Source organism: Enterobacter sp. YSU (genome assembly GCF_016082135.1).
Lineage (GTDB): Bacteria > Pseudomonadota > Gammaproteobacteria > Enterobacterales > Enterobacteriaceae > Enterobacter > Enterobacter hormaechei_C.
On the sequence record NZ_CP059487.1, the window covers coordinates 418549 to 476219 of the forward strand.

The 57671-nt window shown below is 57.6% G+C and carries 51 protein-coding genes, 1 tRNA gene and 2 pseudogenes (1 of these 54 running past the window's edge); 25 read left to right on the forward strand and 29 right to left on the reverse strand.

Features of this window, described 5'->3' with window-relative positions:
• Nucleotides 1-3: 3 nt before the first annotated feature.
• Nucleotides 4-156, reverse strand: a pseudogene (locus H2Z33_RS02005) (ketopantoate reductase C-terminal domain-containing protein); the annotation flags it as partial.
• Between H2Z33_RS02005 and H2Z33_RS02010 the strand changes: the two are divergent.
• From H2Z33_RS02010 to H2Z33_RS02025, 4 genes and pseudogenes are all read left to right on the forward strand, one after another.
• A pseudogene (locus H2Z33_RS02010) lies at nt 152-375 on the forward strand (glutamate-cysteine ligase family protein); the annotation flags it as partial. The pseudogenes H2Z33_RS02005 and H2Z33_RS02010 overlap by 5 nt on opposite strands.
• A gap of 343 nt (nt 376-718) precedes the next feature.
• Nucleotides 719-1210, forward strand: a complete 492-nt coding sequence (locus H2Z33_RS02015; RefSeq protein WP_017694361.1) for an Hcp family type VI secretion system effector — start codon at nt 719-721, stop codon at nt 1208-1210.
• Between the two features lie 10 nt (nt 1211-1220).
• Nucleotides 1221-1577, forward strand: coding sequence for a tlde1 domain-containing protein (locus H2Z33_RS02020; protein WP_006809708.1), 357 nt, complete (start codon nt 1221-1223; stop codon nt 1575-1577).
• Nucleotides 1574-2008, forward strand: coding sequence for a hypothetical protein (locus tag H2Z33_RS02025; RefSeq protein WP_017694362.1), 435 nt, complete (start codon nt 1574-1576; stop codon nt 2006-2008). The genes H2Z33_RS02020 and H2Z33_RS02025 overlap by 4 nt, the downstream gene beginning before the upstream one ends.
• A gap of 50 nt (nt 2009-2058) precedes the next feature.
• Here H2Z33_RS02025 and H2Z33_RS02030 read toward each other — a convergent pair whose 3' ends face one another.
• Nucleotides 2059-2949, reverse strand: a complete 891-nt coding sequence (locus tag H2Z33_RS02030; protein ID WP_063134770.1) for an oxidoreductase — start codon at nt 2947-2949, stop codon at nt 2059-2061.
• A gap of 105 nt (nt 2950-3054) precedes the next feature.
• Between H2Z33_RS02030 and H2Z33_RS02035 the strand changes: the two genes are divergently transcribed.
• Nucleotides 3055-4176: a YbdK family carboxylate-amine ligase gene (locus H2Z33_RS02035; RefSeq protein ID WP_015571201.1), complete on the forward strand. Its 1122-nt coding sequence runs from the start codon at nt 3055-3057 to the stop codon at nt 4174-4176.
• On the opposite strand, the gene H2Z33_RS02040 is transcribed toward H2Z33_RS02035, so the two are convergent.
• From H2Z33_RS02040 to H2Z33_RS02050, 3 genes are all read right to left on the reverse strand, one after another.
• Entirely contained in the window at nt 4106-7261 is a 3156-nt protein-coding gene (locus H2Z33_RS02040; RefSeq protein WP_063134768.1) for an efflux RND transporter permease subunit, read from the reverse strand. The genes H2Z33_RS02035 and H2Z33_RS02040 overlap by 71 nt on opposite strands.
• Before the next feature lie 9 nt (nt 7262-7270).
• Nucleotides 7271-8335, reverse strand: coding sequence for an efflux RND transporter periplasmic adaptor subunit (locus tag H2Z33_RS02045; RefSeq protein ID WP_032652891.1), 1065 nt, complete (start codon nt 8333-8335; stop codon nt 7271-7273).
• A 106-nt stretch (nt 8336-8441) separates the two neighbouring features.
• Nucleotides 8442-11150: a cation-transporting P-type ATPase gene (locus tag H2Z33_RS02050; protein WP_063134767.1), complete on the reverse strand. Its 2709-nt coding sequence runs from the start codon at nt 11148-11150 to the stop codon at nt 8442-8444.
• Nucleotides 11151-11638: 488 nt separating this feature from the next.
• On the opposite strand from H2Z33_RS02050, the gene H2Z33_RS02055 reads away from it, so the two are divergent.
• On the forward strand, nt 11639-11887 hold the full coding sequence (locus H2Z33_RS02055) for a DUF1158 domain-containing protein (protein ID WP_003858875.1): 249 nt from the start codon (nt 11639-11641) through the stop codon (nt 11885-11887).
• Here the strand turns inward: H2Z33_RS02055 and H2Z33_RS02060 are convergent.
• Nucleotides 11873-13441, reverse strand: a complete 1569-nt coding sequence (locus tag H2Z33_RS02060; RefSeq protein WP_023303241.1) for an alpha/beta hydrolase-fold protein — start codon at nt 13439-13441, stop codon at nt 11873-11875. The genes H2Z33_RS02055 and H2Z33_RS02060 overlap by 15 nt on opposite strands.
• A 123-nt stretch (nt 13442-13564) precedes the next feature.
• On the opposite strand from H2Z33_RS02060, the gene H2Z33_RS02065 reads away from it, so the two are divergent.
• Entirely contained in the window at nt 13565-15709 is a 2145-nt protein-coding gene (locus H2Z33_RS02065; RefSeq protein WP_049134717.1) for a TonB-dependent siderophore receptor, read from the forward strand.
• Between the two features lie 162 nt (nt 15710-15871).
• Here the strand turns inward: H2Z33_RS02065 and H2Z33_RS02070 are convergent, their stop codons facing one another.
• Together H2Z33_RS02070 and H2Z33_RS02075 are read right to left on the reverse strand one after the other, a co-directional pair.
• Complete coding sequence (locus H2Z33_RS02070; protein WP_032670430.1) at nt 15872-16213, reverse strand: RamA family antibiotic efflux transcriptional regulator; 342 nt, start codon at nt 16211-16213, stop codon at nt 15872-15874.
• A 32-nt stretch (nt 16214-16245) separates the two neighbouring features.
• Nucleotides 16246-17349, reverse strand: a complete 1104-nt coding sequence (locus H2Z33_RS02075; RefSeq protein ID WP_063134766.1) for a RomA family MBL fold metallo-hydrolase — start codon at nt 17347-17349, stop codon at nt 16246-16248.
• Between the two features lie 191 nt (nt 17350-17540).
• On the opposite strand from H2Z33_RS02075, the gene H2Z33_RS02080 reads away from it, so the two are divergent.
• From H2Z33_RS02080 to nfsB, 3 genes are all read left to right on the forward strand, one after another.
• Nucleotides 17541-18131 carry a TetR/AcrR family transcriptional regulator gene (locus H2Z33_RS02080; RefSeq protein WP_003858882.1) on the forward strand — a complete coding sequence of 197 codons (591 nt, stop codon included), beginning with the start codon at nt 17541-17543 and terminating at the stop codon, nt 18129-18131.
• Nucleotides 18121-18489 (forward strand): MmcQ/YjbR family DNA-binding protein, encoded by a 369-nt coding sequence (locus tag H2Z33_RS02085; RefSeq protein ID WP_003858883.1) that lies wholly within the window; start codon nt 18121-18123, stop codon nt 18487-18489. The genes H2Z33_RS02080 and H2Z33_RS02085 overlap by 11 nt, the downstream gene beginning before the upstream one ends.
• A gap of 120 nt (nt 18490-18609) precedes the next feature.
• Complete coding sequence (gene nfsB, locus H2Z33_RS02090) at nt 18610-19263, forward strand: oxygen-insensitive NAD(P)H nitroreductase (protein ID WP_003858884.1); 654 nt, start codon at nt 18610-18612, stop codon at nt 19261-19263.
• Between the two features lie 36 nt (nt 19264-19299).
• Here the strand turns inward: nfsB and H2Z33_RS02095 are convergent, their stop codons facing one another.
• From H2Z33_RS02095 to H2Z33_RS02105, 3 genes are all read right to left on the reverse strand, one after another.
• Nucleotides 19300-19587, reverse strand: a complete 288-nt coding sequence (locus tag H2Z33_RS02095; RefSeq protein ID WP_015571209.1) for a helix-turn-helix domain-containing protein — start codon at nt 19585-19587, stop codon at nt 19300-19302.
• Nucleotides 19568-19897 (reverse strand): type II toxin-antitoxin system RelE/ParE family toxin, encoded by a 330-nt coding sequence (locus H2Z33_RS02100; protein ID WP_017382553.1) that lies wholly within the window; start codon nt 19895-19897, stop codon nt 19568-19570. The genes H2Z33_RS02095 and H2Z33_RS02100 overlap by 20 nt, the downstream gene beginning before the upstream one ends.
• Nucleotides 19898-20036: 139 nt before the next feature.
• Nucleotides 20037-20906, reverse strand: a complete 870-nt coding sequence (locus tag H2Z33_RS02105) for a helix-turn-helix transcriptional regulator (RefSeq protein ID WP_033486540.1) — start codon at nt 20904-20906, stop codon at nt 20037-20039.
• Between the two features lie 107 nt (nt 20907-21013).
• Between H2Z33_RS02105 and H2Z33_RS02110 the strand changes: the two genes are divergently transcribed.
• Both H2Z33_RS02110 and H2Z33_RS02115 read left to right on the forward strand, forming a co-directional pair.
• Nucleotides 21014-22450, forward strand: a complete 1437-nt coding sequence (locus H2Z33_RS02110) for an MFS transporter (protein WP_015571211.1) — start codon at nt 21014-21016, stop codon at nt 22448-22450.
• Nucleotides 22451-22517: 67 nt separating this feature from the next.
• Nucleotides 22518-23762, forward strand: a complete 1245-nt coding sequence (locus tag H2Z33_RS02115; protein WP_015571212.1) for a mechanosensitive ion channel family protein — start codon at nt 22518-22520, stop codon at nt 23760-23762.
• Here the strand turns inward: H2Z33_RS02115 and H2Z33_RS02120 are convergent, their stop codons facing one another.
• The 9 genes from H2Z33_RS02120 to H2Z33_RS02160 form a co-directional block, all read right to left on the reverse strand.
• Nucleotides 23763-24734, reverse strand: a complete 972-nt coding sequence (locus tag H2Z33_RS02120) for a LacI family DNA-binding transcriptional regulator (RefSeq protein ID WP_015571213.1) — start codon at nt 24732-24734, stop codon at nt 23763-23765. It abuts the gene before it with no gap.
• 75 nt (nt 24735-24809) lie between these two features.
• A complete protein-coding gene (locus H2Z33_RS02125) occupies nt 24810-25952 on the reverse strand; it encodes a Gfo/Idh/MocA family protein (RefSeq protein ID WP_032652872.1) in 1143 nt (380 codons plus the stop codon).
• A complete protein-coding gene (locus H2Z33_RS02130) occupies nt 25945-26970 on the reverse strand; it encodes a sugar phosphate isomerase/epimerase family protein (protein WP_017382558.1) in 1026 nt (341 codons plus the stop codon). Before H2Z33_RS02130 ends, H2Z33_RS02125 begins: the two co-directional genes overlap by 8 nt.
• A 15-nt stretch (nt 26971-26985) precedes the next feature.
• Complete coding sequence (locus H2Z33_RS02135) at nt 26986-28221, reverse strand: MFS transporter (RefSeq protein WP_032670434.1); 1236 nt, start codon at nt 28219-28221, stop codon at nt 26986-26988.
• A 294-nt stretch (nt 28222-28515) separates the two neighbouring features.
• Nucleotides 28516-29904, reverse strand: a complete 1389-nt coding sequence (pheP, locus tag H2Z33_RS02140; RefSeq protein WP_017382559.1) for a phenylalanine transporter — start codon at nt 29902-29904, stop codon at nt 28516-28518.
• Between the two features lie 102 nt (nt 29905-30006).
• Nucleotides 30007-31980, reverse strand: coding sequence for a PhoX family protein (locus H2Z33_RS02145; RefSeq protein WP_063134764.1), 1974 nt, complete (start codon nt 31978-31980; stop codon nt 30007-30009).
• Nucleotides 31981-32107: 127 nt separating this feature from the next.
• Nucleotides 32108-34291, reverse strand: a complete 2184-nt coding sequence (locus H2Z33_RS02150; RefSeq protein WP_058689240.1) for a TonB-dependent receptor — start codon at nt 34289-34291, stop codon at nt 32108-32110.
• 200 nt (nt 34292-34491) lie between these two features.
• Entirely contained in the window at nt 34492-34767 is a 276-nt protein-coding gene (gene yahO / locus H2Z33_RS02155) for a DUF1471 family periplasmic protein YahO (RefSeq protein WP_015571217.1), read from the reverse strand.
• Nucleotides 34768-34992: 225 nt separating this feature from the next.
• Nucleotides 34993-35069: transfer RNA gene (locus H2Z33_RS02160), tRNA-Arg, on the reverse strand.
• 303 nt (nt 35070-35372) lie between these two features.
• Here H2Z33_RS02160 and H2Z33_RS02165 point away from each other — a divergent pair.
• The 3 genes from H2Z33_RS02165 to fimZ all read left to right on the forward strand — a co-directional run bounded on the left by H2Z33_RS02165 (nt 35373) and on the right by fimZ (nt 38218).
• Complete coding sequence (locus H2Z33_RS02165; protein WP_017383241.1) at nt 35373-36035, forward strand: EAL domain-containing protein; 663 nt, start codon at nt 35373-35375, stop codon at nt 36033-36035.
• 24 nt (nt 36036-36059) lie between these two features.
• Nucleotides 36060-36776: a helix-turn-helix transcriptional regulator gene (locus H2Z33_RS02170; RefSeq protein ID WP_017383240.1), complete on the forward strand. Its 717-nt coding sequence runs from the start codon at nt 36060-36062 to the stop codon at nt 36774-36776.
• An 809-nt stretch (nt 36777-37585) separates the two neighbouring features.
• The gene (gene fimZ, locus H2Z33_RS02175; protein WP_003858901.1) at nt 37586-38218 is read left to right on the forward strand and encodes a fimbria biosynthesis transcriptional regulator FimZ; all 633 of its coding nucleotides are present in this window, start codon (nt 37586-37588) and stop codon (nt 38216-38218) included.
• 50 nt (nt 38219-38268) lie between these two features.
• On the opposite strand, the gene sfmF is transcribed toward fimZ, so the two are convergent.
• The 6 genes from sfmF to fimA form a co-directional block, all read right to left on the reverse strand.
• Nucleotides 38269-38790 (reverse strand): fimbria assembly protein, encoded by a 522-nt coding sequence (gene sfmF / locus H2Z33_RS02180; protein ID WP_048229273.1) that lies wholly within the window; start codon nt 38788-38790, stop codon nt 38269-38271.
• A gap of 9 nt (nt 38791-38799) precedes the next feature.
• Entirely contained in the window at nt 38800-39807 is a 1008-nt protein-coding gene (fimH, locus tag H2Z33_RS02185) for a type 1 fimbria D-mannose specific adhesin FimH (RefSeq protein ID WP_047063265.1), read from the reverse strand.
• Entirely contained in the window at nt 39800-42358 is a 2559-nt protein-coding gene (locus tag H2Z33_RS02190; RefSeq protein ID WP_015571221.1) for a fimbrial biogenesis usher protein, read from the reverse strand. The genes fimH and H2Z33_RS02190 overlap by 8 nt, the downstream gene beginning before the upstream one ends.
• 14 nt (nt 42359-42372) lie before the next feature.
• Entirely contained in the window at nt 42373-43065 is a 693-nt protein-coding gene (gene fimC / locus H2Z33_RS02195; protein WP_015571222.1) for a type 1 fimbria chaperone FimC, read from the reverse strand.
• A 34-nt stretch (nt 43066-43099) separates the two neighbouring features.
• Nucleotides 43100-43642 (reverse strand): type 1 fimbrial protein subunit FimI, encoded by a 543-nt coding sequence (fimI, locus tag H2Z33_RS02200; RefSeq protein ID WP_017383235.1) that lies wholly within the window; start codon nt 43640-43642, stop codon nt 43100-43102.
• 69 nt (nt 43643-43711) lie between these two features.
• Nucleotides 43712-44275, reverse strand: a complete 564-nt coding sequence (gene fimA, locus H2Z33_RS02205; protein ID WP_015571223.1) for a type 1 fimbrial major subunit FimA — start codon at nt 44273-44275, stop codon at nt 43712-43714.
• 310 nt (nt 44276-44585) lie between these two features.
• Here fimA and folD point away from each other — a divergent pair, with 310 nt between their 5' ends.
• From folD to H2Z33_RS02230, 5 genes are all read left to right on the forward strand, one after another.
• Entirely contained in the window at nt 44586-45452 is an 867-nt protein-coding gene (gene folD / locus H2Z33_RS02210; protein WP_006809817.1) for a bifunctional methylenetetrahydrofolate dehydrogenase/methenyltetrahydrofolate cyclohydrolase FolD, read from the forward strand.
• A gap of 2 nt (nt 45453-45454) precedes the next feature.
• Nucleotides 45455-45667 (forward strand): ribosome-associated protein YbcJ, encoded by a 213-nt coding sequence (ybcJ, locus tag H2Z33_RS02215; protein ID WP_017694378.1) that lies wholly within the window; start codon nt 45455-45457, stop codon nt 45665-45667.
• A 282-nt stretch (nt 45668-45949) separates the two neighbouring features.
• A complete protein-coding gene (locus H2Z33_RS02220) occupies nt 45950-47449 on the forward strand; it encodes a PTS transporter subunit EIIC (RefSeq protein ID WP_015571225.1) in 1500 nt (499 codons plus the stop codon).
• Nucleotides 47450-47532: 83 nt separating this feature from the next.
• A complete protein-coding gene (malI, locus tag H2Z33_RS02225; protein WP_023303216.1) occupies nt 47533-48549 on the forward strand; it encodes a Mal regulon transcriptional regulator MalI in 1017 nt (338 codons plus the stop codon).
• Nucleotides 48550-48622: 73 nt separating this feature from the next.
• A complete protein-coding gene (locus H2Z33_RS02230; RefSeq protein WP_032647481.1) occupies nt 48623-49144 on the forward strand; it encodes a metal-dependent hydrolase in 522 nt (173 codons plus the stop codon).
• A gap of 87 nt (nt 49145-49231) precedes the next feature.
• On the opposite strand, the gene cysS is transcribed toward H2Z33_RS02230, so the two are convergent.
• Nucleotides 49232-50617: a cysteine--tRNA ligase gene (gene cysS, locus H2Z33_RS02235; protein WP_017383232.1), complete on the reverse strand. Its 1386-nt coding sequence runs from the start codon at nt 50615-50617 to the stop codon at nt 49232-49234.
• Nucleotides 50618-50792: 175 nt separating this feature from the next.
• Here cysS and ppiB point away from each other — a divergent pair, with 175 nt between their 5' ends.
• The 5 genes from ppiB (at nt 50793) to mnmH (ending at nt 54861) form a co-directional block, all read left to right on the forward strand.
• Nucleotides 50793-51287 carry a peptidylprolyl isomerase B gene (gene ppiB, locus H2Z33_RS02240; protein WP_000256009.1) on the forward strand — a complete coding sequence of 165 codons (495 nt, stop codon included), beginning with the start codon at nt 50793-50795 and terminating at the stop codon, nt 51285-51287.
• Nucleotides 51288-51290: 3 nt separating this feature from the next.
• Complete coding sequence (gene lpxH, locus H2Z33_RS02245; protein WP_017694382.1) at nt 51291-52013, forward strand: UDP-2,3-diacylglucosamine diphosphatase; 723 nt, start codon at nt 51291-51293, stop codon at nt 52011-52013.
• A 119-nt stretch (nt 52014-52132) separates the two neighbouring features.
• On the forward strand, nt 52133-52642 hold the full coding sequence (gene purE, locus H2Z33_RS02250) for a 5-(carboxyamino)imidazole ribonucleotide mutase (RefSeq protein WP_006809824.1): 510 nt from the start codon (nt 52133-52135) through the stop codon (nt 52640-52642).
• Nucleotides 52639-53706: a 5-(carboxyamino)imidazole ribonucleotide synthase gene (gene purK, locus H2Z33_RS02255; protein WP_063134762.1), complete on the forward strand. Its 1068-nt coding sequence runs from the start codon at nt 52639-52641 to the stop codon at nt 53704-53706. Before purE ends, purK begins: the two co-directional genes overlap by 4 nt.
• Nucleotides 53707-53790: 84 nt before the next feature.
• The gene (gene mnmH, locus H2Z33_RS02260; RefSeq protein ID WP_063134761.1) at nt 53791-54861 is read left to right on the forward strand and encodes a tRNA 2-selenouridine(34) synthase MnmH; all 1071 of its coding nucleotides are present in this window, start codon (nt 53791-53793) and stop codon (nt 54859-54861) included.
• 125 nt (nt 54862-54986) lie between these two features.
• Here mnmH and H2Z33_RS02265 read toward each other — a convergent pair whose 3' ends face one another.
• Nucleotides 54987-56132, reverse strand: coding sequence for a porin (locus H2Z33_RS02265; RefSeq protein ID WP_017383228.1), 1146 nt, complete (start codon nt 56130-56132; stop codon nt 54987-54989).
• Nucleotides 56133-56314: 182 nt separating this feature from the next.
• A protein-coding gene (gene ybbP, locus H2Z33_RS02270; RefSeq protein ID WP_063134760.1) for a putative ABC transporter permease subunit YbbP crosses the window boundary here: on the reverse strand, nt 56315-57671 show its 3' portion. 1058 nt of this gene lie beyond the right edge of the window; the window shows 1357 of its 2415 coding nt (coding positions 1059-2415); its start codon lies off the right edge, out of view; it ends in the stop codon at nt 56315-56317.

Sequence of the window (57671 nt, forward strand, 5' to 3'; positions counted from 1 at the left end):
CTCTCACCCCGGCCCCTCGCTCCCCGCCGCCAGCAGCGGCACCACCACATCGCTGACGGGCACCGCAATCCCGTGCCTGCGGCCATAGCGCTGGATCACGCCGTTGCGTATGTCCCACTCCATCAGGCGATCCGCCTGACGGTCGGACAGGATCGACAGCATTAAAGATCTGCACTGGGACATTCGCCCCAGCCCGCACATTAGCACCATGCAGGTGCGGTCGACGGATAAGCCGCTGACGCTCAACAACGCGATTAATATCGCCTGGCTGATCCAGGCCACGTCACACTGGCTGCTGACCACGCGGCCTTATAAGCATCAGGAACGGGATTTTCTGCGGTACCTCTTTACCGTTTTCAGGTGTGTCGCTACGGATAGGTGGATATTCAGACGAGCCGTTATGAGTTTTTAAACAATTAATAAAGAGTCAAATAGACAGAATACCCAATAAACATTCAAGTATTTATTACATCTTCAATTAATATTCACTTAATTATTATTTAAGCAAAACCACCGTATTAATCATTAACAATTTATCCAGATCCAAACCATAAGCCCCCATACTTTCTTAATTTGCATCAACGAAACCGCAGATCGTTTTATATCCACCCTGTACAAAATTGACGGCCAATTTTGTACGCGCTAGCGTTGCACTAGTTACGTAACTAGCTAAACCATAAGGTCTTTTCAGGATTTCCTTAAATGGAGTTTTAAACAAATGGCTATTCCCGCTTATTTATGGCTTAAAGATGACGGCGGCGCCGATATAAAAGGCTCTGTCGATATATATGGACGTGAAGGTAGCATCGAGATTATCGCCTTAAATCACGCCATAATGCAGCCCACGGACAAGCATAACGGCAAGGCGACAAGTCTTCGCATCCATTCCCCCTATTCTTTCGATAAAGAGATCGACGCTTCCAGCCCCTATTTGTACAAGGCTGTTAGCACGGGCCAGAAGCTAAAATCCGCAGAGATAAAGTTTTACCGTATCAACGATGCTGGTCAGGAAGTGGAATATTTTTCCACCCTTCTGGAAGGCGTGAAGATCGCCAGCGTCTGTCCAATGATGCTTGATATCAAAGATCCTGACTATGAGAAGCATAACCATCTTGAGCTGGTAGAGCTGCTCTATGAAAAAATTACCTGGCGCTACGTGGACGGTAACATCATGCATTCAGATAGCTGGAATGACCGTAAGACGGCATAAGGAGAACGTTATGGGATGGAAGTATGAGCAATCAACTGGCAAGATGTATAAAGACGGCAAATTAATTGAGACAGGATATTCCGGTGCCCTTACCAATAAAAATAATCCGGACCGTCAGCATGTGAAGGGTCTGGGTCCATTGCCGCGCGGAACATATAAAATTGCGGGACATTCGAATTCTAAAGGACCCATTACCATTATCCTTGAGCAAACTTCGGGAGAGAGTTTTGGTCGTTCAGAGTTCCGCATTCATGGTGACCATAAGTACGGTCCAGCCGGATTTGCTTCGGAGGGGTGCATCATTCTCTCACTGTCAACGCGACGTAAAATCCTTCGTGACGGCGGTGAGCTTGAGGTAGTGCGATGAAATACCCAATCGTCCTGCTGCTTTGTGCGCTCACTGTCCCAGCCATTGCAGCCAGCACTGACTGGCCATCAGCACTTCATGGAATCGCCTCAGGTGACACACACTGGATTGAGCAAGCCCCAACGCTGGCTGCCACGGCTGACGCCAGGCAGGCGCAACTGCTGGAGGATGCTTTGGCCGCAGCGCTCACAACAAACACCAGCGCCACACTGAAAGCGCTCCAGACCATTGACGCGGGAAAGTGGCCGCACATGGTTGGCAGCGATATCGTCTGCACGCCGCCTCTAGAGAAATCCCCCGCCGAAGTCGACGCGTTCTATCAGCGCACCCGCCGGGCGCTGCTGGATACGGTTGAGGGTGCTCAGTGCCTCTGGATCCTGGAAGCAACAATGGAAGAGCTAAACGCTGAGAAAGCCCGTCAGGGTAAGTAAGAGTTACCCGGCGCACAACGGCCGGGTCTTCCTTCTCGCCAGACCCTGGCTCACCCCGGCCCCTCGCTCCCCGCCGCCAGCAGCGGCACCACCACATCGCTGACGGGCACCGCAATCCCGTGCCTGCGGCCGTAGCGCTGGATGACGCCATTACGGATATCCCACTCCATCGGGCGATCCGCCTGACGGTCGGCGAGGATCGACGTGCCCAAATCCACTGGCGCGCGCTGAAAGTTCGCCAGAATCTCCTGCGCCACGTCATCGGCCAGCTTCGCCCCCTCGGCGCGGGCGACGGCCAGCCCCTCGCGCAGGTAGGCCAGCGCCAGTTCGCTGATATCCTCGCGCCTGAACATCCCGGCGCGGCGATTGGCCAGCACCATCAGCCCGGCGACCGCGTTTTGCAGCAGCTTGCGCCAGGCGACGGTGGGGAAATCAGCCGAGAGTTCAACGTCACAGCGCGTGCCGCGAAGCGCCTCCACCACCCGCTGCGCCTGCGGCACGTCCGGCAGCGTAAGGCGCGGTTTGGCGCGCAGCCAGACGGAGGCATCCGGCTCGCGCTGGGCAGGGAACCAGACCACCGAGGGCAACACCGTTGCGCCATTGACCAAAGGCGCAAGCTGGGCTTTCTGCTCCACGCCGTTTTGCAGCGCGCAGACCACGGTGTTTTCATCGCACAGGGCGCGCAGCCAACCGGTGCTGTCGGCATTTTGCGTGGTTTTTACCGCCAAAAAAACGAGGTCAACGGGGCGCGTAATGACGCTGGGATCGGTGAGTACCGGACCGGGCACCACAATTTCACCCTCATCATGACGCAGGCGCAGTTCCGGATGCGCGGTGCGACCACACAGCAGCGGCGTGCGGCCCGCTTCATGCAGCACCGCGGCGATGGTGGTCCCAATCGCACCGGGTCCTGTCAGCGCAATGGTTGGATAGTCAGACATGGATCACTCCCCTTTTGCTAAGCCTGCTATCAGTTATACCACCCTGAGACGAGCGCGCCACGCCCATTGTCTATACTCAACTCATAACAGACAACGGAGTGCGCCATGCCTTTACCCGACTTCAAATCCTCTGAACCTTATACCCTCGGCATTGAGCTCGAACTCCAGGTGGTTAACCCGCCGGGTTACGATCTGAGCCAGGACTCCTCTGCCCTCATCGCCGCCGTCAAAGACGACATCAAAGGGGGGGAAGTCAAACACGACATCACCGAAAGCATGCTCGAAATCGCCACCGGCGTGTGCCAGACCATCGACCAGGCAGCGGCGCAGTTTTCAGTGATGCAGCAGAGCATCCTGCGCGCGGCGGAAGATCAGCATATCCAGATCTGCGGCGGTGGGACGCATCCGTTCCAGAAATGGCAGCGGCAGGAAGTGTGCGACGACGAGCGCTATAACGTCACGCTGGAGCGCTTTGGCTATCTGATTTTGCAGGCGACGGTGTTCGGCCAGCACGTACACGTCGGCTGTCGGACCGGGGACGACGCCATTTACCTGCTGCACGGCCTGTCGCGCTTTGTGCCGCACTTTATCGCCCTGGCCGCCGCATCACCGTATATGCAGGGCACGGACACGAAGTTCGCCTCATCGCGTCTCAACATCTTCTCGGGCTTCCCGGATAACGGTCAGATGCCGTGGGTCAACAGCTGGCAGGAGTTCGAGGGGCTGTTCCGCCGCCTGAGCTCCACCAGCATGATCGACAGCATTAAGGATCTGCACTGGGACATCCGCCCCAGCCCGCACTTCGGCACCGTCGAGGTGCGGGTGATGGATACGCCGCTGACGCTCAGCCACGCCATTAACATCGCCGGGCTTATTCAGGCGACGTCGCACTGGCTGCTGACCGCGCGGCCGTATAAGCATCAGGAACGGGATTTTCTGCTCTATCGCTTTAACCGTTTTCAGGCCTGTCGCTACGGGCTGGAAGGCATTCTGACGGACGTACATACCGGCGAGCACAAAACCGTGGCGGAAGATATCGCCTGGCTGCTCGAGCAGGTTGCGCCGTCGGCCGAGAAGCTCGGCGCGACAAGCGCAATCAATGAGATTGCCCTGCTGTTAAAGCAGGGCAAGAGCGAGGCGCAGCGCATGCGGGACTTTATCGCCGATGGCGGCTCGCTGATTTCTCTGGTGCAGAAGCACTGTGAGCTGTGGGCGACGAGTCCGTAAGGCCGTGGCCCCACTCGCGCAGGCGCTGGAACAGCACGAACAGCGCCGGGATGAACACTATCCCCACCACGGTCGCCACCAGCATGCCGCTGAACACCGTAGTGCCGATGATGCGGCGGCTCTGGGCACCCGCCCCGGTCGCCAGCATCATCGGCAGGACGCCGATAATGAACGACACGGCGGTCATCATTACCGCGCGGAAGCGGCGCGATGCCCCCTCCCGTGCGGCATCGACAATCGCCATTCCATCCATGCGCCGGGCGCGGGCAAACTCCACGATAAGAATTGCGTTCTTGGCGGCGAGGGCTATCAGTAGCACCAGACCTATCTGCACGTATACGTCGTTGGCATAGCCCGCCAGCCACAGCCAGACCAGCGCCCCGCCGATGGCGAACAGCACCGAGAGCATCACGCTCGCCGGCAGCGTCCAGCTCTCGTACTGGGCGACGAGGAACAGCCACGCCATCACCACCGCCGCCAGCACGATCCATATCGCCTGATTGCCGGTCTGCTGCTCCTGATACGACATGCCGCTCCAGGCGTAGTCGTACCCGGCTGGCAGGTTTTCCGCCAGAATCTCGCCCATCGCCGCCATTGCGGTGCTGCTGCTCACCCCTTCCGCTGCCGAGCCGCTCACCGATACCGACGGGAACTGGTTGTACTGCTGTATAAATGGCGCGCCGACGGTCGGCGTGATGGTGATGAGGTTGCTCAGACGCACCCGCTCGCCGCTGTTGCTGCGCACGAACAGCTCGCTGATTTGCTCCGCGCGCTCGCGCCACTGCATCTCGTTCTGCATCACTACGTGGTAGACGCGGTTGTTGACGCTGAAATCCCCGGCGCGCGTGCCGCCAAAGGCGGTTTGCAGGCTGCTGAAGATGCGTGACACCGGCACGTCGAGGCGGGCCGCGCGCTCGCGGTCAACGGTGAGCGTCATCTGCGGCACGTTGCTGCTCCAGGTGGTGAACACGCGGCTCAGCTGCGGGTGCTGGTTGGCTTTCGCCAGCACCTCACGCGTCACGCGCTCCAGCTCCGCCGGACTTTGCCCCGCCTGCGCCTGAATGCGCAGGTCGAAGCCGGAGGCGTTGCCCAGCCCCGGCAGCGTCGGCGGCGCAAAGGTCATGATGGTGGCTTCCGGCAGGGCCAGCAACTGGCGCTGAAGGGTGCCCATCACCTCATCCAGCGGCGGACGCTCGCTCCAGTCTTTGAGCATGATGGAGATAAACCCGCCGTTCGATGCGCTGGTGCCGTTGAGGATGTTAAACCCGGAGACCTGAATCACGTCTTCTACCGCCGGGTTGTTAGCGATCAGCTCGCGCGCGGTGGTCATCACCGCTTCGGTGCGCTCCAGCGAGGCTGCCTCCGGCAACTGGACGCTGGCGAAGAAGTAGCCCTGATCCTCCTGCGGCAGGAAGCCCTTTGGCATCGACATAAAGCTGAATACCACCACCGCCGCCGCGCCTGCGGTGGCCAGCAGCGCCAGCCACGGACGGAGGTTGAGCACGCTCACGATCCGGGTGTAAAGCGTGCGCGTGGCGTCCAGCCCGCGGTTAAACCCACGGAAGATCGCGGCGGGCTGTACCGGACGCGGGCGCAGCAGCATCGCGCAGAGCGCGGGCGTCAGGGTCAACGCCACCAGGCTTGAGAGCGTGACGGCAGTCGAGAGCGTCACCGCGAACTGGCGGTACAGCTCGCCCACAATCCCCGGCAGGAGCGCCACCGGCACAAACACCGCCAGCAGCACCAGCGTGGTGGCAATCACTGGCCCGGCAATCTGGCGCAGCGCCAGCGCGGTCGCCGCCGTCCGGCTCTGCCCTTCCGCCATCAGCGTTTCGACGCTCTCCACCACTACGATGGCGTCATCCACCACCATGGTCAGCGCCAGAATGATGGCGAACAGGCTCAGCGTATTGGCGGAGTAGCCGAGCGTATAGAGCACCGCGAAGGTGCCCACCAGCGACACCGGAATGGCAAGGGCAACAATCAGCGTCGCGCGCCAGCTTTGCAGGAACAGGGACACCACGACCACCACCGCCAGCATCGTCAGCGCCAGCGAGACGCCAATCTCTTTGATGGTGGCGGCCACAAACGAGGTGGTGTCGAATTTGACTTCATAGACCAGATCGTCCGGGAAGCGCGTGGATAACCGTTCCAGCTCCGCGCGCACCGCATCGGCCACGCGCAGGGCGTTGGCGGACGGCGTCGGGTAGATGCCGAGGTAGGCGGAGTCGTGCCCGTTCAGCTGCGCGCCAGAGCTGTAGCTGCGCGAGCCAAGCTCGATGGTGGCGACGTCCTTCAGGCGCACCAGCTGACCCATCTCCCCGGCGCGGATAATGATGTTGGCAAAGTCGTCGGCCTGATTTAAGCGCCCCAGCCCGTTAATGGTCAGGGTCTGCTGCTGGCCGTTAAACACCGGCGGCGTGCCGACCTGGCCTGCCGCCCCCTGCACGTTCTGCTCGCGCAGCGCCTGCGCCACGTCATCGCTGGTCACGTTCAGGGCGTTCATGCGGTCCGGACGCAGCCAGATGCGCATGCTGTAGTCCCGTGCGCCAAACATCTGTACCTGCCCGACGCCCGGCAGGCGAGACAGCGCCTCGCGCACCTGGGTGCTGGCGTAGTTGCTGACGAACAGCGGCGTGTGGGTGTTGTTCGGTGAGTAAAGGCTTACCCCCATCATCAGGTTGGTGGCGCGCTTGCGCACCTGCACGCCGTTTTGCTGTGCCTCGGTCGGCAGCTGCGCCACGGCCTGCGCCACGCGGTTCTGCACGTCGATGGCGGCGAGATCCGGGTCGGTGCCTGCCGCAAAGGTAATGTTCAGGCTATAGCTACCCTCGTCCGAACTGGTGGACTCCATATAGAGCATATGATCCACCCCGTTCAGCTGGGTTTCCAGCGGCGTGGCGATGGCCTCCGCCACGTCAGCCGAGCTGGCGCCCGGCCATGACGCTGACACATTCACGACCGGCGGGGTGATCTGCGGGTACTGCTCCACCGGAATAATCCTCAGCGCGATGGCCCCCAGCAGGGTGATGACCAGCGCAATCACCATCGCAAAGCGCGGGCGTTTGATGAAAAACGTCAGCATGATGGCTCCTTAATTCAGTATCTGGACGGCAACGCCTGGCTGCACGCGCTGCGCACCGTCAGTAATCGCTCGCTCACCGGGCTTCAGGCCGGAGGCAATCTGGAACTGCTGGCCGATCTGTCCGGCGACCTTCAGCGGACGCATTTCGGCTTTATCCTCGGCGTTAACCACCCATGCGAAGAACCCGTGGCCATTCTGCTGTACGGCAGCGGCGGGCAGAGTCAGCACTGGTTGCTCACTTGACGGACGCAGGTAGACGTTCACGTTGCCGCCGGGCAGCAGCTGATGGCGCGGGTTGGCGAACTCGGCGCGCAGCATCACGCTGGCGGTGCGCGGGTCGATGCGGTTGTCCACGGAGGTGAGTTCCCCGCTGATGCGCTGGCCGTTGCTGTCAATCAGCGCCTGCCAGGCCTGCTTCATGGCGCTGATATCCGCATGCTGTCCGGCTTTAGTGGCAAACGCGCCCTCTTCCAGCGCAAAGGCAATGCGGATGGGATCGAGCTGCACCACCTCCACCAGCACACCGCTGGCAGGATTCACCAGGCTGCCGACGTGAAAGTTGCTGTGCCCCACGCGCCCGTCAATCGGTGAGGTAATGCGCGTGTAGTTGAGGGTGACGCTGCGGGTGTCGAGCCGGGCTTTCGCCTGCTCCAGCGCGGCGCTCGCTACGTCGCGCTGCATGCGGGCGTTGTCCACGTCGTGGCGGCTGATGGCGTTGCTGCTGCCCAGGCTTTCGAAGCGTGACAGCTGCTGCTGCGCCTGACGCAGCGTGGCTTCGGCGCTTCTCACTTCGGCCTGCGCCAGACGCAGGGCGGCGCGCGGCTCGGCGTCGTCCAGTTCGAACAACACGTCGCCTTTTTTCACGTACTGCCCGTCGCGGAAGTGGATTCTGGTGATGACGCCTTCCGTACGCGCGCGCAGTTCAACGGTGTGGATAGCTTCAATGCGACCCGGGATCTGACGCTCGGCGGCGTGGGCGGTCTGCTCCACGGTGGCGACACGCACGGGAATGGCCGCGGCGAATGCGGGTGGCAGGGTGCAGGCGAGGAGCGCGAACAGGAGTGGGAATTTCATGGGAGTACCTCGGCGTTGTTTTCCCTCACCCCGGCCCTCTCCCACAGGGAGAGGGAGGTCAGAGTTCCCTCTCCCTGTGGGAGAGGGTTAGGGTAAGGGCAAAAGGTTATGCATCCTTACGGAACCTGCGGGTCAGTCGCTTCTCGATTTCGACGACGAAGAACATCACGCCCGCCACCGCCAGCGTCACGAACCAGTAGCGCAGCGGCAGCGCTTCGGTCCCGAACAGCATCTGCATAAACGGCAGGTAGATAATCGCCGCCTGGAGCAGGAACAGTACGCCCGTTACCAGCCAGATCCCTTTGTTCGCCAGCAGGCCGCGGTTCAGGGAGAACCCGTCGGTATTGCGGCAGTTAATCATGTATACCCACTGGGCGCAGACCAGCATCTGCAACAGCACGGTGCGGATGAACTCCGCGCTGTGGCCGCGCGGGGCCAGCCAGGCTTCCAGCGCAAAGGCGGCGATGGCAATCATGGTGCCGACGAAGGCCACGCGCCAGACGGCGTAGGCGTCCATCACGTGCTGCCCGGTCTGACGCGGCGGGCGGCGCATAATGTTGCGCTCGGCGGCCTCGAAGGCCAGGCCGAAGGAGAGCGTGGCGGAGGTCGCCATGTTCATCCACAGGATCAGCACTGGCGTCAGCGGAATGATGTTCCCCGCCAGCAGCGCAATCACAATCAATAGCCCCTGCGCCAGGTTGGTCGGCATGATGAACAGGATGGTCTTCTTCAGGTTGTCGTAAACGCGACGCCCCTCTTTTACCGCGCTGGCGATGGTGGCGAAGTTATCGTCCGTCAGGACCATGTCCGCCGCCTCTTTGGTCACTTCCGTGCCTTTGATGCCCATCGCGATACCCACGTCCGCCTGGCGCAGCGCCGGGGCATCGTTCACGCCGTCACCGGTCATGCCGACGATTTCGCCTTTGTCCTGCAACGCTTTCACCAGGCGCAGCTTATGCTCCGGGCTGGTACGGGCGAAGATGTCATACTTCACCGCCGCTTCCGCCAGCTCGGCGTCGTCCATCTTCTCCAGCTGGTAGCCGGTAACCGCCTGCTCGCTGTTGGTGATCCCCAGCATCTGGCCGATGCTCATCGCCGTCTGCGGGTGATCCCCGGTGATCATCTTCACGCGGATCCCCGCCTGCTGGCAGGCGTTAATCGCCTCAATCGCTTCCGGACGCGGCGGATCCATCATCCCGGCAATGCCGAGGAAGATCAGACCGTGGCTCAGGTCGTCGTGAGTTAATGCCTGCTCGCCGTTCGCTGGCTTGAACGCCGCGGCGACCATGCGCAGCCCCTGACGCGCATAGCGCTCCATCTCCGTTTCCCAGTACGCGCGGTCAAAGGCTTGCGCACCGTTGCGGGTCTGCTGCTGCTCACACAGGGCGAAAATCACGTCCGGCGCGCCGGTAATCAAAATCTGCTCCTCACTGCCAATCTGGTAGTGGGTGCTCATGTACTTGTACTGAGAGTCGAACGGGATCTTGTTAACCAGCGTGGTCACGACCGGCTCGAGGTGGGCCTTGGCCGCCAGCACCTTCAGCGCGCCCTCGGTTGGCCCCCCGGTGATGCCCCACAGGCCACGCTCGTCCTGAATCAGCTGGCTGTCGTTACACAGGTCGATGGTGCGCAGGTACTGCTCCAGCACGGTGCCCGGCTGGATCTGCACCGGCTCGTCGCTGCCTTCGAGGTAGATGTTGCCCACCGGCTCGTAGCTGTTGCCGTCCACGCGATAGCAGGTGTCGGCGGTGATGATGGCTTTCACCGTCATCTCGTTCATGGTCAGGGTGCCGGTTTTATCCGAGCAGACCACGGTCATCGCGCCCAGGGTTTCAACCGTCGGCAGCTTGCGGATAATCGCCCGCTTGCGCGCCATCGCCTGCACACCCAGGGAGAGGATAATGGAGATAATCGCTGGCAGACCTTCCGGTACGGAGGCTACCGCCAGGCTAATCAGGGAGAGCAGCAGCTCGCCCATCGGGATCTCGCGGAACACCAGGCTGAAGACAAACAGCGCGGCCATCATCGCCAGAATGATGGCGAAGATCGCTTTGCCCAGCTTGTCCATCTGCACCAGCAGCGGGGTGCGGTGTTTTTCAATGCCCGCCATCATCTGGTTGATGTGGCCGAGTTCGGTCTCCTGGCCCGTGGCAATGACCACACCCACGCCGCCGCCCGCGCTGACCGTCGTCCCGGAAAAGACCAGGTTCGTGCGGTCGCCCAGCGGTAATTCGCCGTTCAGCGGGCTCGTGTGTTTATCCACCACGGTGGATTCACCGGTCAGAATTGCCTCTTCCACGCGTAAATTATGCGCTTCGATTAAGCGCATATCCGCCGGTATACGATCTCCTGCGCGCAACACAATAATATCGCCCGGGACGATTTCCGTCGTCGGGATAGTTTCATGGTTGCCGTTACGAATAACGCGCGCCTCGCTGGAGAGCATATTGCGAATACTCTTCAGGGATTTTTCCGCGTTACTTTCCTGAATGTGGCCAATTAAGGCATTGATTACCGCCACGCCCAGAATAACCAGCGTATCAACCCAGTGTCCCATTACTGCCGTTAATACGGCGGCTGCCAGCAGGACGTAAATCAGGACATCGTTAAAATGCGCGAGAAAACGCAGCCAGCCCGGCTTGCCTTTTTTCTCCGGCAGCGCGTTCGGGCCATGCTTCTGTAAACGCGCCTGCGCCTCGGCACGGTCCAGGCCATTAGCCTGGCTCTGCGCCTGAGCAAGCACCTGCTCTACGGTCTGCTGGTACGCCTGCCCGCCTGCGGGTGGCATATTCTGCGAGAAATTTTTTTTGGTCATGGTATTTTTCCTTCAATATCCGGTGGACGGAAGCCGGAATTCCTTTCTGGCTTTAAATAATTCATTTTTAAGTCTTGCGGGTTAAATTGATCTACCGCAATATATTGACTACCCGGTTATTCAAAACTGATTAAAATTATTTCGACGCGTTGATTTTTACAAAATATTTCTAAACCAACACTAAACGAGGAGGAAGCATGTTTGGTATTTATCGCGGACGGCGTCTGGCGTTATACATTGTCGCAGCCATTGTTATTGCGACGTTAATTGGATATAGCACCTATAGCTTTGTAAAATTATTTTCGTGAGAAAGACGTTTATTTACATAACGCGATATTAATTTAATCGCCCCGAAAATATTATCTATTTTCTGTTATTAATTCGCAGAATAACGGTGGCCTTTTACCCAATTTTGCCAGCGGGGATGATATTGCTTTACGTTTCAGGATGCCGGACAATGACATTTTTAACTGACGATTAACATTACGATGAAACACCCGTTAGAATCGCTGCTCACCGCAGGGGGCATTTTGCTGATGGCCCTGCTCTCCTGCCTGCTGTTACCCGCGCCGTCGCTGGGTCTGGTGCTGGCGCAGAAGCTGGTTCAGACCTTTCATATGGTCGATCTGAATCAGCTGTACACCATTCTGTTCTGTCTGTGGTTTTTGGTGCTCGGCGCCATCGAATTCTTTATCCTGCGTTTCATCTGGCGCCGCTGGTTTTCACTGGCGTCGTAAGCCAGTGAGATCGCGCATCCCGTGGATCAGCGCTTCACACCAGGCCGCGTAGTCGTGGCCGCTGGATGAGGGGTGGAAGCTGACGCGGTAGCCTTTATTCCTCAGCACCTGTTCAAAATCCTGCGTGGTGCGATAGATGCCGCCGCCCGGTCCCGTGGTTTCAAACTTCCCGGCCTGTAACCAGAAGCGCACCGGATACGGTGGAGACTGTTGGTACTGACGCGTCAGCCAGCCGGGAGCGTCACCTTCTGGTGCCCACCAGTAAGAACCGGAAAGGCTCAGCACGTTGCCAAACAGGCGCGGATAGCGCAGCGCCACCCATGAAGAGGCAATTCCCCCGTAGCTTGATCCTGCCAGTACGGTTTTCTGCCGCTGCATGCCGATGCCCTTCCCCCGCAGCCACGGCAGCAGCTCGTGCGCCATAAAGTCAGCAAAATCCGGGTTCGGCGGCAGCTCGTTGCCGCGACGGGCGTGATCGAGGCTGTCGATAAACACCACGTTAATCGGAGGCAGGTGATGTCGGGCAATCAGACCGTCCAGCACGTTGGCAAAATGGTATTCGTCCTGATAAACCTGTCCGTCGAAAAGGATGAGCGTCCAGCGTGCAGGCTGTGCGCCGCGCGGTTGGTAGATCATCACGTCGCGGGCATTGCCGAGGATGTTGCTGCTCAGCCTCTGGCGGCTCAACGTCCCGTGTAACAGCGGCTGTGCCGTAGCCCGAACGGAGCAGTAGCGCGCTGGGCTGAGATCGAGCAGAGAATAGCGATTCCAGCGATCGGTCTTCTGCTCCCCAAAGCTATTCGGGTTAAGCGGATCGGCCTGCGCGCTTACCAGGATGGCGCGGCGTTGATCGCGGGCAGAGCCTTCAACGATCGGCACATCGGGGGCGAGCTTGTACTGCATCACCGTATCAGCGGGGACCACGTAGCTGCGGAACCAGACGTCGCTGTTGCCCAGACGGAACAGCGGATCGTGATCCCCCGCCGGAGAGCCGAGAATGAAGACGTTATCCCGCGCGCCGCGCCACAGAAAGGTCACCCGCTTATGGCTCGCATCTACCGGCTCCACCATCGGCGTTCCCTGTCGACGCTGCGCCTGCCAGAACGCCTCGGTACTTCCACCGGCAGAAATGACGTTTGCCAGCGCCTTCAGCGTCGGGCTTTCTGGCGCCAGCATCTGCACGCGTGGTAACGGAGAGGTCTCTTTCATCCGCCACTGAAAACGCCACGGCTTGCCAGCTTCGCCGTGTAGCACCAGCGAGGTGTTCTGTTTCACCGGCAGGGCAAACAGCAGCGTGTGTTCCCCGTCCGCAGGACCGTTTTCGATCAGCGTGCGGATGCGACGGTTTTGCCCATCCAGCAGGCGCGCATCCGTCACGCCATGCAGCGTGGCGGAAACGTAATTTTCATCCAGCTCGGGCAGGGAGAAGCAGACTTCGCCGCTGGCATCAAACTTTCCCTGAACATCGCCCTGCCGGGACGACTGCTCGCACGTTGCCGCCACGGCGGGCAGCGCGCCGATCCCCAGCAGCAACCCACTCCATACCCTCTTCATTACCGCTTGTTCCCCAACGAAATTTGTTAACAACGCTAATGCAAATGGTAATAATTTGCAATATCATCAACGGCGTTTTACCGGTGTTTTTATGGCGATAGCAACCAAGGACGTTCAATAAAAATGTTTAAAAATAATAAGATAATGCAGCTCTGGCTGCTGAGTCTGGCGACGACCAGCGTCGCGGCTCAGGCAGAAACGAAAGAAGAAACGATTACGGTGACGCAGGGCGTGAGTGAAGAGCCCACTGCGCCCGTAAAAGGCATTGTGGCGACGAAAACGCTCTCCGCCACCAAGACCAGCGCGGAGATCGTGAAGACGCCGCAGTCGGTATCAGTGATCACCCGCGATCAGATGAACATGCAGGACGTCACCTCCGTTTCGCAGGCGCTGCGCTACTCGGCGGGCGTGTTTACCGAGTACCGGGGCTCGTCTAACCGTAACGACGAGGTGTTTGTGCGCGGCTTTAGCTACGTGCCGAAATTCCTCGACGGCTTAAGCTTTGGCGCAACGGCTTCCTCACAGACGGGCACAGTTGACCCGTGGCTGCTGGAGCGCGTGGAGCTGGTGCGCGGCCCGGCGTCGGTGCTGTTTGGACAGGTGAATCCGGGCGGATTAATCAGCATGACCAGCAAGCGCCCGACGGCGGAGGCCATTCACAACGTGCAGTTCCGCACCGGCAATAACGATCTCGCCGAAGGTGCGTTTGATTTCGGCGGCAAGCTGAGCGACGACGGCCGCGTGCTGTATCGCGTGAACGGTATCGCCCGTACGCAGCATAATCAGGTGGACGATTATAAAGAGACGCGGATGGCGATTGCCCCGGCGATCACCTGGTACCCGAACGATCAGACCCGCTTTACGCTGCTGACCAGCTACCAGAAAGATCCGGATGCCGGATACCGCAACTTCCTGCCCGCGTATGGCACGGTGAAAAGTGCCGACGGGAAGTACATCCCGCGCGACTTTAACGTCAGCGATCCGAATTACAATCAATCCTGGCGCGAGCAGACGATGATTGGCTACGAGCTGGAACACCAGTTCGCCGACAACCTCACCTTCCGCCAGAACGCCCGTTACGCCACCATCAAGCAGAAATATCGTTATCTGGTTTACGCCAACAGCGCGGCCAACAGCACGGTGTTGACCCGTCGCGCCCAGCGTGAAGAGCGCACGACCAACGAATTTGGCCTTGATAACCAGCTGGAATATCTGCTGGAGACCGGAAGCGTCAACCACACCCTGCTCGGCGGGTTTGATTACAAGACCAGTAAGGATAAACAGCTGCTGGCGCGCGGGAGCGGCTCACAGTATGACCTCGACTGGACAAACCCGGTTTACGGCGTGAACGTGGATGAAAGTACCTTCAAAACGGCCACCGACGAGCAGCAAAATCTCGACCAGATGGGCCTGTATCTTCAGGATCAGATGAGCTGGAACAACTGGGAGTGGCTGGTTTCCGGGCGCTACGACTGGAGCGAAGTGCGTACCAACGACTTCACCGATAACAGCTTTACGCAGCAGAACGACAACAAATTTACCTGGCGCACTGGCCTGCTGTACGCGTTTGATTCTGGCCTGTCGCCGTACATCAGCTACAGCACCTCGTTTGAACCGAACCTGCAAACCAACCGTGCGCCGGGCGTTGCGCCATTCAGGCCTACTACCGGGGAGCAGACCGAGATTGGCGTGAAATATCAGCCGGTCGACACCACGCTGATGACCCTCGCGCTGTACGATTTAACTCAGGACAACGTCGCGACCTATAACAGCGCTGAAGGCTGGTTCGAAAATGCGGGCAAGGTGCGTTCGAAAGGCGCTGAAGCGGAAATCCACGCCACGCTGATGGATAACATCAACCTGATTGGCTCCTACACTTACACCGATGCAAAAACCGAAAGCACCACGGTGGCGGGAACTGAAGGCAAAACGCCTGCGCGCATTCCAGCGCATATGGCATCGGCGTTCGCCAGCTATACCGTTCCGGGCGGAGCGCTGAAGAGCCTGACCGCTGGCGTGGGGATGCGCTACATCGGCACCAGCTACGGCGATGCGAAGAACACCTTCAAGGTGCCATCGGTGGATCTGTATGACGCGATGCTGCGCTACGATCTGGGCGAGATGAACCGCAGCCTGAAAGGGGCAAGCGTGCAGTTCAACGTCAATAACGTGGCAGACACGAAGTATGTGGCGTCATGCGCAAGCGATACGGCGTGCTTCTACGGGATTGGCCGGACGGTGACGGCGACGGTGAATTACAGCTGGTAGTTAAAGCCGGGTGGCGGCTATGCCTTACCCGGCCTGGATGTCCGCGCTATACGATGTGTTGTAGGCCCGGTAAGCGCAGCGCCACCGGGCAACTTAAAGGCACCGTGCACACAAAAAAGCGGGGTGGCGGCTACGCCTTACCCGGCCTGGATGTCGTCAATTTCAATGTGTCTGGCGGTGATTCTCTTTGCGATACGCCCCGGGCGGCTGGTTGAAGGTGCGGGTAAAGATGCGGGTAAACGTCTGCTGCGAGTCAAACCCGTAGCGCAGGCAGATATCGTACACGCGCTCGTCTGACTCACGCAGATCGCGCGCCGCCATCAGCAGCTTGCGTTCGCGGATGTAGCGCCCCAGACTTTCGCCTTTGTACTGCATAAACAGCCGCTGTAAATGCCATTTTGAGTAACCCGCATGGCGGGCAATCTCTTCGATGCGTAACGGCTGGTGTAGATTGTCATCAATCCATTCGACAATCGTATCAATGACCTGAGCGGAAATCGTCATACTGCTCTCCCCCTCTGCTTCTCGCTTAAACATTATTCCCACCACTCGCGAAATTGTTGCGTGGTATCACTCACCCGCACGGGCTCGCCCAGCTCCGGCGTCAGCAGCCGGTAGTTTTTATCCTTACTGGCTTTCGCCAGCTGGATCAGTGGATCGTTCCAGGTATGTTTCGCCAGCACAAAACGCCCGTTATGTCCCGGTACGACCGCTTTGGCATTGAGATCTGCCGAGGCCTGCGCCGTTTCTGCCGGGTGCATATGGATGTACTTCCAGTCCTGGTCGTACTGGCCGTTTTCCATGATGGCTAAGTCAACTCCGCCAAACTGCTCGCCAATCGCTTTGAAGTGCGGGCCGTAACCGGAGTCTCCGCTGTAGTAGACCTTTCGCTCTGGGGTGACAAACATAAAGCTGCCCCACAGGGTCTGGTTACGCTTAATGCCGCGCCCGGAAAAATGGCGCGCCGGCAGAACGTGTACGGTCAGCGTATCGCTGATATGCACCGACTGGTTCCAGTCCCGCTCGTCGATAATCTCAGGGTTCATCCCCCAGTAGCGCAGATGCGACCCCACGCCCAGCGGGGTGACCACGCGCTTAACCTTCGGCAGCAGCGCCTTGATGGTGGCGTAATCCAGATGGTCATAGTGATCGTGGGAGATAATCAGCAGGTCGATCTCCGGCATGCTCTCCGCACGCCACGGGTACTCCCCCGCAAACGCTTTATTGAGGAAGGAGAACGGTGCGGCGTAGCTACTCAGAACCGGATCGATCAGGATGCGTTTCCCCGCCAGCTGCATATACCAGGAGGAGTGGCCGAGCCACACCAGCGTGTCCTGTTCAGGCGACAGGCTCGCCAGATCGGTTTTCACCAGCGGCAGCGGCTGCGCAGGACGGGCGTTTTCGGTTTTACGGGTAAGGAACTGCCACCACGCCACCAGCATATTTTGTTGCCCGGTAAAGCCCGGCGTAGGGAGCGTGTTATGGAATTGCCCGTCGCGATAGTGCGGAGAGGCTTCCACTTCAGAGAGCTGCGCACCCTGCGGTGGCTGGCCAAATCCGGCATTTAGTACAAACGGTAAACTGGCAGCTGAAGCAATAATCATGACTAACACCATGCAGATGAATAGAGGCTTTTTCATTTCCTGACCCGCCTACGCGCCCCATCCGATGGTTTGCGCGGGTGACACTTGATTATGAGTGAGTAAGCACTCATTATAGATAGGATGATTACGCCGTCAAGAAGGTTTTCGTTCTTTGACATTCCGCGTTGCAGCGTATCAAGGCTCGTGTTTCAATCAGGGCTTTTACAATTGACGGGAGGAAAAATTTAGTGGCACGTCCGAAGAGTGAAGATAAAAAACAGGCCTTACTGGAAGCAGCAACGGCTGCGTTTGCGCAGTCAGGTATTGCCGCCTCAACGGCGTTAATTGCCCGTAATGCGGGCGTCGCTGAAGGGACACTGTTTCGCTACTTTGCTACCAAAGACGATCTGCTGAATGCCCTCTACCTGCATCTGAAGCAGGATCTCTGCCAGACCATGCTGGCGAATCTCGATCGCACCATCACCGAGCCAAAAGAGCATACCCGCAATATCTGGAACAGCTATGTAGACTGGGGCATTCGTAACCCCCTGGCGCATGCGGCTATCCGCCAGATTGGCGTCAGTGAAAAGCTGAACGCCGAAACCGAGCAGGCGGTGAAAGACATGTTCCCGGAGCTGCATGAACTGTGTCGTCGTTCGATCCGCCCGGTGTTTATGTCTGACGAGTTTAAGACCTTCGGTGATGCAATGTTCTTATCGCTGGCTGAAACCACCATGGAGTTTGCCGCGCGCGATCCGTCCCGTGCCGTCGATTTTAAAGCGCTGGGCTTTGAAGCCATGTGGCGCGGGCTTGCTGAGGAAGATAACCATGGACAGTAAATCCTTGCAGGAACATGCCAGACGCGTCGCGCTGGAGATGCCTTTTACCGAACATTGCTGGCCGTTTGGCCCGGAGTATGACGTGTTTAAGGTGGGCGGGAAAATTTTTATGCTGATGGCGACCGCACACGGTCGGGCTCACGTCAGCCTGAAATCCGATCCGGAAAAATCGCTGCTCAATCAGCAGATCTACCGTGGCGTGGAGCCCGGTTACCATCTGAATAAAAAACACTGGATCTCACTTTATGGCACGGACGACATCACGCCTGAACTGGTCACCGACCTGATTACGGATTCGTGGAATCTGGTCGTTGATAAACTGCCGAAAAAAGATCAGAAGTGGATTCGGCCAGCCTGATTGTTCGTCTGAGACGAACAGAATAAGCGCTCGAATCGCACTTATCTTTTCCCGCTTCGCGCGGTAATCTGCTTTCCTTTCACGCCCGCCCGCGGGCGAATTTCATCACCAGGAGTTGTTATGGATATTATTTCTGTCGCCCTGAAACGCCACTCTACCAAGGCGTTCGACCCAGCCAAAAAACTGACCGCAGAAGAAGCGGAAAAAATCAAAACGCTGCTGCAATACAGCCCGTCCAGCACCAACTCCCAGCCGTGGCACTTTATTGTTGCCAGCACTGAAGAGGGTAAAGCGCGCGTGGCAAAATCCGCGGCGGGCACCTATGTGTTTAACGAACGCAAAATGCTGGATGCCTCTCACGTAGTGGTGTTCTGCGCGAAAACCGCGATGGACGATGCCTGGCTTGAGCGCGTTGTCGATCAGGAAGAGGCTGACGGCCGTTTCGCCACGCCAGAAGCAAAAGCCGCGAACCACAAAGGCCGCTGCTATTTTGCCGACATGCACCGCGTGGATCTGAAAGATGACGACCAGTGGATGGCGAAGCAGGTTTACCTGAACGTCGGCAACTTCCTGCTGGGCGTGGCCGCGATGGGCCTGGATGCGGTACCCATCGAAGGGTTTGACGCCGCGATCCTCGACGAAGAGTTTGGCCTGAAAGAGAAAGGCTTCACCAGCCTGGTGGTGGTCCCGGTCGGGCATCACAGCGTGGAAGATTTCAACGCCACGCTGCCGAAATCTCGCCTGCCGCTGAGCACGATTGTGACTGAATGCTAAGCGCTTCTGGCACGCCGGCTATCGGCGTGCCCGTTTTCAGTAAAGCGTTATCTGCGGATGCTTTACCCCGCACACCAGCGCATAACGCGTTAATGTATCGAGACTCGCCCGGGTAATATTTGCTTCCATTCGTGATACCGTCGGTGCGCTGACGCCCATCCGCTCCGCCACCTGGGCGCGCGTCAGACCAGCATGATTGCGCCATTGCGCCAGCATCTCCCGCAGGCGTTCCTTGCGCTCTTCTGCATCAAAGGAAGCCTGTACCTCTGAATCGCTTAACAGTTCAGCTCTGAGTTCGTCCCAGTCAATAATCTTTTTGCTCATCCAACATCTCCTGTTGTCGTTTCAGTGCCAGACGGAGTTCAGCAGAGGGCGTTTTTTGCGTCTTCTTGATAAACACCCGCAGCAGAAAAATGGTTCTTTCCCGCTGATAAACGTAGATCCCACGAGTATGGATCAGCCCGACGGTTCGGATTTCGAACAAACCATTGGGTAAGGGTTTGCTGTCAGGTTCACGCAATACTGTCGGGTTGTTGCGTAATTTATCAAGCTGGCGAATCAGCTTCGCCTGTACTCCCGCAGGCAATGAGAGGATCTCCTCCCTGACTGCCGCATGAACGATAAGTCTGAACACTGTATTTCATCCCTGATAATATTAGCATGTAAGGCAATTTGCATTAAAGGCTAATTTTGCCTTTCGTGATTCACCTTACCAGCTTATTCCTGGCAGGACCGGATCCGCGTTGATTCCCTCAAAGCCCCTCGCAAAACACTTACTTCCCCTGCTCCTCCAGCCACGCCATCGCCCTCTCCCCTGCCTCATCCACGGGTAAATAGACCAGCAGCCGCGATCCGTTTCGCGGCGCAGAGTACCAGTACATCTGCTGGAGATGAAAATCCCCCAGCTCGGGATGGGTAAACAGCTTGAGCTGGTTCTCCACGCCGCGCACGTCGTTACGCTGGTGCCACAGGGTTTTGAACTCTTCGGACACCGCAAAAAAACGCGCCAGCTTCGCTTCCCAGAGCGGGTCGCCACGGTGCTCAGCCATGGCCGCGCGGAAGTAGGAGACGAAAATCGGCAGCACGTCGTCACGTTTGCCGAGCCGCGCGCGCCACGCCGGATGGGTGAGGAACAGGTAAATACAGTTGCGATCTTCCGGCGGGATGGCGTTGAAATCGACGCCCATCAGGTGGCCGAAGCTGTCGTTCCACGCCACGATATCGAAATTCGGTTTCTGAATACTGGCAGGTTTCGGCATCAGGGTATCCAGCAGGCGACGCGTGCCTTCGCTGATCCCCTCGCAGCACACCGCCTGCGGGGCTTCGCCCGGCGGCAAACCGGCGAGCACAAAAAGATGCCGGGCTTCGGTCGGGGTGCATTGCAGCGCTTTTGCGATGGCGGCCATCACCGCGCTGGACGGATTGACGTCCCGGCCCTGTTCCAACCAAGTGTACCAGGTCACGCCGACATCCGCGAGCATCGCCACCTCCTCCCGGCGCAGGCCCGGCGTGCGGCGGCGGCCGCTGCGCGGTAAGCCGAGCCGCTGCGGATCGAGGCTTTCGCGCCGGGCACGCAAAAACGCGCCCAGCTGCTTGCGGGTGTCATCCTGAAGAGAGGTGACAGGTTCAGACATCAGCGCCATAACATCTCCTGCATGGTAGTGTCAGTACCAGTATAAGCAAGAACTGGTACCCGTTTATTAGATGGTTGATGCTACGACTCTACGCTGTTTGACGCAATGGAGTCACCATGAATACGTCAGTTGTTTCACCGGGTCGTGCGGGCCTGATATTGCTGTTAACCGGCCAGATGCTGCCGCTGATTGATACCTCAATCACCAACGTGGCGCTGGATTCCATCACCCATTCGTTACACGCCACCGCCACCGAACTGGAGCTGATCGTCGCCCTCTACGGCGTGGCCTTTGCCGTCTGCCTGGCCCCCGGCAGCAAGCTGGGCGATAACCTTGGCCGCCGTCGCCTGTTTATGTGGGGCGTGGCGTGTTTTGGCCTGGCCTCACTGCTGTGCGGCATGGCGGGAAATATCGAACAGTTGCTTGGCGCGCGCATTATGCAGGGTGCGGGCGCCGCGCTGATCATGCCGCAAATTCTCGCGACGTTGCATGTGACGTTAAAAGGAACGGCACACGCCAGAGCGATCAGCCTGTTCGGGGGTATCGGCGGAATTGCGTTTATCGTCGGCCAGATGGGTGGCGGCTGGCTGGTATCGGCGGACATCGCCGGGCTGGGCTGGCGCAACGCCTTCTTTATCAACGTGCCGATTTGTCTGGTGGTGCTGGCGCTGAGCCGTCGCTACGTGCCGGAAACCCGCCGCGACACGCCGTCGCGCATTGACTGGACCGGGACTGTCCTGCTGACGGCAATACTGTGCTGTCTGCTGTTTCCGATGGCGCTCGGCCCGCAGTGGCACTGGTCGTGGCCGCTGAAGGCCGCACTGCTGGCGATTGTGCCGCTGGCCTGTTTGATGGTGCTGAACGCGCGCAAAAAAGAGCGTGAGAATGCCCACCCGCTCATCGCGCCACGCCTGTTACAGCTGCGCAGCATCCGCTTTGGCGTGCTGATCGGAATACTCTTTTTCAGCGTCTGGTCCGGGTTCATGTTCTGTATGGCGCTGACCATGCAAAGCGGTCTGGGGATGGCGCCGTGGCAGTCCGGGAACAGCTTTATCGCGCTTGGCGTCACCTATTTTATTTCTGCCTGGTTCGCCCCACGCCTGATTGCCCGCTACAGCACCAGCGCCATCCTGCTGACCGGGCTTGCGATTCAGCTTGTCGGCCTGGTGGCGTTGATCGCCACGTTCCGTCACTGGGGAATGCAGAATACCGCGCTGACGCTGGCCCCGGCCACCGGGCTGGTGGGTTACGGGCAGGCGCTGATTGTAAACAGCTTCTACCGTATCGGGATGCGCGATATTCAGCCTGACGACGCGGGGGCCGCGAGCGCGATTTTAAGCACGCTGCAACAGGCTGCGCTGGGGCTTGGCCCGGCCATTTTCGGCGCGATTTTGCTGCACGGGCTGCAAAATCATCACGGAGATTATACCCAGGCGGTCAACGTCTTCCTGATGGTGGAAACGGCCATGATGGTGGTGCTGGCGCTGGTCACGCTGCGTATGCGTCATCGTCTGTGTTTACCGGTCGTCAAGGCCTGTCCGGCGACAAAATAAAACTGCCTGAATTTGCATAATAGATCCGCAGCCGCCATTATGGGGCTGCATCAATACAGGAGACGTTATGCAGGAATTAATTGCTCAGGTTGAAGAGTTAGGGATTGAAATTAATCACACCACCTCTTTAGTGATTATCTTTGGTATTATTTTTCTTACAGCCATTATCGTTCATTTTATTCTGCACAAAGTGGTGCTGCGCGCATTCGAGAAACGCGCCCAGGCCAGCAGCCATTTATGGTTGCAGATCATTACGCAGAACAAATTATTTCACCGTCTGGCGTTTACCCTCCAGGGGATAATCGTCAACGTTCAGGCGGTTCTGTGGCTGCAAAAAGGCAGCGAAGCGGCGGAATTACTCACCACCTGCGCGAAATTGTGGGTGATGGTTTATGCCCTGCTCTCCTTCTTCTCGTTGCTGGACGTGATTTTCAATCTGTCGCAGAAAATGGCTACCGCCTCGCAGCTGCCGCTGAAGGGGATATTCCAGGGCGTTAAGCTGGTGAGTGCCATTCTGGTGGGGATACTGATTATCTCCCTGCTGATCGGTCAGTCACCCGCCATTCTGATAAGCGGCCTGGGTGCGATGGCTGCCGTTCTGATGCTGGTCTTTAAAGACCCGATACTGGGCTTAGTGGCGGGCATTCAGCTCTCCGCCAACGACATGCTCAAGCTCGGCGACTGGCTGGAGATGCCGAAGTACGGCGCCAACGGCACGGTGACCGACATCGGCCTGACCACCGTTAAAGTGCGCAACTTCGATAACACCATCACCACCATCCCGACCTGGGCGCTGGTGTCCGATGCGTTCATCAACTGGAGCGGCATGTCCGCCTCCGGTGGTCGCCGCATCAAGCGTAGCCTGAATATCGATACCACCAGCATTCATTTCCTCGACGAGCAGGAGCAGCAGAAACTGATTCAGGCGAAACTGCTGAAGCCGTATCTGGCGGCGCGTCATGAGGAAATTAACCTGTGGAATCAGCAGAACGGCGAAGGGGAATCGGTATTAAACCTGCGCAAGATGACCAATATCGGCACCTTCCGTGCCTACCTGAATGAATATCTGCGTAACCACCCGCGCATTCGCAAAGATATGACGCTGATGGTGCGCCAGCTCGCGCCGGATGCCAACGGGCTGCCGATTGAAATATATGCCTTTACCAACACGGTGATCTGGGCGGAATACGAAGATATTCAGGCCGACATCTTCGATCATATTTTCGCGGTGGTAGATGAATTTGGCCTGCGTATTCACCAGTCGCCAACCGGAAACGATATTCGCTCGCTGGCTGGCGTCATCGCCAGATAATCAGGAGCTGGCGCGGGAAATAAAGCGCCAGTCCATCATGACCCTTTCCGTGGGCGCATCCGGGTTGTCGATCTTATTTAACAGCAGATTGACCGCCTTGCGCCCGATATCCCGCGACGGCTGTTCAATAGTGGTGAGTGAAATCATCTCCGCCAGCTCAGTGCCGTCAAAGCCTACCACCGCGATATCTTCTGGCACCCGCAGCCCTGCCTGCTGAATGGCGCGCAGCGCCCCCGCCGCCAGCGTATCGGAAACGGCAAACACCGCATCCGGCGGGTTTGCTTTTAACAGGTTTTGCATCGCCGCCATGCCCGCACCGGAGCTGAGCTCACTGGCGTACTCCACCGCCTGATAGTCCAGATCCCGCAGGTGTATGACGCTCTTATAGCCGCGCTCGCGCAGACGGGCATATTTGTAGCTGAGGTCGTGGTTGATGAGCGCAATGCGTTTGCGTCCCCCGTCGGCAAGCTGGCTGACAACGTGCTGGGAGGCATCAACATCATTAATCCCCACGCAGGAGACCGCGCCCGCATCGGCGTATTCAGCGCACTGCACCCACGGCGCGTTGCCAATCAGCGCGGCCAGCTCCGGCAGTTTCGAGAACGCATCCATGGTGATAATGCCGTCGACGATTTTGCCGGAGAGCAGGCTTAAGCCCGAGCGGGAGCGCTCAATATCCGAGCCGGAGTTGCACAGCAGAATGCGATAGCCGTTCTTTTCTGCCTCGGCTTCAATGCCCTTCACCACTTCGGCGCAGAACGGGTTGGCGATGTTCGAGACCATCACCAGGATCATATAGCTGCGGGCAGTGCGCAGCTGACGCGCCAGCAGATTGGGCTGATAGTTACTCTCCTGGATCGCCTGCAAAACGCGCTCGCGGTTTTTCGCCTTCACGGTATCGCTGTTATTCAGTACGCGGGAGACCGTTGCCACGGATACCCCGGCCAGTTGAGCGATTTTCTGAATTGACATAGCGACGATACATCCTGCGGTTAGCGTTTTGTGCAGGCTACCATAAATTGATTGCCCGGCGAACCGGGCAATGCGTCAGTATTCCACGCGCACCCAGCGCTGCTGCTGATGACTTTTCATAATCGCATCAATGATATACATCACACAGGCGCCATCGTGGAAGGTGGCAAACTGCGGATTATCCGGCATCGCGCCCGCCTGCACGGCACGGTAAAACTGCGCCATCATATTTTTAAAGGCATCCGGCCAGCCTTCAATGTGCCCGCCGGGGAAGTGGGCGCTGTCGGCCACGTCACGGTTCATCAGGCCCGGATCGTCGCAGAGTATCTGGTTTGCCCTGGCGCGATGGCCGACCCACAGCTGCTGCGGGATTTCCTGATCCCACGCCACCGACTGCTCGCTGCCGTTAATTTCAAAGGTCAGGCGATTTTTTCGCCCCGCGCTCACCTGCGAGACGCTAAAGCTGCCCTTGCTGCCGTCGTCAAAGCGGAACAGCACCGAGCCAAAGTCTTCGGTGGTGACCGGTTTGTCTTCATACTCCGCCTGCTCGTCATGGGAGAAGGTCTGATGACCGCCCGCGCTGGCCTTGCGCGTCGGCCAGACGGTGGATAAATCAGCCATCACCCCGGTAATACGCCTGCCGGTCACATACTGTACCGTATCGCACCAGTGGGAGCCGATATCCGCCACCGCCCGCGACGCGCCACCGAGCGCGGCATCCACCCGCCAGTTGTAGTCGGTTTCCAGCAGCATCCAGTCCTGTAAATAGCTGCCGTGCGAGGCAAACAGCCGCCCGAGGCTGCCCGCACGCATCATGCTCGCCGCCTGGCGCACCATCGCAAACTGGCGATAGACAAAACTCACGCCATGCACCACGCCTGCCTGCTCCGCCAGCGCCACCAGCTCGCGCGCCTCGTCCGGCGTCATGCACAGCGGCTTTTCGGAAAACACGTGCTTGCCCGCACGCAGGATCTGGCAGTTAATCTCCGCGTGCAGGTGGTTCGGCGTGCAGTTGTGCACCGCGTGCAGATTAGGGAGCGCGAGCAGTTCCTCCACGCTGGCACAGGCGTGCGGCACATTGAGCTGGTGCGCCTTTTCCTGCGCCTTAACGAGCGAGCCGTCACAGAGCGCGACCACCTGCACAAACCCGAGACGCCTGAGCGCCTCGATATGTGCCGGGCCAATAAATCCGCTGCCGATAATCCCGACATTAATCATGGCTGCCCCCTGCGGCGAAATCATCAAACGCCCGTCCGGAAACCGGGATGATATGACGGCGGATAAATTCACTGCCCTCACTCGCGCCGGTATCGCCATCCTTCAGGCAGCACTCCCACTCCAGCACCGCCCAGCCGTCGTAGTCGTACTGGGTCAGCTTGCTGAAAATGCCCTTAAAGTCGATCTGTCCGTCGCCGGGCGAGCGGAAGCGTCCGGCGCGGTTGATCCACGGCTGGTAGCCGCCGTAGACGCCGCTGCGCCCGCTGGGGCGGAACTCGGCGTCCTTCACGTGGAACGCTTTAATGCGCGCATGGTAGATATCAATAAAGGTCAGATAGTCCATCTGCTGGAGCAGCATATGGCTTGGATCGTAGAGAATATTACAGCGCGGATGGTTATCGACCAGCGCCAGAAAACGCTCGAAGGTGACGCCGTCGTGCAGATCTTCCCCCGGATGCAGCTCAAAGCAGACGTCCACGCCCTGCTCGTCGAAGGTATCCAGAATCGGCCGCCAGCGGGCTGCCAGCTCCCCGAATGCATCCTGAAAACGCTGCTCGTTGTGCGGCGGCCACGGGTAGAAAAACGGCCAGGCCAGCGATCCGGAGAAGGTGGCATGTGCTTTCAGGCCTAATCGGGCCGAGGCGACCGCCGCCTGCTTCAGCTTTTCCGTCGCCCACGCCTGACGCGCCGCCTCGTTACCGCGCACGGAAGCAGGGGCGAAATGGTCAAACGCCTCGCTGTAAACCGGGTTTACCGCAACAAGCTGCCCTTCCAGATGGGTCGACAGCTCGCTGATGACCAGCCCATGCGCGGCCAGCCTGGCGGTGATGTCGTCGCAGTAGGCCTGACTCTCTGCGGCTTTCTCCACATCAAAAATATGCGGATGGTTGCAGGGGATCTGCACCGCTTTGTAACCCTTCCCCGCCGCCCATCCTGCCAGCCCGTCGAGCGTGTTGAAGGGCGCTTCCCCGCCAATAAACTGCGACAGAAAAATGCCCGGTCCTTTCATTGTCCTCATACCACCTCCTGAACGTTACGCCTTGTCATCGTCATACTTAAACGTGAGAAGGAAAATCAGCGCGATCGCCGCGGCAGCCACCGCCGGGATCCACCAGAATGTGACCCACGCCTGCGGCACGGTCTGCCCTGCCACCAGACGGTTGTAGAGCGCGCCGGAAATCTGCGAGCCGAGCAGCATGCCGATGCCGTAGGTGAACATCACGATCATGCTCTGCGCCTGGCCTTTGACCTTTTCGCCCGCCACGCGGTCGGTGTAGATAAAGCCAACGACAAAGAAGAAATCGTAGCAGACGCCGTGGAGCAGAATGCCGAGATACAGCAGAATGCGCCCCTCCTCGCTGACGCCCAGCGCGAACATGGCATAACGCACGAACCACGCCAGCATGCCGATCAGCAGCATATATTTCACGCCCAGGCGGCGGAACAGCAGAGGAATAACCAGCATGAAGACGATCTCAGACATCTGCCCGAAGGACATGGCGGTGCTGACGTCGGCAATGCCGGCATCCGCCAGATACGAGGCGGTGTAGGCGTAATAGGTGCCGAGCGGGACGGAGATCAGCATCGCGCAGACGGAGAAGACGAAGAAGTGGCGGGTTTTGAGCAGCGCGAAGGCGTCCGCGCAGAAGAGATCCCGCACCTTTACCGGCAGGCCTTTCGCCGGGGCGGGCGTGTGCGGCAGCGTCAGGCTGTAGATCGCCAGCAACACGGAGCTGACCACCGCCACCTGGAAGATGGTGACGCTGGACGCCACGCCGGTGACGCCGATGAAAATGCCCGCCGCGATCCAGCCGATGGTGCCGAACACGCGCACTACCGGGAAGGTTTTATCCACGTTCGCCAGACTGTGAAACGCAATGTTGTTGGTCAGCGCCAGCGTCGGCATATAGCAGAGCGTGTAGCCAAACAGCAGGCCAATCAGCAGCGCGCCGTTCTCAGCAATCAACGCCCCCGGCACGAACCAGAGGATCGCCGCGCCCGCGAGGTGCATCACCGCCATCACCTTCTGCGAGGCAAAGAAGCGGTCCACCAGCATCCCGAGCACGAACGGCGAAAGAATGGAAGCGATGGGTCCGGCAGAGAACGCGTCGCCAATCAGCAAAGACATGTTGTGCCTGGTCATCACCAGGCCAAGCGTGACCGACCAGCTACCCCAGATAAAAAATTGCAGAAACATCATCAGCGACAGACGCGGCACCAGCAGCCGGTGCTGTGTTATCGCCTTTTCACTACTCTCAGTTGACACCATGATAAGCCTCACCCGGAAAAAGTAATCGATTACAAATTCGCTCAAATGAAAAGTAATCGATTACAAAATAAAGATCCTGTGGATCAAAACAGAATTGGGAGGGGAGTCACGATAAAGGTGAAGGGGAGGTGCCGGGTGACGGCTGCGCCTTACCCGGCCTACTAAATAACGTCCCCGAACATGTAGGCCCGGTAAGCGCAGCGCCACTGGGCGTGAAGGCGGGTGCGGTCTGGTTTGGTGCGGTCTGGTGCCCTCACCCCGGCCCTCTCCCACAGGGAGAGGGAGAAAACCGCGCTACTTTTTGCGTGAAAGCTTAAACGCGATAAACAGGAACACCACCCACACCGGCAGCAGCATCGCTGACAGGCGCATCTCATCCATGGTGCACATCAGCACCAGAATCAGGCCGAGGAAGGCGATACAGAGGTAGTTCCCCGCCGGATAGAGCAGCGCTTTAAACTGGGTCTCGCGCCCTTTGCGGCGCATCGCCGCGCGGAAGCGCAGGTGCGCCAGGCAGATCATGATCCAGTTCAGCAGCAGCGTGGCGACAACCAGCGCCATCAGCAGGCCAAACGCCTCTTTCGGCAGCAGATAGTTAATCAGCACCACCAGCGAGGTGATAGCGCCAGAAAGGAACAGCGAATTGATCGGCACGCCGCGACGGCTGACGCGGGTGAGGAACTTCGGCGCGTTGCCCTGTACGGAGAGCCCAAACAGCATGCGGCTGTTGGAGTAAACCCCGCTGTTGTAAACCGACAATGACGCCACGAGAATGACGAAGTTGAGCGCCGAAGCCACCACGTTGCTGTTCAAATCGTGGAAGATCATCACGAACGGGCTACTGTCAGATTTCACTTCTACCCACGGATAGAGCGCCAGCAGCACCACCAGCGAGCCGATATAGAACAGCAGGATACGGTACACCACCTGGTTGACCGCTTTCGGAATGCTTTTGTGCGGATCGCGCGCTTCAGCCGCGGTGATGCCAATCAGCTCCAGCCCGCCGAAGGAGAACATAATGACCGCCAGCGACAGGATCAGCCCTTTCCAGCCGGTCGCCAGAAAGCCGCCGTGCTGCCACAGGTTGTCGATGCTTGCACGCTCGCCGCCGTGACCGGAGAACAGCAGCCACAGGCCAAAGCCGATCATGCCGATAATCGCCAGCACCTTGATCAGCGCAAACCAGAACTCGGTCTCGCCATACAGGCGCACGTTCACAAGGTTAACGGCGTTAATGATGATGAAGAAGGCCGCGGCCCAAATCCACGTTGGCACGTCCGGGAGCCAGTACTGCATATAGATGCCGGCGGCGGTCAGCTCTGCCATGCCCACCAGCACGAACATCACCCAGTAGTTCCAGCCGGAGAGGAAGCCTGCGAACGGCCCCCAGTATTTATAGGCAAAGTGTGCGAAGGAGCCGGACACCGGCTCTTCAACGACCATCTCGCCGAGCTGGCGCATGATCAGGAAGGCGATAATCCCGGCGATAGCGTAACCCAGCAGAACCGCCGGGCCAGCCATTTGAATGGCGGGGCCGATGCCGAGAAACAGCCCGGTACCGATCGCGCCGCCAAGGGCAATTAACTGAATATGTCGATTTTGCAAACCACGTTGCAGCGTCGGACTCTGATCCGACGAAGCTTCAGCGCTACCATGGCCTGAAGCGGATGACGCGTCTTTCACGCCCTACCCCTGTCTCTTTTTTAGAAGGGGCACGTTTTAACACTTCATGCTGGTGGTAGCAAGCTTAACGCCGGGCCAGCGCATGCGCCCGGCGGATAAACGTCACGACCCGATGATCCCGCCGTCCGCTTTGGTAATCACCACCGTTGACGATCGCGGACGCCCGTTCGGGCTGGCGTCTGGCCAGTTGGAAACAGCGCGCGGATTGGCCGGGTCGGTAATATCATCCCCGCCCTCCCCCGGATGCTGAATGTTGATAAACAGCGTGCGGTTGTCCGGCGTAAACGCAATGCCGGTGATTTCACATCCGCGCGGCCCGGTCAGAAAACGGCGATACTCGTTGGTGCCCGGAATGGTGGCGACCATCTGGTTATTGCCCATCCCCTCGTACGCTTTCTTATTGATGGTGCTGGAGGAGACGTCGGTCTGGATCCACAGGACGCCCTGGTGATCGAACGACAACCCATCCGGGCTGCCGAATGCCGCGCCCTGCATGGAGCCTTTGGCCTTCGGATCGTCGCCGTCGGTACGCCCGGCCATAACCAGAATATCCCACTTAAAGCGTGCGGCGGCAGGATCGGCACCCTCTTCGTGCCAGTGCATGATGTGACCAAACACGTTGTTGGCGCGCGGGTTAGCGGCATCGACCGGTGCCTTCCCCTCTTTACCGCGATCGCTGTTGTTGGTGAGCGTACAGTAGACGCTGCCGCTGGCGTGCGGATCGACGGCAATCCACTCGGGACGATCCATTTTCGTTGCCCCCACCGCGTCGGCCGCCAGGCGGGTTTTGATCAGCAGATCGCCCTGGCTTTCAAACCCGTTGCTTTTATCCAGGCCATTTTGCCCGAAGATCAGCGGCAGCCAGTCGCCGCTCCCGTCTTCGTTGAACCTGGCGACGTACAGCGTGCCGGACGTCAGCAGCTGCATATTGGCTTCCCGGTTCGCGGGATCGTATTTTTTGTCGGAGACAAACTTATAGATGTACTCAAACTTCTGGTCGTCGCCCATGTAGACCACCACGCGATTTTCGGCGGCGAGCGTGACGGCGGCCCCCTCATGCTTGAAGCGGCCCAGCGCGGTGTGCTTGCGCGGGGTGGAGGTCGGGTTGTAGGGATCGATCTCCACCACCCAGCCGAAACGGTTGGGTTCGTTAGGGGTTTTATCGACGCTGAACCGCTCATCCACCTCGTTCCAGCGGTAGGACTCATCGCTGTCGCTAATGCCGTAGCGTTTTTCCAGCGGATGGAGATCGGCTTTTTTCACAAAAATGTCCGACCAGTTCTCCTCGCAGGTGAGATAGGTGCCCCAAGGCGTGTGGCCGTTGGCGCAGTTCTGCATGGTGCCCAGAACGCGTTCCCCCTGCGGATCGGCGGCGGTTTTCATTAAATCCTGATGCCGCGCCGGGCCGGTAAGCTGCATAGGCGTATTGACGGTAATACGCCGGGCGAAGGAAGACGGACGCACCACCTCCCAGCCGCTGCCCGTTTTTTTCACTTCCACCACCGACACGCCCATCGCGTTCTGCCCCTTGCGGGCTTTATCGAGGCTCCAGTTCGCCGTACCGTCGGTAAACAGCATCCCGTTATCGATGTATTCATGGTTCAGCGCCAGCAAGCCATGCTCCGGGTTTTGCGCCCCCTGCGGCAGGCTAAACCACGCCATGCCATCGTGGTGCATACCCGCCTGCACAGCCTGTTCGTCTGTGGTATTGCTGGCGTCCGGCTTAAATGCCGGCATGTTGTCTTTGATTCCCGTCGGATCACCCCAGCGATAGAACGGGCGGGCAATATAGCCTTCTGGCACCCTGACCGTGTCTTCCGTGGAGACGTCGATGCTGGTAAAGCCCAGGGAAACCGCTTTTGCCAGCGCGGAAGGCTTCGATACCGCGGCAATGGCATTTTCGGGTGTGATCAGATACGGGAATGATACGGCGGCCCCCGCTACGGCCCCCATCTGGAGAAAACGGCGGCGGGAGAGGAACACCTCTGCAACCTCGGAGAATACCGGGTTAGCGCTGCGGTTACTGATATCGTCGCGATGTTCTTTTTTAAATACGGATTTGAGGGGTCTGCCCATAGCGGCTTCCTGTCATTGGCCAAGAGGTAAGGATGTGGCGACCAGTGTAAGAAGCTTTTATTACAATTTTATAACACGACAACGAAGGGATTGGGGCGTCCCTGCCCCGGATAACGAGGTGGAACGCTTAGAACTCGTAGCCAACCGAGACCTTAAAGGTACGCGGCTCGCCCTGAGTGATGTAAGTACCGGAATCGTCCACGCTTGACCAGTAGTTCTCGTTGGTCACGTTGTCGATGCCTGCCCGCACGGTCATCTGGTTTTCATTGTGGTTCACCGCGAAGCGATAGCGCATGCCCAGATCCAGCGTGGTGTAGCTGTCCAGCTTTTTGGTGTTCGCAAGATCGGCATACTGCGTGCCGGAGTGGTTAACGCGTGCGGTCGCCGTCAGGCCTTCAATCGGCTTGATATCGTACTCTGCGCCCAGCACGGCGTAGAAGCTCGGAATACCGATCGCATCGTTGCCCTGATTGACGCCGTTTTTGGTTTTGGTCAGCTCGGCCTGCAACCAGGTGGCGCTGGCATTCAGGCGCATCCCAAGCATTGGCTCGCCGAAGACGTTCAGCTCCACGCCGCGGTTACGCTGTTCTGCATCCAGGCCGTAGTGACCGCTGTCGTCAAGGATCGCCGACGGCATTTTGATCTCAAACAGCGCCAGGGAGCCGCCCACGCGGCCAAAGTCCGCCTTTACGCCCACTTCGTTCTGCTTAGAGTGCACGATACCGGTGCTCTGGCCGTAGTTGTTTGCTGAGCGAGGCGCAGTTTCACCGGGCTGTAACGCCTCGGTGTGGTTGGCGTAGAGGGAAATTTCCTCCCACGGTTTATAGACTACGCCGTAGGTTGGCATCCAGCGGCTGCCGTCGAAACCGTCCGCGTCGTTTTCCGCGCCGGTGATTTTGTTGTACCCGCGGATGACAACTTTCTGATGACGTGCGCCTGCGGTGAACAGCAGCTTGTCGTCCAGTACGCCCAGCGTATCGCTCAGCAGCCAGCCCTGGGTACGGGTGCGCCCGCTGGTCAGCGGATCGCTGTATTTCCCGCCTAAGCCGTTGAAGTTAGTGCTGTCCGGCATATCAACGCCGGTGTTGTGATAGATGTTGGTGGTCGGGTTATCTGCCGCCGCCGACATTTTCCACGCGATTTTTTCGTTTTTGGTCATCGCTGAATACCCGACGTTGACCTTGTGCGAGACAAAACCGGTGTCAAAGTTACCGCGAATGCCCGCCATGCCGCTGACGGAATCGCTGATGCGGTTGGTATCAAGGCGGCTGACCGTCGCATTACCGCTCTTATCGAGGAGCTTCGGCGCGCTGTAGATCCCTTCTTCGTGCGCGTGCTGCGCGCCGAGACCGGTATATGCCGTCCAGCTATCGGTGATGTCATACTCGCTGCGCCACATCCCGAACTCGTTTTCGATATCGCTGTAGGCCCACTTCTGCGAGAAGTTGCGATCGTTCTTCGGCGGCTCAGGCACAAAGTCCACCGCCGAGATGTTGACGCTGGTTGGGCTGCCGTGGAAGGTTTTTTTCTGGTAGCCCAGGTCCAGCGAGGTGCGGAAGCGGTCGCCTTTGTAATCCAGGCCGGTGGAGAGCAGCGTGGTGCGGCGGCGGTCGTTCGGCACGCCGGTTTCCCCTTCGCGATGCACGAGGTTCACGCGCGCGCCAAACTGGTCGTTATCGCCAAAGCGACGACCCGCATCCAGCGTGGTGCCAATCTGGGAATCCGAGGTGTAGTCAACGCCCACTTTCGCCTGCGGGGTGTCGCCCGCGTGTTTAGGCTCAAGGTTGATCATCCCGCCCACGCCGGAGCTTGCGGCGCCGTTCATCAGGGAGTTGGCCCCTTTGAAGATCTCGATACGGTCGACCATCTGGGCATCCACCACCTGACGCGGCAGCACCCCGGACAATCCGCCAAAGGTCATATCGTCGCCGTCAAACTTCAGGCCGCGAATGCGGAAGGTTTCCGCGCTGTTGCCGTAACCCTGAACAAATTGTACGCCCGCGTCGTTGGCAACCACGTCAGCAATGGTTTTTGCCTGCTGATCTTCCACCAGCTTCGAGGTGTAGCTGATGATGTTGAACGGCACGTCCATGGCGTTCTGCTGACCGAGCATACCCATGCGCCCGCCGTTCGCCACCTGGCCGTCGAGGAAGGCCGGAAGCAGCTGGTCACCACCGGGTTTGAAATCACTCCCCGCCGTGGACTGGACCACGATGGTGTCCTCTTTTTTCTCATCCGCCGCAAAAGCGGAGTGTGTAACCGCGCCGATGGCAATCGCCAGCAGCGTTTTGTGCATTGTGGTGTTGTTCATAATGAGCTCTTAACGTGCGCGCAAAAATGACCCGTTGTCGGGCCTTAAAAGTTATTAAAAGAAATGCAAATGAGAACTATACGCATTATGAATGCGTAATCAAGTGTCAACGGACATCTCTGAGCGAGAAGAGACAAGAAACAAGGCTGGCGGGAGGTATGGCGCGCAACCACCCCGAAACAGGGGTGGTTGCTAAGGCATTATTTTTTCTTGAAAATATCGGCGGTACCGTGAATTTTGTTGTTGGTGTTGCCGGAAGTCAGCACCAGAACATCAGCACCTTCTTTATCGGCTTTCTCGATCAGCTCTTTTTTCGCGTCGTCTACCGAGACTTCATTGGAAGTGCTAACCGTACCGATTTTTTCATACTGTGATTCCACTTTCTCAAACTCGTTTTTCGTCAGCAGTTCAGCCGCAAAGGTATTGGTGGTAAACAGAAATGCAGCGCCCATCAAAATAGCAGTCGTTTTTTTCATAACCTTTTTCCTTGAGATTAATCAGCAACTACGAAAAGCCCCACGAGTAAGAGTGAGGTGATATGAGCATGGTAGAGGAATAGCAAAATTGCCATAGGGTAAGAAAAATACTGTTATAACAGTCAATTGTGCTGTGAAAAATGTGCGTTAACGCTACTTTCGCGAGGGGTATTTCATGGAGAAAATCAGCAGGACGTCGCGCAGGCGGCAATCTGTGAAATTTAATGGCACGCCCTGTAGGATTCGAACCTACGACCTACGGCTTAGAAGGCCGTTGCTCTATCCAACTGAGCTAAGGGCGCACGGAGAAGAGTGTACTTCGCGGTGGTGAAACGCCTGGAATTATACGGTCAATGCGTAGTGAGTCAATGCCTTTTCCGCCTTCTCTGGCGATAATGACTAGCTGATTGTAAATACGGCTGTTTTTTCAACATTTATCCCTCTTTTACGGGCTGCGAAAAGGCTTAGCCGCTTTTAAGTAACGCCTGCTGTTTTCCTGTTTACTTCACCTTCACACTGTCCAGCGGTAACCCGGCCGCCTGGAGGCTGGAAGTGAACAGGACGACGGAGTGACAGCGCCAGACCAGACAGGTTTTCCCTCGTGCGTGCAGCACATCTCACACGATATTACAGGCATTAAGCTTGAACCCATTGTCGCCCTCTCATCTTCGCGCACGGTGGGGGCCGAAGTGCTCAGCGTGCTGTCGCCGCATCAGCAAAACGAAAGCTTTTTCCAGGACTGGTCCGCCGCCCGGGCGCTTATGCTGCTGGAAGCACAGATCGCCGCGTTAAAAAACCCCTTCCCCTGTGACAACCTTTTCATAAATTTGCCGATAACCGTTCTGACCATACCGGAAATGTTCCAGCGTTTACTGCAACTTAACAGCCCACCGCTGAACATTGAACTCGTGGAGCCTGCCTCGTTCTTTACACTCTCAGACCCGGCGCGTCTGAGGGTGAGTTGTGCGCTTCAGCAGTTGACCGCGCGAGGACACCGGATCTGGCTGGATGATATTGATGAAGCGTCAGGACAAGCATTTTTATCCTGCCGCCTGCCATTAAGCGGAATAAAAATCGATAAGATCGCTTTCTGGCGTTTACGTGAAACGCAGGCGCTGACACAGCTGGTCACCCTTTGTTCAAAAATCGCTGCGAATGTGCTTATTGAAGGCATTGAAACAGAACGGGACCGTACTTGCGCGCTTCATGCTGGCGCGCGCTTCGGTCAGGGATATTATTGGCCATCCTGGAGATGGCAGGAGGACTGAACGGTCATCGCCAAGAGGGAAGCTATGCGAATGACAGTGCGCCGTTACCGGCGTCGTCGGACAGGAAGTGATTCACTGGGTTCTACGCACTCGCCTTTTGCTCTCCCATTTTTTGATCGTCTCGAATATTTGAGCCAGTCAATCAACCAGACCCGCAAAACCGATGCTCCCTTTATCATTCTGGTCACACAGGATAATTTTTTCCGTTCCGGTTTACTGAGCGGGCAGTCGCCCCTGAGCAATTGCTGCGACTATTCCACGCTGGAAGCCGCCCTCAGTGATTTAAATCACTGGCCTTCATCGCGTCTGGTAATAGACATTGAGAGCCGCGCCTCGCCGCTCATCGACCTGCTGGACCGATTACGCCGCCACAGCCTGTTCGCCCCCTACCTGACACCCTACCTGCTCGTCCGCGCCGATGATTATGATGCTCGCCTGTTTTGTAAAGCGGCTGGCCCTTTTCATGTGCTTGAACGCCAGCTAACGGCGCTGGCTATGCAACAAACCTTGCTGGAAGCACCGTCACCCGCCGGCAACCGCAAAGAGTGGTTTTCACGGGATGAATGGCCGATCTTACAGGCGCTGTCGCAGGGGAGCTCCTTGCGGCAGATCGCGCAGTTACAGAACCGCCCCTACAGCCGCATTATTTACCGTCTCAGCTGCATCCTGGCGAAACTTGGGCTGAATCATCGTCATGAGTTGCTACATCTTCTCAACAACCTCTCAGATTTCACGTATTAGCGTATTCAGTAACTTCTTAATTCCTAAAGACCTTTAGGAAATTACTTAGGATGTATGTTAAATTTTTGTGTTTTTTAACAAAACTTTCGATTTTATAACTATTCCTAATTCCAGGTCTTAAACCATGCGAAATGCTGCCGGTAAGCTCAACGAGAGTGATTTTATCCATGCGTTAAGGTTCTGGCGCTTCAGTTAACAGGATGATAATGGTGTAAAAACAAGCGATTCACCTGTAAAAGAATGCGATGAGAGGTGAAGAAAACAGCAGATAGTACTGTTCTGTTGTTGGGAACGGCAATTTGCCAGGAGGCGTTTGAAACGGAGAGATGACGCACGAAATGGCGGATTTCAGGGATGGCAGGCAGGCGGGATGTTGGTTGTCACAGCCTGCCCGCTGTTAACATTCATTTAACATACAGTAAAATCGTTTATTTTTTGTTATTACATAAAGATGAAAGTGTGTGGTAAATGCAATATCAGGACATTTTTGCTAATTTTAAAAAGTTAGTGATTCAGATCCAGAACATAATAATCAGCAATATATGGATATTAATTTACAGGCTTTTCGGACAATACTTAAACGGTATAATAAGACGTGTTTGACACGCGAATAAGAAAAATCATTTTGCCATAACCAGCCTTATGAGATAACTGCGCTGAGGCATTGATATCACCACTACGTAAACAAGGATGCTTTCGCTCTTCCCAGGGACATTTACCGTACAAGGATCTGCGCAATTATCCTTCCGGCTTTTCGAGAGTTTTAACAAAACTCAGCATAACGCTTTTAACAATCTGAGGCATAAAAAATGAAACCGGCATCCGTTATCATTATGGACGAACACCCTATCGTCAGAATGTCGATAGAAGTCCTGCTACAGAAAAATAAAAACATCCAGGTCAAACTGAAGTCAGGCGACAGCCACGAGGTGCTTGACTGTATACGCAACCACCCCATTGACCTGGTCATTCTCGATATTGAAATGACGGGCACGGATGGGTTCGTATTACTGAAAAGAATCAGGAACTTAAATAAAGACATTAAGGTTCTTTTCCTCTCTTCGAAATCTGAAGCCTTCTACGCAGGACGCGCCATCCGCGCCGGGGCAAATGGTTTTGTCAGTAAGCGAAAAGATCTGGGGGAAATTTATAACGCGGTGGAAATGATCCTGACGGGCTATTCCTTCTTCCCCTCAGAAACATTGAGTTTTATAAACCATCTGGGCTCGCGGACGGGCGCCGCTGTGGATATGCCATTATCAAATCGTGAAGTGACGGTTCTGCGATATCTGGCGAACGGATTATCTAATAAGGAGATTGCGGATCAATTATTACTTAGCAACAAAACAATTAGCGCCCATAAGTCTAATATCTTTTCCAAGCTGGGCGTGCAAAGTATCGTTGAATTAATTGATTACGCGAAAGCACACGAATTACTATAATCCTACCCTCTCCCTGCAACATATAACCGTTACAGGGAGAGTGGATACGATTAATTATAATTAATCATGAAAGTTGCATCGGCGTCAGCCCGTCCCGGCTGCGGGTTATCCGCCGTGGCGATATAATTGGCATAAAACGACAGTTCGGCATTTCCCTGCGCATCTACCGCCACCGTCTGGCTGGTCTGCTGCAACGCGAGGCGCGTTTTATCCCGGTCGAGGATCTCCACGGCCACGTTGCTGGCCGCGCTGGCATCATTCAGCGCCAGCAGGCTATTATCATGCCCGTCCATCTTCCCCGTAAATGTGACCGAAGCCGCCCCCGGCGGACATCCGGTCAGCTTCAGGGTGAACGGTACAGGCTGCGTCCGGCTCCCCGTTGTGCGAAGCTGTTTCGTGGGCCAGGTGCCGAGCGTGACGGTTTTATTGCTGTCGTCCCCCTCCGCCACGCAGGTAAAATCCACGATATTGCCGTAGAGCTGAATGTTAATTTCCCCAAGCGCCGTCTCTGCGTATGCAGGGGAGCAAAGCGCAAAGAGCGCGACGGCTAAATACCGCATTCCGTTTCGCATACCTGCTCCTTAGTCGTAGTCGACGCGTAAATAGCCGCGAGAGGTAAAACGCCCCTCGGCAGGTTTTTTACCGGTTACGCTGACGGGCCACGCGCGGATCCCCACCTGCGCCTGAGCGCTGTCGTCCAGACGGAACGGGATTTTGCTGGTCAGGTTGTTGGGCGTCAGCGGCACGCCATTACTGTTGGCAATCACAAAACCCACATCCGCGTTATCGGAAACCAGCGCACTGCCTGAAACCTTCTCCGCCTCAACACGCATCGTGAGCATGGCGTTCGCCTCGACGTTGGTGCATTTGATGCCGATGGTTTTGCTTTGCGCTGAGATCCCCTCCGGCTTATTCCCGATGCCTGCTTTACTGAACAGGGAGGCGCCGATGTCTCCGAAATCGAACTCCACCACATTCCCGGCATTAATTTCACAGCTCTGAGGCACCTGAATGGTCCCGCTGTAGCTGATGGTATAAACCGGCGTGGTGAGTGGATCCGAGGAGGTCGTGGTGACGTAAACCCGGAACATGGTCGCCCGGGGGATCACCACCATATTGATAAAGCGTCGGGTCACTTTAAGCCGGAAGACGAGGCTGGAATCCTGTACGCCAAACGGTTTGTTTTTAGACACATTCGGGTGGCTCCCCATCTGGATGTAGCTTTTGGGCGGATAAAACGTGCCAGCGTAGCTGTCGGTGATTTTCATCGCCCCGTCCAGATAGTCGTTTAGCTTCAGATACTGGTAGCCATCGCTGGTGCCCGTAACAGGGAAATCGGTAACATAGCTGCGCTTGGTGGTGTTCCCGGACGTTCCCTTAGGGCAGACGGCGTTGACGCCCACCCACTGGGACTTCTCGCTGAGCGTGACAATCTGCCCCACCTGGTTATTGGAGCTGTTAAATTTATCCGTCAGGTCGTAATACACCTCCGTCGGCACGCCATTTTCATTGACGCAGACCGTGGCGAAGGCCTCAGATAGCGGAAAAAACGCCAGCAGGGATAGCCCCAGATAATGGATTTTATTCACAGCGGATCCCCTTAAGTGTGATCGCCTGTTGCAGGCTTTGTTCTGGCAGGCTGTAGGGCGCACGACACTGGGACTGTTTCCCGTCTCCCCACTGAATCAGCAGTTCTCCGCTCAGCGGCAGCCCGCTCAGGTAAATCTGACCGTCATCTCCCACCATGCTGGTTACGCCGCTCTGCGTCTCACGCACCACCGCCCCAAACGGTACAGGCTGGTTATCACGCTTCACGGTGAGCAGCGCACGCACGCCGATGCGGGTGTCAAAACTGGCGCGCACCAGCGCACCGTTCGTCGGCACGACGCTGGAAACGTTATTTTCAATGTCGGTGTTGTTGCTCATAGTGTTGGTGTCGAGCGCCACGCGGTTGTAACGGTACACCGTGGCGTACGGCATCACCGCATAGCCACGCCAGTCTGTTTTGACGCCGGTCTGGTTTTCGACGCTCACGCCTGACGCGCCCGGCGCTTTGATCAAGACGTTGGTATCGCCCAGCGGCTGACTGAATGTGATGCCGTCTGAATGCCCTACCACGCCGCCGGAGAGCTGCCAGTTGAGGTCGTGCTGATCCCGGGCGTAGTTGTAGCCCACGCCCAGCGTGCCGTACGTTGCCTGCCAGTTAGCGCTGGCGCTGCCGCTGGCACCGTTATTGCTGGTGTGACCCTGCGTGACGCTGTAGTTCAGGTTACGATCCTGGAGCAGCGTTCCGCTGATCCCGGTCTGCCAGCTGGTATCACCGTCGCTGTTGCGGCTGGCTGAGGCCGTGGCATAGGCCCGGTCGATCGCGTTATCGCGACGGTAGCCGTGACGGGTGAACAGGCTGAACGGGACGGAGACGTTGAACGAGGCGATCCGGTCGGTTCCGTCAATGCCGACGGCCTTGTTCCACGACCAGGATAAGGCGTAGCTGACCCCTTTCACCCCGCCCGCGTAGCCAAGCTGATACCAGACGTTGGATTCGCTGGTGCCCCAGTAACTCTGCTGGCTGCCCGACACGTACACCGAGCCATAATCGCCGAGAGACTGGGAGATATTGAGCTGGAAACGCCCTTTTTTATTCAGCGTCAGGTTGTGATAGCTCTGCACGTCCGGCACGCCGTCATCGTCCTGATCGTCGCCATACTGGTAGCCTTCCATTGTGCGCCAGGCCACATCGTCGAGGGTGTAGAAGCCTTTGGTCGAGTAGCGATAGCCCAGCAGCTGGAAGTTGGTGCCGAATCCGTTAAGGGATTTTGCGTACAGGAACCGCAGGGACTGCCCTTCATGGCGGCTGTCATCGGCAAGCTGGCTGCGGGCATGGGTGAGATCAAGTGAAACCGCCCCCCAGTCACCGAGGTTTTTACCCGCGCCAATGGCGATGGCGGTATAGCGCGAGGCCAGCTGCGTTCCGCCGTATAGCGTGTAGCCGTCGGCAAGACCCGCAATCATCGTACCCTGAGTAAAGAACGGCGTGTCCTGCTCGCTGTTGCCGCTGCGATAGTCCCCTGCCACCAGATCGTATTTCCAGCGTCCTTCACGCTGGAGCAGCGGAACGGTGGAATACGGGACGGTGTAGCGCTGCTGGCTGCCGTCCTTCTCTTCCACCGTCACCTCCAGGTCACCGCTTGAGGAGGTCGGGTTAAGATCAGTTATCGCAAAAGCCCCCGGCTGCACATAGCTCTGGTAAATCACGTATCCGTTCTGGCGGATCACCACTTTGGCAGGGGTGCGGGCGATTCCGCGCACGGTAGGTGCGTAACCTTGCAGGCTGTCCGGGTACATACTGTCGGACGAATAGAGGCGACCACCGCGAAAACCAACGCTGTCGAAGACATCGTTACCGGTGTTGCTGTCGCCAAGCACCAGCTCGCTTTTCAGCGGGATGATCGTACGCTGCGCCCAGGTACCAATATTTTGCCAGCTGCTGTGCCGCTGTCCGTTGCTTTCGGTATAACGCCACGCGCCGTTATTGCGTAATCGCCAGGCGCCATAGTTCAACCCGCTTTGCAGGTTCAGATAGTAGCTGTCGTCGTCGCTGCCCCGGTTGCCGGTAAAGCTGTAGTTCAGCAGCGCGGCGGGGATGCCTTCATCCCACTGTTCAGGCGGAATATACCCGCGGGCGCTGTTTTGCATCGCCACCTGAGGCAGGCTGACGTTCAGGCGCAACGAGGCGAAGTTGAACGCCGTTTCGCTGCCCGGAATAGCCGTGGTGAGCGGAACGCAGGTATCGCCCTGCACGTTGCTCAGTTCCGGGAAGGCGGCGATATTGACGCCAAAGCGATCGAGCATCGCGCGCGTAATGCACGGCGACAAACCGCCCGCGACCGGCGGCGTGTTGTCAGCTTGCTCAAACCGCACGTCCTGCGTGCCGATAAACTCATCGTTACGCCAGATATCGACGCGATAGACGCCCGGTGCCTGCTGGTGGCCTTTTTCAAAACGCGACAAATCCGCCACGTTCGCCGTGTCATCGGAGAGAAACGCCGGGTTAAAGTAGCTTTCGCCCCAGCCAGCGAGTGGCCAGAGCGTTGCCATCAGTGCCAGCGCAACCGGGCAGTAACGCCATTGAGTGTTCATCGCCCTGTCTCTGCTCACAGGCTGACGCTACGCGCCGGCGTAATGGCGCCATAGTCATTCACACTCTGCCAGGAGAGCGTGCCGCTCGCAGCGGCAGGCAGCACCTGCTGCGCCGAGCTTTTAGGAGCAACCATCAGGTTATCCAGCGTCTGACCTCCGAGCTTCAGATTGACCAGCGTGACGTAATACGGCGAGGCATTGCTCACCTTAAGATGGTTGCCGACGCGCTCAAAGCGCAGCTGTGAGAGCGCCTCTTCCGGCGGCATCGCCAGGTTAGCCGGGCGAACAAACAGCTTGATACGTGACAGAATAGCCAGTTGCAGGACGTTGTTGCCGTCCTGATGTTTTTTGCTGACGGAGGGAATCGCTTTGACGTTCATGTAAAAGAGCGATTCGCGATCGGCAGGCAGCGCCGGGCCTGCGTAGATAATGCGCAGGGTGTTTTCGCTGGCCGGCTCGCTGACAAACAGCGGCGGCGTGACGGCAAAGGTTTTTTCCTTTTGCCCGTTGGCATTTTCTATCCACGCGTTAATTAAATAGCGCTCTTGTTTATTGCTGTTGGTGATCGCCAGCGACGTTTGTTTGGCATCGGCCGGATAAATAACGCGCGTCGCGCCCAGCGCAATTCCGCCGGACGCATTCGCGCTGGCAGAAACCATCATCAAAATAAAAGCTAAAAACAGTCCAGGTTTAATCAGGGTGTTCATCACAACCGTACCTTTAATAATTAGTTCGCAGGCGTCAGGGATAAATCAACGTAAACCAGACATTCGACTGAATAGTGCCTGGTACAAGGTGTTCGGAAATTGCCCGGTAGCGGGCGCTGAAATGAAATACCAGCTCGCGGGTGTCAATGGGTAACCAGCTCACCGCCGTCGCGTTCGGGATGATCTGACGTTGCTGTTCGTCAAAAAGCGCCAGCCCGACACCACTGCTGACCGCATTTTCCCCCGGCCGCGATGTCGCCAGGAAAACCTGCGGGTCTTCTGCCGGTGTCACTCCCTGGAACTGGATCCCCACGGTGCGGGAGACGTCCACGCTGCAATCCAGCAGACGTACGGTGAAAGGCACATTAACCGTGGAAAAGCTGCCGACGCCGGAAAAGGCGTTTGTGCGGTATTGCCCCATATCCACGCGCATATTCTGGCTGTCCGGGGCCACGGCGCAGCCGCCGTTAACCAGCTCTCCCCTGAGGTGTACTTTGCCGCCGTCTATGACCACGGTATGTGCGTTTACCGCTGAGGCAATCGCAAGGGCACACAGCAGTATCCCAGTCCTTGTCATCCTTCGCTCCCGGTATAGGCGATCAAAAGACCTCTTCCCTGAGGCCAGCCACATCCCTGTACTCAGGCATTACTCGTATTTCATTACGAATGTTGCGTCCGCGTTTGCCTGGCCTGGCTCGGTGGTCGCCGCCGTGGCTTTATAGCGCGCGGTGAAGTTCAGGGTGTTAGTCCCTTCAATCAGGTTCTGCGCCGCAGAGAAGGTGGCGCCGTCCGGGGTCAGCGTGGAGGATTTGCTGTCGAGGATCTCAATACCTACGCCCTTCGCGGAGTTGTCGTTGTTACCGGAGCTTACCGCCAGCAGCGTTTTGTCGGTGGCGTCGATCTGGCCGGTAAACGCGACAGCAGCGGTTTTCGCTACCGCAGGATCGCAGTCGTTCAGTTCGATGGTGAACGGAATATTGGAGGTGGTGTCACCTACTTTAGTGAATTTCGCGGTACGGTACTGGCCAAGATTAACCGTCTGCTCTGAAGAGTCAGTATTCACTGAACACGCGGCATTCACTAATTCACCTTTAAAATGCACCGTACCACCGTTTACAGATACAGGCGTGGTAGTATCTTCTGCGTGAGCGGCACCCGCGACCAGGGCCAGAGTTGCAATAACAGTAGAAGCAATGTTGCTGAGTTTCATGTCTATTCCTTTAAAATGTAAATAACCCTTCCCGCGCATATTCGGGAATAAGAAATACGATCAATTAAAAAATTGAAGGCTTATTTCGGAGAGGACAAAGTAGCTCAGGAATTTATTTTGTAATATGTCAAAACGCTGCCATTTTGCCAGGTCACATCCTAATCACCTCTAAGAAATTGACCATGCCCTGAGAAGGGATTTTGCGGGACATCGATGAAATCTCGTAAAGGGTGACTGACAGCGGCGCTCGCTTCTGACAAAATACAGGCAATCCCTCCTTTCTAACGTTACAGACGGAATCTTCTCTCTGATGGCAGCAAAGATTATTGACGGTAAAACGATTGCGCAGCAGGTGCGCTCTGAGGTTGCGGAAAAAGTGAAGGCGCGTAAAGCCGCCGGATTTCGCGCCCCCGGGCTGGCCGTTGTGCTGGTTGGCAGCAACCCGGCTTCGCAAATTTATGTCGGCAGCAAACGCAAAGCGTGTGAAGAGGTGGGGTTCGTCTCCCGCTCTTACGATCTGCCGGAAACCACCAGCGAAGCGGAACTGCTGGAACTGATCGACACCCTGAATGCCGATAAAGAGATCGACGGCATCCTGGTTCAGCTGCCGCTGCCTGCGGGCATTGACAACGTGAAGGTGCTGGAGCGCATCGCGCCGGACAAAGACGTTGACGGTTTCCATCCGTATAACGTAGGCCGACTGTGCCAGCGCGCGCCGCGCCTGCGTCCGTGCACCCCGCGCGGCATCGTGACGCTGCTGGAGCGTTATAACATCGATACCTATGGCCTCAACGCCGTGGTGATTGGCGCCTCCAACATCGTGGGCCGCCCGATGAGCATGGAGCTGCTGCTGGCGGGCTGTACCACCACCGTTACCCACCGCTTCACTAAAAACCTGCGTCACCACGTCGAAAACGCCGATCTGCTGATCGTTGCGGTCGGCAAGCCGGGCTTTATTCCGGGCGAGTGGATCAAAGAGGGCGCAATCGTCGTGGACGTGGGTATTAACCGTCTGGAAAACGGCAAAGTGGTCGGCGACGTGGTGTATGAAGATGCCGCAGCGCGCGCATCCTATATCACTCCGGTCCCGGGCGGCGTAGGCCCGATGACGGTAGCAACACTGATTCAGAATACCTTGCAGGCGTGCGAGGAGTATCACGACGTAGAGGACGCGTAATCATGGCAACTTTTTCTTTGGGTAAACACCCGCACGTTGAGCTGTGCGATCTGCTGAAGCTGGAAGGCTGGAGCGAAAGCGGCGCGCAGGCGAAGATCGTCATCGCCGACGGGCAGGTAAAAGTAGACGGCGCGGTGGAAACCCGCAAGCGCTGCAAAATTGTCGCGGGTCAGACCGTGAGCTTCGCAGGACAAAGCGTGACCGTGACGGCCTGAGCTGTCTGATGCCCGGTGGCGCTGCGCTTACCGGGCCTACGTACTGTCTCCGTTTGTAGGCCGGGTAAGGCGAAGCCGCCACCCGGCAATTTCTCTCACAATCCCCTCACACCCATCACGGTTAATTATCGATCAACTTCAAATAATCACTATTCCCTCTGGCGAAATGTGAAAATTAAGTTGCGCGGTTTTCAGACTTTCCCCACGATAAGTAGAACGTTCTACTAAAACGTTCTACTTACAATAACAGCGTGAAAAAAGCGCTACTCGGGGGAAATCAGCATGAGCCTGATAACAGGGTTTGTTAAATCGCTGTCTAAGTTATCGATGATTGGTCGCGCCTTAATGCTGCCAATTTCACTGCTTCCCGCTGCGGGCCTGCTGCTGGCCTTCGGCGATAAGTTCCATCTGCCGCTGATGATGAACGCCGGCGGGGTTATCTTTGATAACCTGCCGATGCTGTTCGCCATCGGCTCTGCCGTCGGACTGGCTTCGGAATCCGGCATTGCCGCACTCTCTGCGGCGGTCTCCGTGTTTGTCACCAACATCACCATCAGCACCGTGCTGAGCATCACGCCGGAAATGGCCTCTCAGGGCGGCAAATACGCCATGGTCGTTGGCATTCCGACGTTGCAGATGGGCGTCTTTGGCGGCCTGATCTGCGGTATTCTTGCGGCCTGGTGTTACAACCGCTTCCACACCATGCAGTTGCCGGAGTTCCTCGGCTTCTTCTCCGGCAAGCGCTTTGTGGCGATTGCGACGGCGTTTCTGTCGTTCCTGCTCGGCCTGCTGCTGCCGTACGTCTGGCAGCATATTCAATCCGGGATCGACGCCCTGTCCGTGGTGGTGAACGGTGATAACCAGGCGGCCTCGACCTTTATCTTCGGGCTGGTGGAGCGCGCGTTGATCCCGCTCGGCCTGCACCATATCTGGTATCCCTCCTTCTGGTATTCCTTCGGGGATTACACTACCCAGGCGGGCCAGGTGATCCACGGTGACCAGACCATCTGGTTCAAGATGCTGGAAGAGGGAGTGAAATCCTTCAGCAGCGACACCTACCAGAACGCCGGGAAATTCATGCAGGGCGAGTTCCCGCTGATGCTGTTCGCACTGCCCGCGGCGTGTCTGGCGATGTACCACGAAGCGCACACGAAGAATAAGAAAATCGCGGCCGGTATTCTGTTCTCTGCGGCCCTCACCTGCTTCCTGACGGGCATCACCGAGCCGGTAGAGTTCACCTTTATCTTCGTGGCGCCGATCCTTTACGTCTTCAACGCCATCATGGCGGGCCTGGCGTACATGACCATGTACCTGCTGCATGCGCACATCGCCAAGTCGTTCTCGGCGGGCTTTATCGACTACCTGTCGTTCGGGATCCTGCCGTCGTTTAACGGCTATCAGACCAACTTCCTGAGCGCCATTATCATCGGCATTCCGATGGCATTGATCTACTACTTCACCTTCCGCTTCGTGATCCGTCGCTTCGACGTGAAGACGCCGGGCCGCACCGAAGTGACCGCCAGCGCGAATGACAAGTCCGATTCCGAACTTGCCACCGAAATCATCGGCCTGCTGGGCGGTGCGCAGAACATTGATTCCGTCGGCTCCTGCATCACACGTCTGCGTCTGGAAGTGGCGAAGAGCGAAGCGGTGGACCGGGACGGGCTGAACGGGCTTGGCGCGCGCGGCGTGGTGTTCGTTGGCGATAACGGAATACAGGTGATTTTCGGGGCCAGAGCACAGTTTATCGCCCAGACCATGTCCACGATGATTGGCAAATAATAAGATGCCTGAAGGAGGCGTCTCCTGTACGCTGGGGGACGCCTCTTATCTGGCTGATAATCGGGAAATTTCAGGGAGCGGTTTTGAAGAAAGTCAGCATCATTGATGTCGCAAAGCATGCGGGCGTGTCGGTTTCTACCGTTTCGCTGGTGCTGCGCCAGAAAGGGAAGATCTCAGAGGCGACGATCGGGAAGGTCAATGCCGCCATCACAACGCTGGGCTATGTTCATAACGTCGCCGCTGCCAATCTTCGCGCCAACACCTCCAACTTAATCGGCCTGATCCTGCGCGACTTCAGCGACAGCTTTTCCATCAAGGTGATGGCGAGCATCGTTCAGGAGCTGGAGAAACAGGGTTATATGGTATTTCTCGGTCAGCCGCTGAACGACGGCGAACATCTTGAGCGTACCCTGCTCTCATTTAAGCAGCAGGGCGTGGCGGGCGTCATCTACCTGGCGTCGGACACCCGCGCCGCCTCTCTTCCGGAACACATTCGTCACTGCCCGCTGCCGCTTGTGGCGGTTTCGCAGTCGTTGCTGGAAGAGAAATGCAACCTGGTGATGCGCGATAACCGCCAGGCGGCGAACCTGGCCGCGCGTTATCTTATCGAGCGCGGGCACCGTAACATCGCCTACATTGGCGGGCGCGACGGGTGCCGTATCCGCGAGCAGCGCCTGCTTGGTTTTCGCAGCGCGATGACGCAGAGCGGCCTGGTCTGGCGTGAGGAATATTCTCCCGCCTGCACCGATGACACGCAGGCGGCGGCCATGGCGACTCGTCAGTTGCTGGAGAAGAACAACACGATTACCGCCCTGCTCTGCCATTCACCGGACGCGATGATCGGTTCAATCTCAGGTATTCACCAGGTGGGGCGCACGGTGGGTAAAGACGTGTTTTTAACCCAGCAGGTGGCGCTGATTGGTTTTGAAGATATGCTCCACGTTAATCTCACGTCGCCGTCACTGACTTACGTTTCGTCTGCCAGCGAAGAGACCGGCCGCCAGGCGGCAGGGCTGATGATCCGCAGGCTGAAAGAGCCGGATCTGCAAACGCAGCGCATTACCCTCTCCGGGCAGCTTATCGCGCGGGAATCGGCGTAAAATCAGAATTTAGCACAGGTTTGCTGCGGCGGATCTGCTGCTATATTCCCATGATTTGCCATGGATAAATGCAATGCCTACCATTATCACCCACGCTGCCGTACCTCTGTGTCTGGGCTTAGGGCTCGGAACCAAAGTCATCCCACCCCGCCTGCTGTTTGCCGGGATCGTCCTCGCCATGCTGCCCGATGCCGACGTACTGGCGTTTAAATTCGGTGTCGCCTACGGGAATATTTTCGGCCACCGCGGTTTCACTCATTCGCTACTGTTTGCCCTGGTGGTGCCGATACTCTGCGTGCTGGCAGGCCGACGTTGGTTCAGGGCCAGCCTGACGCGCTGCTGGCTGTTTTTAACCGTGTCATTGCTGTCGCACAGCCTGCTGGATTCAATAACGACAGGCGGGAAAGGCGTCGGCTGGCTGTGGCCATGGTCTGATGAACGCTTCTTTGCGCCGTGGCAGGTGATCAAGGTCGCGCCGTTTGCGCTGTCACGCTACACCACGCCGTACGGGCATCAGGTAATCATTTCAGAACTGCTGTGGGTGTGGCTGCCGGGGATGGTGCTGATGGGGTTGCTGTGGTGGAGGCGGAGGTAAAAGAAAAGCCGGGTGGCGGCTACGCCTTACCCGGCCTACTTTCACCTGTAGGCCCGGTAAGCGTTAGCGCCACCGGGCGTTACGGACCTACTTACGACGCCAGGTGGTTCCCTGCGGGCCATCTTCCAGAATAATACCCATCTCGGTCAGACGGTTACGCGCCGCATCCGCCGCCGCCCAGTCTTTCGCCTGACGCGCTTCGAGACGTGCTTTGATCAGTGCTTCAATTTCCGCCACTTCACCGTCGTCCGCCTGCGCGCCGCTTTGCAGGAACAGGTCCGGCTCCTGCTCCAGCAGGCCGAGCACGGAAGAGAGCTTACGCAGATGAGACGCCAGCGCATTGGCCGCCGCCATATCTTCTGACTTCAGGCGGTTCACCTCACGCGCCATGTCGAACAGCACGGAGTAGGCTTCCGGGGTGTTGAAGTCGTCGTTCATGACCTCAACGAAGCGGGCCTCGAACGCCTCACCGCCTGCGGCCGGAACAGATTTATCGGTGCCGCGCAAGGCGGTATACAGACGCTCCAGCGCAGCGCGAGCCTGCTTCAGGTTCTCTTCGCTGTAGTTCAGCTGGCTGCGATAGTGGCCAGACATCAGGAAGTAGCGCACGGTTTCCGCGTCGTAATACTTCAGCACGTCGCGCACGGTGAAGAAGTTACCCAGCGATTTCGACATCTTCTCGCGGTCAACCATTACCATCCCGGAGTGCATCCAGTAGTTCACGTACTCGCCGCCGTGTGCACAGGTGGACTGCGCGATTTCGTTTTCATGGTGCGGGAACATCAGATCCGAACCGCCGCCATGGATGTCGAAATGGTTGCCCAGCTGCTTGCAGTTCATCGCGGAACATTCAATGTGCCAGCCCGGACGCCCTTCGCCCCACGGGGATGGCCAGCTCGGTTCGCCCGCTTTGGACATCTTCCACAGCACGAAGTCCATCGGATTACGCTTCACGTCAACCACGTCCACGCGCGCACCGGCCTGGAGCTGGTCCAGATCCTGGCGGGAAAGCGCACCGTAGGTTGGGTCCGTCGGCACCGAGAACATCACGTCGCCGTTGTCCGCCACATAGGCGTGACCGCGCTCGATCAGCTTTTGGGTGATATCAATGATTTCATGGATATGGTGGGTCGCACGCGGCTCGCTGTCCGGGCGCAGAATATTTAAGGCATCAAAATCCTTGTGCATTTCGGCGATCATGCGATCCACCAGCGCGACAAAGCTTTCGCCATTTTCATTAGCACGTTTAATGATTTTGTCGTCGATGTCGGTGATGTTGCGCACGTACTTCAGGTTATAGCCCAGGAAGCGCAGGTAGCGAGACACCACGTCAAACGCGACAAAGGTACGGCCATGGCCGATATGACAGAGATCGTAAACCGTAATACCACACACGTACATGCCGACTTCCCCGGCATGGATAGGTTTAAATTCCTCTTTTTGGCGCGTCATTGTATTAAAGATTTTTAACATCGGAGATTCCATGTAAACACGTGTGTGGATTGTTTGTTCCTTATAATACCCATAATTCGGAGTACGGTCAGCACACAATGCAAGGTGATCGTGTCCTGTGGTTATGCTATAACAAGCCCCTATATGTGACCCGAGCACGGGTCGACGCACCACAATAACGGAACAGGATGCAAAAATGGTTACTTTCCACACTAATCATGGCGATATCGTAATCAAAACCTTTGATGACAAAGCGCCTGAAACAGTTAAAAACTTCCTGGACTACTGCCGCGAAGGTTTCTACAACAACACTATTTTCCACCGTGTGATCAACGGCTTTATGATCCAGGGCGGCGGTTTCGAGCCTGGCATGCGCCAGAAAGAGACGAAAGAAGCGATCAAAAACGAAGCGAACAACGGCCTGAAAAACACCCGTGGTACGCTGGCAATGGCCCGTACTCAGGCGCCACACTCTGCGACCGCACAGTTCTTCATCAACGTAGCGGACAACGACTTCCTGAACTTCTCTGGCGAAAGTCTGCAAGGCTGGGGCTACTGCGTATTCGCAGAAGTGGTTGAAGGGATGGACGTGGTCGACAAGATCAAAGCCGTTTCTACTGGCCGCAGCGGTATGCACCAGGACGTTCCTAAAGAAGACGTTGTGATCACAAGCGTGACCGTCAGCGAGTAATTCGTGGCGACACTCTTTATTGCGGATCTGCATCTGCAAACAGAAGAACCGGCGATAACCGCCGGTTTTCTGCGTTTTTTACGCGGTGAAGCGAAAAGCGCCGACGCGCTGTACATTCTGGGCGACCTGTTTGAGGCCTGGATAGGCGACGACGATCCGAACCCGCTGCACCGTGAGATAGCTGCGGCCATTAAAGTGCTGGTGGATTCCGGCGTCCCCTGCTATTTCATTCACGGCAACCGTGATTTCCTGATCGGCCAGCGCTACGCCCGCGAGAGCGGTATGACGCTGCTGCCGGAAGAGCAGGTGCTCAACCTCTATGGCCGCAATATTCTGATCATGCACGGCGACACGCTCTGCACTGACGATACCGGCTACCTGGCGTTTCGCGCCAAAGTTCACACCCCGTGGATCCAGAAAGTGTTCCTCGCCCTGCCGCTGTTTATCCGCAACCGCATCGCCGCCAGAATGCGCGCGGGCAGCAAGGCCGCCAACAGCAGCAAATCGATGACCATCATGGACGTCAATCCGCAGGCGGTGGTGAAGGTGATGGAGAAGCATCGCGTTCAGTGGCTGATCCACGGCCATACCCATCGTCCCGATGTGCATTCCCTTATCGCCAACGGCGAGCCCGCCCATCGCGTGGTTTTAGGCGCCTGGCACAGCGAAGGATCGATGGTCAAAGTTACGCCGGAAGGTGTCGAACTGATCGCCTTCCCGTTTTAACGCCTCCCCGTCTTTTCGCTCATTTCCCGACCACGCAACCGTTTTCCTTGCCGGTATTACATGCTATTCTCTGTGCCCTCGAAAGCAGTGTGTTCCGCACCACAGGAGTTTTAAGACGCATGTCTTCCCGCAATAATCCGGCGCGTGTCGCCATCGTGATGGGGTCCAAAAGCGACTGGGCTACCATGCAGTTCGCCGCCGAAATCTTTGAAATCCTGAATGTTCCGCACCACGTCGAAGTGGTTTCCGCGCACCGTACGCCGGATAAACTGTTCAGCTTCGCCGAAAGCGCCGAAGAGAACGGTTACGAGGTGATCATTGCCGGTGCGGGCGGCGCAGCACATCTGCCGGGCATGATTGCCGCCAAAACGCTGGTGCCGGTACTGGGTGTTCCCGTGCAAAGCGCCGCGTTAAGCGGGGTGGATAGCCTTTACTCTATCGTCCAGATGCCGCGCGGTATTCCTGTCGGTACCCTGGCGATTGGTAAAGCAGGTGCGGCAAATGCCGCCCTGCTGGCCGCGCAGATCCTGGCGACGCATGATAAAGATTTGCACCAGCGTCTGGCGGAGTGGCGTAAAGCCCAGACCGATGAGGTGCTGGATAACCCGGATCCGCGGGGTGCAGCATGAAGCAGGTTTGCGTTCTTGGTAATGGTCAGCTTGGCCGGATGCTACGTCAGGCCGGTGAGCCGCTGGGTATTGCCGTCTGGCCCGTCGGGCTGGATGCCGAGCCGGAAGCCGTGCCGTTCCATCAGAGCGTGATCACCGCCGAAATTGAACGCTGGCCGGAAACCGCCCTGACCCGCGAGCTGGCGCGCCATAACGCCTTTGTGAACCGCGACGTCTTCCCGATCATTGCCGACCGTCTCACGCAAAAACAGCTTTTCGACAAGCTCGGCCTCGCGACCGCGCCGTGGCAGCTGCTTTCCGATAAGCGCGAGTGGGATGACGTGTTTGCGATGCTGGGAGACCTGGCGATTGTGAAGCGTCGCGTCGGCGGCTACGACGGCCGCGGGCAGTGGCGCCTGCGCGCGAACAACACCGCCGAGCTGCCGGACGACTGCTACGGCGAGTGCATTGTTGAGCAGGGCATTAACTTTAGCGGTGAAGTGTCGCTGGTTGGCGCGCGCGGGCATGACGGGCACACCGTTTTTTACCCGCTAACGCATAACCTGCATCAGGACGGGATTCTGCGCACCAGCGTCGCCTTCCCGCAGGCCAATGCTGACCAGCAGGCGCAGGCGGAAGAGATGCTCTCTGCCATTATGCATGAGCTGGGCTATGTGGGCGTGATGGCTATGGAGTGTTTCGTCACGCCGTCGGGTCTGCTGATCAACGAACTTGCGCCGCGCGTGCACAACAGCGGCCACTGGACGCAAAACGGCGCCTCCATCAGCCAGTTCGAGCTGCACCTGCGCGCCATCACCGATCTGCCGCTGCCGCAGCCGGTGGTGACCAGCCCGTCGGTGATGATCAACCTGATCGGCACCGATCTGAACTACAACTGGCTGAAGCTGCCGCTGTTGCACCTGCACTGGTACGACAAAGAGGTGCGTCCGGGGCGTAAGGTCGGCCATCTGAACCTGAACGATACCGACACGGACCGCCTGAGCGCCACGCTGGAAGCGATTGTTCCCCTGCTGCCGCCAGAATATGCGAGCGGTATTGTCTGGGCGCAGTCAAAACTGAAGTAAGTATCCCTCGCCGGGGAGTTGACCTTCCCCTTCCCCGGCGTACAATCCCCGCCCATTGCTGCTCAGTTTTCTTCTGGAACCACCATGAACGATGGAACGGACTATCGCGCGATCCTCGCGTCCGATACCCCTTTAATCGACGTTCGCGCGCCGATCGAATTTGCCCAGGGTGCGATGCCCGCCGCACTCAACCTGCCCTTAATGAACGACGACGAGCGTGCCGCCGTCGGCACCTGCTATAAACGCCAGGGTCCGGACGCCGCGCTGGCGCTCGGCCATAGCCTGGTCAACGGCGAGACGCGCGAGGCGCGCATCAGCGCCTGGCGGGAAGCCAGCCTTGCCCATCCTGAGGGCTACCTTTGCTGCGCGCGCGGTGGCCAGCGCTCACACATCTCCCAGGCCTGGCTGAAAGAGGCGGGCATCGACTACCCGCTGATCCGCGGCGGCTATAAGGCCCTGCGTCAGACGGCGATTCAGGTGACCATTGAGCAGTCACAAAAGCCGATGGTGCTTATCGGCGGCTGTACCGGTAACGGTAAAACGCTGCTGGTTAAGCAGCATGCGCAGGGCATCGATTTGGAAGGGCTGGCGCACCATCGCGGCTCGTCATTTGGTCGCACGCTCACCCCGCAGCTTTCTCAGGCGAGCTTTGAAAATCACCTTGCCGTCAAACTGCTAAAAAAAGACGCCGCGCGCTGGGTGCTGGAAGATGAAGGCCGGATGATTGGCTCTAACCACCTGCCGGAATGCCTGCGCGACCGCATGGCTGAAGCGCCTGTCGTGGTGGTCGAGGATCCGTTTGAGATCCGTCTTGAGCGCCTGCGCGAAGAGTATTTCGTCCACATGTGGGCCGACTTTTCTGCCGCCTACGGTGAAGAAGCGGGCTGGAAAGCATACAGCGAATATCTGCATCACGGCCTGTACGCCATTCGTCGCCGTCTGGGGCTGCAACGCTTCGCGGAATTTACCGCCCTGCTGGATGCCGCGCTTGTCGAGCAACAGCGTACTGGCAGCACTGACGCGCACTTCAGCTGGCTTGTGCCGCTGCTGAAGGACTATTACGACCCGATGTACGGCTACCAGCTGGAGAAAAAGGCGGAGAAGATTGTGTATCGCGGGACGTACGAAGAAATTGCTGAGTGGCTCGATCGCTGAAAAATAAAGCCGGGTGGCGAGGTAAAAGCAAAACGGCAACCTGGGTTGCCGTTTTTAATGTTTTTTCCCTCTCCCCGTGGGAGAGGGTCAGGGTGAGGGCATCAGGCCGCACCCTACATGACAACTTAGAAGTCGTAACGCAGACGCACCAGGTTCATGTCGCCCAGGTTGTCGGTGCTGGAGGTGAACACGTGTTCGTAATCCACGCGGAAACCGTAATCCAGCTGGAAGCTGATACCCACGCCGTTGTCGATGCGCTGGTAGTTACGGCCATTCACGTACTCGATACGGTCGCCCATGAAGTACGGCTGGATGGATTTCACCGCATACTGACCAACCGGGAACTTGTAACCCGCAAAGTATTCAATACCCCATGCATCACCGGCGAAGTAGTCGTTAACGGACACTTTTTTGGTGGTCAGGAAGTTCTGATACCAGCCGCCGCCTGCGGAGAAGGTCCAGTTATCCGGCGTCCAGCTCAGGGCGGTACCAAGGATGTTCTGGTCGTAGGATTTGCTGTCGCCGTTGTCCGGGTTACGCATGTCCGCGCGGGTGTAGTTCCACGCTGCGCCCCAGGTCAGATCGGTAGTCAGGTGATAATCGATACCCAGTGAACCGCCGCCTTTACGTTTGTAACGCAGGCCGTTGCCCGGCAGGTATTCGCTGTCTTCAAACAGGTAAGAGGCGTAGATGTCAGCATCGCCCACGGTTTTCTTGTACTTCAGCATCTGGCGTGAACGGTAAGAGCCGTCATAGTCGCCGTTGATCCCGTTACCTGGCGCCTGACCAATCATGTCGTAGTCCCAGATATCGGTTTTTGCGCCCACTACGTCATAGTACACGCTGTTCTGCTGGCCGAAGGTCAGCGTACCCCAGGTGTCGCTCTTCAGACCGGTGTAGAGCATACGACGAGAGGTGTCGTGCGCGCCGTCGGCGTAGTGATGATCCCAGTTGAACTGCGCCGGAATGTTCACACCCAGCTCGTAGTAGCTGATCCAGCTGATGTCATCGAACAGGTAGTAATCCGCAGCGAAACGGAAGCGGGTGCCGCCGTCAAAGCCGTTGCGCTTGTAGCTGTTTTTGCCGTCATCACCGGTCATATTCTGGAACTGAGGACGAATACTGCCGCCAACGGTGAAGTTCAGGCGGCTCAGCGGGTTACCCGCCTGCGGATCCTGTTTCAGAAGGGTGATTTCCGCCTGAGATGCGAAAGAAGCCAATGCCACTGCTGCGCCGATCGTTGTCGCCAGCGCTGTTTTTCTTATAGTCATTCTTTTTCCTTGATAGACACGCTGCTAAATATTTAGCTGGTGAATATTAACCGGAAAAATTCGGGCTGTGTGGGCGGGTTTTTAATGTTTTGTGCTACTAAATGCAGGGGCATTAACGATTTGTGCCGTTAAGCGATGACGCACCAGCAGAAATGCCGGTGCGTCATCATCACGTCAGTAAACTAGCTGACAAACTGGCGGAATAGCGCTTTACCTTTCAACAGCCGGGTTCCGAGCCAGCCGCCGCACAGGGACAGCAGCACGGCGCCGCAGACGGGCAGCGTTAACCACAGCCGCCAGTCGGGCTCCCACGGGAAGTCGAAGACTTTGCTCTGGAGTACCGCCAGCGCGGTTTCCGCTCCGATGGCCGCCACCAGGCCCGCCACCAGCCCGAGCAGGGCAAATTCGCTCCACAGCGTGGCGCGCAGCAGCCGTTTACTGGCTCCCAGCGTGCGGTAGACCACCAGCTCCTGATGACGCTGACGCATGCCCACCTGCACCTGCGCCAGCAGCAACAGCACGCCGCAGACGGTCACCAGCACTACCATCACCTCCAGCGCGCGGCTCACCTGCTCCAGCACCTGCCCGACCTGTTTGAGGATCGCGCCGATATCCAGCAGGCTCACCGTCGGAAATTCCCGGTTAAGCTGCGTCAGCATGCCGTTGCCGTTTTCCCAGCGGAAGCTGGTGAGCCAGCTCTGGGGCTGTCCGTCCAGCGCACCCGGCGGGAAGATGAAGAAGAAGTTTGGTCGCAGGCTTTCCCAGTCCACCTTACGCAGGCTGGTAACTTTGGCGGTGAAATCCTGGGTATCACCGGTGAAGGTCACGCTGTCGCCGAGGTTCACGTTCAGGCGTGTCGCCAGCCCCTCCTCCATCGACACTTCCCCCGCTTTCGGCGGCCAGGTGCCGGCAACGATCGGGTTATGGTCCGGACGTTTCGCCTGCCAGGTCAGGTTGAGTTCGCGATTGAGCGATTCATCCTTATTTCCCTCCGTCGACTGGCCGTTGATCTGCGTCAGGCGGGCGCGCACGATCGGATAGAACGATTCCGGAATAATGTGATGCTCAGACAGGAAACCCTTCAGCGGCGTCACCTGTTCGGGAGCAATGTTGATCAGGAAATAGTTCGGGCTTTCCGGCGGAAGCTGCTGCTGCCAGCGATCCAGCAGATCACCGCGCAGTACCAGCAGAAGCGCCAGCAGCATAAAAGACAGCGAAAATGCCGAGAGCTGGCTGAGGGTAGACCACGGCTGGTGCAGCAGTCGGTTAACCGCTAACCGTATGGGGAGTGATTTAACTGTCAGCTTTCTCAGGACATTAAGCAGTATCCAGCCCACTACGCCGCACAGCAGCGCCAGCACCACCGCACCCGCCAGCACCGCCCACAGCAGCGTACTGCCGCCCATCAGCCAGGCCAACAGCCCGACCGCCACCGCAATAATCACCGGCAGATAGAACTTCAGCGGCCAGACGCTGGCCACCACATCGCGGCGCAGCACGCGCAGCGGCTGGGTGGCGAGAAGCAGCCGGTACGGGCGT

Coding starts and splice junctions, on each gene's coding strand:
- H2Z33_RS02015 (WP_017694361.1), top strand. CDS start 719: ATGGCTATTCCCGCTTATTTATGGCTTAAAGATGACGGCGGCGCCGAT.
- H2Z33_RS02020 (WP_006809708.1), top strand. CDS start 1,221: ATGGGATGGAAGTATGAGCAATCAACTGGCAAGATGTATAAAGACGGC.
- H2Z33_RS02025 (WP_017694362.1), top strand. CDS start 1,574: ATGAAATACCCAATCGTCCTGCTGCTTTGTGCGCTCACTGTCCCAGCC.
- H2Z33_RS02030 (WP_063134770.1), bottom strand. CDS start 2,949: ATGTCTGACTATCCAACCATTGCGCTGACAGGACCCGGTGCGATTGGG.
- H2Z33_RS02035 (WP_015571201.1), top strand. CDS start 3,055: ATGCCTTTACCCGACTTCAAATCCTCTGAACCTTATACCCTCGGCATT.
- H2Z33_RS02040 (WP_063134768.1), bottom strand. CDS start 7,261: ATGCTGACGTTTTTCATCAAACGCCCGCGCTTTGCGATGGTGATTGCG.
- H2Z33_RS02045 (WP_032652891.1), bottom strand. CDS start 8,335: ATGAAATTCCCACTCCTGTTCGCGCTCCTCGCCTGCACCCTGCCACCC.
- H2Z33_RS02050 (WP_063134767.1), bottom strand. CDS start 11,150: ATGACCAAAAAAAATTTCTCGCAGAATATGCCACCCGCAGGCGGGCAG.
- H2Z33_RS02055 (WP_003858875.1), top strand. CDS start 11,639: ATGAAACACCCGTTAGAATCGCTGCTCACCGCAGGGGGCATTTTGCTG.
- H2Z33_RS02060 (WP_023303241.1), bottom strand. CDS start 13,441: ATGAAGAGGGTATGGAGTGGGTTGCTGCTGGGGATCGGCGCGCTGCCC.
- H2Z33_RS02065 (WP_049134717.1), top strand. CDS start 13,565: ATGTTTAAAAATAATAAGATAATGCAGCTCTGGCTGCTGAGTCTGGCG.
- H2Z33_RS02070 (WP_032670430.1), bottom strand. CDS start 16,213: ATGACGATTTCCGCTCAGGTCATTGATACGATTGTCGAATGGATTGAT.
- H2Z33_RS02075 (WP_063134766.1), bottom strand. CDS start 17,349: ATGAAAAAGCCTCTATTCATCTGCATGGTGTTAGTCATGATTATTGCT.
- H2Z33_RS02085 (WP_003858883.1), top strand. CDS start 18,121: ATGGACAGTAAATCCTTGCAGGAACATGCCAGACGCGTCGCGCTGGAG.
- nfsB (WP_003858884.1), top strand. CDS start 18,610: ATGGATATTATTTCTGTCGCCCTGAAACGCCACTCTACCAAGGCGTTC.
- H2Z33_RS02095 (WP_015571209.1), bottom strand. CDS start 19,587: ATGAGCAAAAAGATTATTGACTGGGACGAACTCAGAGCTGAACTGTTA.
- H2Z33_RS02105 (WP_033486540.1), bottom strand. CDS start 20,906: ATGGCGCTGATGTCTGAACCTGTCACCTCTCTTCAGGATGACACCCGC.
- H2Z33_RS02110 (WP_015571211.1), top strand. CDS start 21,014: ATGAATACGTCAGTTGTTTCACCGGGTCGTGCGGGCCTGATATTGCTG.
- H2Z33_RS02115 (WP_015571212.1), top strand. CDS start 22,518: ATGCAGGAATTAATTGCTCAGGTTGAAGAGTTAGGGATTGAAATTAAT.
- H2Z33_RS02120 (WP_015571213.1), bottom strand. CDS start 24,734: ATGTCAATTCAGAAAATCGCTCAACTGGCCGGGGTATCCGTGGCAACG.
- H2Z33_RS02125 (WP_032652872.1), bottom strand. CDS start 25,952: ATGATTAATGTCGGGATTATCGGCAGCGGATTTATTGGCCCGGCACAT.
- H2Z33_RS02130 (WP_017382558.1), bottom strand. CDS start 26,970: ATGAGGACAATGAAAGGACCGGGCATTTTTCTGTCGCAGTTTATTGGC.
- H2Z33_RS02135 (WP_032670434.1), bottom strand. CDS start 28,221: ATGGTGTCAACTGAGAGTAGTGAAAAGGCGATAACACAGCACCGGCTG.
- H2Z33_RS02145 (WP_063134764.1), bottom strand. CDS start 31,980: ATGGGCAGACCCCTCAAATCCGTATTTAAAAAAGAACATCGCGACGAT.
- H2Z33_RS02150 (WP_058689240.1), bottom strand. CDS start 34,291: ATGAACAACACCACAATGCACAAAACGCTGCTGGCGATTGCCATCGGC.
- yahO (WP_015571217.1), bottom strand. CDS start 34,767: ATGAAAAAAACGACTGCTATTTTGATGGGCGCTGCATTTCTGTTTACC.
- H2Z33_RS02170 (WP_017383240.1), top strand. CDS start 36,060: ATGCGAATGACAGTGCGCCGTTACCGGCGTCGTCGGACAGGAAGTGAT.
- fimZ (WP_003858901.1), top strand. CDS start 37,586: ATGAAACCGGCATCCGTTATCATTATGGACGAACACCCTATCGTCAGA.
- sfmF (WP_048229273.1), bottom strand. CDS start 38,790: ATGCGAAACGGAATGCGGTATTTAGCCGTCGCGCTCTTTGCGCTTTGC.
- H2Z33_RS02190 (WP_015571221.1), bottom strand. CDS start 42,358: ATGAACACTCAATGGCGTTACTGCCCGGTTGCGCTGGCACTGATGGCA.
- fimC (WP_015571222.1), bottom strand. CDS start 43,065: ATGAACACCCTGATTAAACCTGGACTGTTTTTAGCTTTTATTTTGATG.
- fimI (WP_017383235.1), bottom strand. CDS start 43,642: ATGACAAGGACTGGGATACTGCTGTGTGCCCTTGCGATTGCCTCAGCG.
- fimA (WP_015571223.1), bottom strand. CDS start 44,275: ATGAAACTCAGCAACATTGCTTCTACTGTTATTGCAACTCTGGCCCTG.
- folD (WP_006809817.1), top strand. CDS start 44,586: ATGGCAGCAAAGATTATTGACGGTAAAACGATTGCGCAGCAGGTGCGC.
- ybcJ (WP_017694378.1), top strand. CDS start 45,455: ATGGCAACTTTTTCTTTGGGTAAACACCCGCACGTTGAGCTGTGCGAT.
- H2Z33_RS02220 (WP_015571225.1), top strand. CDS start 45,950: ATGAGCCTGATAACAGGGTTTGTTAAATCGCTGTCTAAGTTATCGATG.
- H2Z33_RS02230 (WP_032647481.1), top strand. CDS start 48,623: ATGCCTACCATTATCACCCACGCTGCCGTACCTCTGTGTCTGGGCTTA.
- cysS (WP_017383232.1), bottom strand. CDS start 50,617: ATGTTAAAAATCTTTAATACAATGACGCGCCAAAAAGAGGAATTTAAA.
- ppiB (WP_000256009.1), top strand. CDS start 50,793: ATGGTTACTTTCCACACTAATCATGGCGATATCGTAATCAAAACCTTT.
- purE (WP_006809824.1), top strand. CDS start 52,133: ATGTCTTCCCGCAATAATCCGGCGCGTGTCGCCATCGTGATGGGGTCC.
- purK (WP_063134762.1), top strand. CDS start 52,639: ATGAAGCAGGTTTGCGTTCTTGGTAATGGTCAGCTTGGCCGGATGCTA.
- mnmH (WP_063134761.1), top strand. CDS start 53,791: ATGAACGATGGAACGGACTATCGCGCGATCCTCGCGTCCGATACCCCT.
- H2Z33_RS02265 (WP_017383228.1), bottom strand. CDS start 56,132: ATGACTATAAGAAAAACAGCGCTGGCGACAACGATCGGCGCAGCAGTG.